Annotated in this window: 71 protein-coding genes (2 of these 71 only partly in view); 15 read left to right on the forward strand and 56 right to left on the reverse strand. The window is 37.8% G+C overall.

Going from position 1 to position 54,401, the window contains the following annotated elements; translation table 11 throughout:
* From C4F49_RS08520 to recA, 4 genes are all read left to right on the forward strand, one after another.
* Positions 1-610: the 3' portion of a S8 family peptidase gene (locus tag C4F49_RS08520; protein ID WP_196935446.1), read on the forward strand. 1,013 nt of this gene lie to the left of the window's left edge; only the last 610 of its 1,623 coding nucleotides appear in the window; its start codon lies beyond the left edge, outside the window; it ends in the stop codon at positions 608-610.
* A 93-nt stretch (positions 611-703) separates the two neighbouring features.
* A complete protein-coding gene (locus tag C4F49_RS08525; RefSeq protein ID WP_196935447.1) occupies positions 704-886 on the forward strand; it encodes a hypothetical protein in 183 nt (60 codons plus the stop codon).
* Positions 887-955: 69 nt separating this feature from the next.
* Positions 956-1,615: an endonuclease III gene (gene nth, locus C4F49_RS08530; protein ID WP_196935448.1), complete on the forward strand. Its 660-nt coding sequence runs from the start codon at positions 956-958 to the stop codon at positions 1,613-1,615.
* A gap of 79 nt (positions 1,616-1,694) precedes the next feature.
* The gene (recA, locus tag C4F49_RS08535) at positions 1,695-2,717 is read left to right on the forward strand and encodes a recombinase RecA (protein WP_196935449.1); all 1,023 of its coding nucleotides are present in this window, start codon (positions 1,695-1,697) and stop codon (positions 2,715-2,717) included.
* A gap of 119 nt (positions 2,718-2,836) precedes the next feature.
* Here recA and pruA read toward each other — a convergent pair whose 3' ends face one another.
* From pruA to C4F49_RS08565, 6 genes are all read right to left on the reverse strand, one after another.
* Positions 2,837-4,471 (reverse strand): L-glutamate gamma-semialdehyde dehydrogenase, encoded by a 1,635-nt coding sequence (pruA, locus tag C4F49_RS08540; RefSeq protein WP_196935450.1) that lies wholly within the window; start codon positions 4,469-4,471, stop codon positions 2,837-2,839.
* Between the two features lie 3 nt (positions 4,472-4,474).
* The gene (gene msrA / locus C4F49_RS08545) at positions 4,475-5,146 is read right to left on the reverse strand and encodes a peptide-methionine (S)-S-oxide reductase MsrA (protein WP_196935451.1); all 672 of its coding nucleotides are present in this window, start codon (positions 5,144-5,146) and stop codon (positions 4,475-4,477) included.
* 73 nt (positions 5,147-5,219) lie between these two features.
* Positions 5,220-5,828, reverse strand: a complete 609-nt coding sequence (locus C4F49_RS08550) for a superoxide dismutase (protein ID WP_231388247.1) — start codon at positions 5,826-5,828, stop codon at positions 5,220-5,222.
* 88 nt (positions 5,829-5,916) lie between these two features.
* Positions 5,917-6,387 (reverse strand): nucleoside deaminase, encoded by a 471-nt coding sequence (locus C4F49_RS08555; RefSeq protein ID WP_196935452.1) that lies wholly within the window; start codon positions 6,385-6,387, stop codon positions 5,917-5,919.
* A gap of 2 nt (positions 6,388-6,389) precedes the next feature.
* On the reverse strand, positions 6,390-6,728 hold the full coding sequence (locus C4F49_RS08560) for a tRNA-binding protein (RefSeq protein ID WP_196935453.1): 339 nt from the start codon (positions 6,726-6,728) through the stop codon (positions 6,390-6,392).
* 5 nt (positions 6,729-6,733) lie between these two features.
* Positions 6,734-6,949 (reverse strand): CsbD family protein, encoded by a 216-nt coding sequence (locus C4F49_RS08565; RefSeq protein ID WP_196935454.1) that lies wholly within the window; start codon positions 6,947-6,949, stop codon positions 6,734-6,736.
* A gap of 58 nt (positions 6,950-7,007) precedes the next feature.
* Between C4F49_RS08565 and C4F49_RS08570 the strand changes: the two genes are divergently transcribed.
* The 5 genes from C4F49_RS08570 (at position 7,008) to C4F49_RS08590 (ending at position 15,162) form a co-directional block, all read left to right on the forward strand.
* Entirely contained in the window at positions 7,008-7,595 is a 588-nt protein-coding gene (locus C4F49_RS08570; RefSeq protein WP_196935455.1) for a porin family protein, read from the forward strand.
* Between the two features lie 160 nt (positions 7,596-7,755).
* Positions 7,756-8,529: a succinate dehydrogenase cytochrome b subunit gene (locus C4F49_RS08575; RefSeq protein WP_196935456.1), complete on the forward strand. Its 774-nt coding sequence runs from the start codon at positions 7,756-7,758 to the stop codon at positions 8,527-8,529.
* 45 nt (positions 8,530-8,574) lie between these two features.
* Positions 8,575-10,509, forward strand: a complete 1,935-nt coding sequence (locus C4F49_RS08580) for a fumarate reductase/succinate dehydrogenase flavoprotein subunit (RefSeq protein WP_196935457.1) — start codon at positions 8,575-8,577, stop codon at positions 10,507-10,509.
* Between the two features lie 47 nt (positions 10,510-10,556).
* Positions 10,557-11,330, forward strand: coding sequence for a succinate dehydrogenase/fumarate reductase iron-sulfur subunit (locus C4F49_RS08585; RefSeq protein ID WP_196935458.1), 774 nt, complete (start codon positions 10,557-10,559; stop codon positions 11,328-11,330).
* 88 nt (positions 11,331-11,418) lie between these two features.
* Entirely contained in the window at positions 11,419-15,162 is a 3,744-nt protein-coding gene (locus tag C4F49_RS08590; protein ID WP_196935459.1) for an ATP-binding protein, read from the forward strand.
* A gap of 242 nt (positions 15,163-15,404) precedes the next feature.
* On the opposite strand, the gene C4F49_RS08595 is transcribed toward C4F49_RS08590, so the two are convergent.
* From C4F49_RS08595 to C4F49_RS08605, 3 genes are all read right to left on the reverse strand, one after another.
* Positions 15,405-16,334, reverse strand: coding sequence for a hypothetical protein (locus tag C4F49_RS08595; protein WP_196935460.1), 930 nt, complete (start codon positions 16,332-16,334; stop codon positions 15,405-15,407).
* A gap of 60 nt (positions 16,335-16,394) precedes the next feature.
* The gene (gmd, locus tag C4F49_RS08600) at positions 16,395-17,540 is read right to left on the reverse strand and encodes a GDP-mannose 4,6-dehydratase (RefSeq protein ID WP_196935461.1); all 1,146 of its coding nucleotides are present in this window, start codon (positions 17,538-17,540) and stop codon (positions 16,395-16,397) included.
* A gap of 178 nt (positions 17,541-17,718) precedes the next feature.
* Positions 17,719-18,276 carry a lipocalin family protein gene (locus C4F49_RS08605; protein ID WP_196935462.1) on the reverse strand — a complete coding sequence of 186 codons (558 nt, stop codon included), beginning with the start codon at positions 18,274-18,276 and terminating at the stop codon, positions 17,719-17,721.
* A 57-nt stretch (positions 18,277-18,333) separates the two neighbouring features.
* On the opposite strand from C4F49_RS08605, the gene C4F49_RS08610 reads away from it, so the two are divergent.
* The 3 genes from C4F49_RS08610 to C4F49_RS08620 are packed head-to-tail and all read left to right on the forward strand — an operon-like array spanning position 18,334 to position 20,329.
* Positions 18,334-18,666 (forward strand): hypothetical protein, encoded by a 333-nt coding sequence (locus C4F49_RS08610; protein WP_231388248.1) that lies wholly within the window; start codon positions 18,334-18,336, stop codon positions 18,664-18,666.
* Positions 18,667-18,693: 27 nt separating this feature from the next.
* The gene (locus C4F49_RS08615; protein WP_196935463.1) at positions 18,694-19,617 is read left to right on the forward strand and encodes a lysylphosphatidylglycerol synthase transmembrane domain-containing protein; all 924 of its coding nucleotides are present in this window, start codon (positions 18,694-18,696) and stop codon (positions 19,615-19,617) included.
* Between the two features lies 1 nt (position 19,618).
* The gene (locus C4F49_RS08620) at positions 19,619-20,329 is read left to right on the forward strand and encodes an SDR family NAD(P)-dependent oxidoreductase (RefSeq protein ID WP_196935464.1); all 711 of its coding nucleotides are present in this window, start codon (positions 19,619-19,621) and stop codon (positions 20,327-20,329) included.
* On the opposite strand, the gene C4F49_RS08625 is transcribed toward C4F49_RS08620, so the two are convergent.
* From C4F49_RS08625 to C4F49_RS08640, 4 genes are read right to left on the reverse strand one after another with little or no spacing between them, the layout of a single operon-like run.
* The gene (locus C4F49_RS08625) at positions 20,326-21,678 is read right to left on the reverse strand and encodes an alpha/beta hydrolase family protein (protein WP_196935465.1); all 1,353 of its coding nucleotides are present in this window, start codon (positions 21,676-21,678) and stop codon (positions 20,326-20,328) included. The two genes, C4F49_RS08620 and C4F49_RS08625, sit on opposite strands and share 4 nt — an antisense overlap.
* Positions 21,679-21,684: 6 nt before the next feature.
* Positions 21,685-22,278 (reverse strand): hypothetical protein, encoded by a 594-nt coding sequence (locus C4F49_RS08630; protein WP_196935466.1) that lies wholly within the window; start codon positions 22,276-22,278, stop codon positions 21,685-21,687.
* The gene (locus C4F49_RS08635; protein WP_196935467.1) at positions 22,265-22,756 is read right to left on the reverse strand and encodes a hypothetical protein; all 492 of its coding nucleotides are present in this window, start codon (positions 22,754-22,756) and stop codon (positions 22,265-22,267) included. Before C4F49_RS08635 ends, C4F49_RS08630 begins: the two co-directional genes overlap by 14 nt.
* Positions 22,746-23,021: a DUF2089 family protein gene (locus C4F49_RS08640; RefSeq protein ID WP_196935468.1), complete on the reverse strand. Its 276-nt coding sequence runs from the start codon at positions 23,019-23,021 to the stop codon at positions 22,746-22,748. The genes C4F49_RS08635 and C4F49_RS08640 overlap by 11 nt, the downstream gene beginning before the upstream one ends.
* A gap of 128 nt (positions 23,022-23,149) precedes the next feature.
* Here C4F49_RS08640 and C4F49_RS08645 point away from each other — a divergent pair, with 128 nt between their 5' ends.
* Positions 23,150-23,893 carry a lysophospholipid acyltransferase family protein gene (locus C4F49_RS08645; RefSeq protein WP_196935469.1) on the forward strand — a complete coding sequence of 248 codons (744 nt, stop codon included), beginning with the start codon at positions 23,150-23,152 and terminating at the stop codon, positions 23,891-23,893.
* Here C4F49_RS08645 and C4F49_RS08650 read toward each other — a convergent pair.
* Entirely contained in the window at positions 23,890-24,987 is a 1,098-nt protein-coding gene (locus tag C4F49_RS08650) for a glycosyltransferase family 2 protein (protein WP_196937234.1), read from the reverse strand. The two genes, C4F49_RS08645 and C4F49_RS08650, sit on opposite strands and share 4 nt — an antisense overlap.
* 16 nt (positions 24,988-25,003) lie before the next feature.
* Positions 25,004-25,978, reverse strand: a complete 975-nt coding sequence (locus C4F49_RS08655) for a lysylphosphatidylglycerol synthase domain-containing protein (RefSeq protein WP_196935470.1) — start codon at positions 25,976-25,978, stop codon at positions 25,004-25,006.
* Between the two features lie 90 nt (positions 25,979-26,068).
* On the opposite strand from C4F49_RS08655, the gene ruvC reads away from it, so the two are divergent.
* The gene (gene ruvC / locus C4F49_RS08660) at positions 26,069-26,635 is read left to right on the forward strand and encodes a crossover junction endodeoxyribonuclease RuvC (protein WP_196935471.1); all 567 of its coding nucleotides are present in this window, start codon (positions 26,069-26,071) and stop codon (positions 26,633-26,635) included.
* On the opposite strand, the gene C4F49_RS08665 is transcribed toward ruvC, so the two are convergent.
* Positions 26,632-27,675, reverse strand: a complete 1,044-nt coding sequence (locus C4F49_RS08665; RefSeq protein WP_196935472.1) for a hypothetical protein — start codon at positions 27,673-27,675, stop codon at positions 26,632-26,634. The two genes, ruvC and C4F49_RS08665, sit on opposite strands and share 4 nt — an antisense overlap.
* Before the next feature lie 277 nt (positions 27,676-27,952).
* Between C4F49_RS08665 and C4F49_RS08670 the strand changes: the two genes are divergently transcribed.
* Positions 27,953-28,423, forward strand: coding sequence for an Lrp/AsnC ligand binding domain-containing protein (locus C4F49_RS08670; protein WP_196935473.1), 471 nt, complete (start codon positions 27,953-27,955; stop codon positions 28,421-28,423).
* 99 nt (positions 28,424-28,522) lie between these two features.
* Here C4F49_RS08670 and C4F49_RS08675 read toward each other — a convergent pair whose 3' ends face one another.
* From C4F49_RS08675 to C4F49_RS08870, 40 genes are all read right to left on the reverse strand, one after another.
* Positions 28,523-29,587 (reverse strand): M20 family metallo-hydrolase, encoded by a 1,065-nt coding sequence (locus C4F49_RS08675; RefSeq protein WP_196935474.1) that lies wholly within the window; start codon positions 29,585-29,587, stop codon positions 28,523-28,525.
* Positions 29,580-30,380, reverse strand: coding sequence for a pyrroline-5-carboxylate reductase (proC, locus tag C4F49_RS08680; protein ID WP_196935475.1), 801 nt, complete (start codon positions 30,378-30,380; stop codon positions 29,580-29,582). Before proC ends, C4F49_RS08675 begins: the two co-directional genes overlap by 8 nt.
* 12 nt (positions 30,381-30,392) lie before the next feature.
* Positions 30,393-31,187, reverse strand: coding sequence for an acetylglutamate kinase (gene argB, locus C4F49_RS08685; RefSeq protein ID WP_196935476.1), 795 nt, complete (start codon positions 31,185-31,187; stop codon positions 30,393-30,395).
* Position 31,188: 1 nt separating this feature from the next.
* A complete protein-coding gene (locus C4F49_RS08690; RefSeq protein WP_196935477.1) occupies positions 31,189-32,154 on the reverse strand; it encodes a Rossmann-fold NAD(P)-binding domain-containing protein in 966 nt (321 codons plus the stop codon).
* Positions 32,155-32,163: 9 nt separating this feature from the next.
* Positions 32,164-33,297 (reverse strand): aspartate aminotransferase family protein, encoded by a 1,134-nt coding sequence (locus C4F49_RS08695; RefSeq protein ID WP_196935478.1) that lies wholly within the window; start codon positions 33,295-33,297, stop codon positions 32,164-32,166.
* A gap of 195 nt (positions 33,298-33,492) precedes the next feature.
* Positions 33,493-34,038: a 50S ribosomal protein L17 gene (gene rplQ, locus C4F49_RS08700; protein ID WP_196935479.1), complete on the reverse strand. Its 546-nt coding sequence runs from the start codon at positions 34,036-34,038 to the stop codon at positions 33,493-33,495.
* 164 nt (positions 34,039-34,202) lie between these two features.
* Positions 34,203-35,195 (reverse strand): DNA-directed RNA polymerase subunit alpha, encoded by a 993-nt coding sequence (locus C4F49_RS08705; RefSeq protein ID WP_196935480.1) that lies wholly within the window; start codon positions 35,193-35,195, stop codon positions 34,203-34,205.
* 84 nt (positions 35,196-35,279) lie between these two features.
* The gene (rpsD, locus tag C4F49_RS08710; protein WP_196935481.1) at positions 35,280-35,888 is read right to left on the reverse strand and encodes a 30S ribosomal protein S4; all 609 of its coding nucleotides are present in this window, start codon (positions 35,886-35,888) and stop codon (positions 35,280-35,282) included.
* 69 nt (positions 35,889-35,957) lie between these two features.
* Positions 35,958-36,347 (reverse strand): 30S ribosomal protein S11, encoded by a 390-nt coding sequence (gene rpsK, locus C4F49_RS08715; RefSeq protein ID WP_196935482.1) that lies wholly within the window; start codon positions 36,345-36,347, stop codon positions 35,958-35,960.
* Between the two features lie 12 nt (positions 36,348-36,359).
* Positions 36,360-36,737, reverse strand: a complete 378-nt coding sequence (rpsM, locus tag C4F49_RS08720; RefSeq protein WP_196935483.1) for a 30S ribosomal protein S13 — start codon at positions 36,735-36,737, stop codon at positions 36,360-36,362.
* 29 nt (positions 36,738-36,766) lie between these two features.
* Positions 36,767-36,883 carry a 50S ribosomal protein L36 gene (gene rpmJ, locus C4F49_RS08725; RefSeq protein WP_038702005.1) on the reverse strand — a complete coding sequence of 39 codons (117 nt, stop codon included), beginning with the start codon at positions 36,881-36,883 and terminating at the stop codon, positions 36,767-36,769.
* A gap of 40 nt (positions 36,884-36,923) precedes the next feature.
* On the reverse strand, positions 36,924-37,142 hold the full coding sequence (infA, locus tag C4F49_RS08730) for a translation initiation factor IF-1 (protein ID WP_002997456.1): 219 nt from the start codon (positions 37,140-37,142) through the stop codon (positions 36,924-36,926).
* 75 nt (positions 37,143-37,217) lie between these two features.
* Positions 37,218-38,000: a type I methionyl aminopeptidase gene (map, locus tag C4F49_RS08735; RefSeq protein ID WP_196935484.1), complete on the reverse strand. Its 783-nt coding sequence runs from the start codon at positions 37,998-38,000 to the stop codon at positions 37,218-37,220.
* A gap of 8 nt (positions 38,001-38,008) precedes the next feature.
* Positions 38,009-39,355, reverse strand: a complete 1,347-nt coding sequence (gene secY / locus C4F49_RS08740) for a preprotein translocase subunit SecY (protein ID WP_196935485.1) — start codon at positions 39,353-39,355, stop codon at positions 38,009-38,011.
* A gap of 5 nt (positions 39,356-39,360) precedes the next feature.
* Entirely contained in the window at positions 39,361-39,807 is a 447-nt protein-coding gene (gene rplO, locus C4F49_RS08745) for a 50S ribosomal protein L15 (RefSeq protein WP_196935486.1), read from the reverse strand.
* Between the two features lie 110 nt (positions 39,808-39,917).
* Positions 39,918-40,097, reverse strand: coding sequence for a 50S ribosomal protein L30 (gene rpmD, locus C4F49_RS08750; protein ID WP_196935487.1), 180 nt, complete (start codon positions 40,095-40,097; stop codon positions 39,918-39,920).
* Positions 40,098-40,101: 4 nt separating this feature from the next.
* Complete coding sequence (gene rpsE, locus C4F49_RS08755; protein ID WP_196935488.1) at positions 40,102-40,620, reverse strand: 30S ribosomal protein S5; 519 nt, start codon at positions 40,618-40,620, stop codon at positions 40,102-40,104.
* Positions 40,621-40,632: 12 nt separating this feature from the next.
* Positions 40,633-40,986, reverse strand: coding sequence for a 50S ribosomal protein L18 (gene rplR / locus C4F49_RS08760; protein WP_196935489.1), 354 nt, complete (start codon positions 40,984-40,986; stop codon positions 40,633-40,635).
* Positions 40,987-40,991: 5 nt separating this feature from the next.
* A complete protein-coding gene (gene rplF, locus C4F49_RS08765) occupies positions 40,992-41,546 on the reverse strand; it encodes a 50S ribosomal protein L6 (protein ID WP_196935490.1) in 555 nt (184 codons plus the stop codon).
* Positions 41,547-41,566: 20 nt separating this feature from the next.
* On the reverse strand, positions 41,567-41,965 hold the full coding sequence (rpsH, locus tag C4F49_RS08770) for a 30S ribosomal protein S8 (protein ID WP_196935491.1): 399 nt from the start codon (positions 41,963-41,965) through the stop codon (positions 41,567-41,569).
* Between the two features lie 143 nt (positions 41,966-42,108).
* Positions 42,109-42,378 carry a 30S ribosomal protein S14 gene (gene rpsN, locus C4F49_RS08775; protein WP_196935492.1) on the reverse strand — a complete coding sequence of 90 codons (270 nt, stop codon included), beginning with the start codon at positions 42,376-42,378 and terminating at the stop codon, positions 42,109-42,111.
* The gene (gene rplE / locus C4F49_RS08780) at positions 42,371-42,940 is read right to left on the reverse strand and encodes a 50S ribosomal protein L5 (protein ID WP_196935493.1); all 570 of its coding nucleotides are present in this window, start codon (positions 42,938-42,940) and stop codon (positions 42,371-42,373) included. Before rplE ends, rpsN begins: the two co-directional genes overlap by 8 nt.
* A complete protein-coding gene (gene rplX / locus C4F49_RS08785; RefSeq protein ID WP_336244682.1) occupies positions 42,940-43,287 on the reverse strand; it encodes a 50S ribosomal protein L24 in 348 nt (115 codons plus the stop codon). The genes rplE and rplX overlap by 1 nt, the downstream gene beginning before the upstream one ends.
* Positions 43,288-43,289: 2 nt before the next feature.
* Positions 43,290-43,658, reverse strand: a complete 369-nt coding sequence (gene rplN / locus C4F49_RS08790; protein ID WP_196935494.1) for a 50S ribosomal protein L14 — start codon at positions 43,656-43,658, stop codon at positions 43,290-43,292.
* A 1-nt stretch (position 43,659) separates the two neighbouring features.
* A complete protein-coding gene (rpsQ, locus tag C4F49_RS08795; RefSeq protein WP_136900226.1) occupies positions 43,660-43,914 on the reverse strand; it encodes a 30S ribosomal protein S17 in 255 nt (84 codons plus the stop codon).
* 12 nt (positions 43,915-43,926) lie between these two features.
* Positions 43,927-44,148, reverse strand: a complete 222-nt coding sequence (rpmC, locus tag C4F49_RS08800) for a 50S ribosomal protein L29 (RefSeq protein ID WP_196935495.1) — start codon at positions 44,146-44,148, stop codon at positions 43,927-43,929.
* Positions 44,149-44,239: 91 nt separating this feature from the next.
* Complete coding sequence (gene rplP, locus C4F49_RS08805) at positions 44,240-44,662, reverse strand: 50S ribosomal protein L16 (RefSeq protein ID WP_196935496.1); 423 nt, start codon at positions 44,660-44,662, stop codon at positions 44,240-44,242.
* Between the two features lie 54 nt (positions 44,663-44,716).
* The gene (gene rpsC / locus C4F49_RS08810; RefSeq protein WP_196935497.1) at positions 44,717-45,523 is read right to left on the reverse strand and encodes a 30S ribosomal protein S3; all 807 of its coding nucleotides are present in this window, start codon (positions 45,521-45,523) and stop codon (positions 44,717-44,719) included.
* Positions 45,524-45,531: 8 nt separating this feature from the next.
* On the reverse strand, positions 45,532-45,966 hold the full coding sequence (gene rplV / locus C4F49_RS08815; protein WP_196935498.1) for a 50S ribosomal protein L22: 435 nt from the start codon (positions 45,964-45,966) through the stop codon (positions 45,532-45,534).
* Positions 45,967-45,972: 6 nt separating this feature from the next.
* Entirely contained in the window at positions 45,973-46,239 is a 267-nt protein-coding gene (gene rpsS, locus C4F49_RS08820) for a 30S ribosomal protein S19 (RefSeq protein ID WP_002997495.1), read from the reverse strand.
* Positions 46,239-47,063, reverse strand: coding sequence for a 50S ribosomal protein L2 (gene rplB, locus C4F49_RS08825; RefSeq protein ID WP_196935499.1), 825 nt, complete (start codon positions 47,061-47,063; stop codon positions 46,239-46,241). The genes rpsS and rplB overlap by 1 nt, the downstream gene beginning before the upstream one ends.
* Before the next feature lie 6 nt (positions 47,064-47,069).
* Entirely contained in the window at positions 47,070-47,360 is a 291-nt protein-coding gene (gene rplW / locus C4F49_RS08830) for a 50S ribosomal protein L23 (protein WP_196935500.1), read from the reverse strand.
* A gap of 1 nt (position 47,361) precedes the next feature.
* On the reverse strand, positions 47,362-47,991 hold the full coding sequence (rplD, locus tag C4F49_RS08835) for a 50S ribosomal protein L4 (RefSeq protein WP_196935501.1): 630 nt from the start codon (positions 47,989-47,991) through the stop codon (positions 47,362-47,364).
* A gap of 4 nt (positions 47,992-47,995) precedes the next feature.
* On the reverse strand, positions 47,996-48,613 hold the full coding sequence (rplC, locus tag C4F49_RS08840) for a 50S ribosomal protein L3 (RefSeq protein WP_196935502.1): 618 nt from the start codon (positions 48,611-48,613) through the stop codon (positions 47,996-47,998).
* A 298-nt stretch (positions 48,614-48,911) separates the two neighbouring features.
* Positions 48,912-49,760: a glycoside hydrolase family 16 protein gene (locus C4F49_RS08845; RefSeq protein WP_196935503.1), complete on the reverse strand. Its 849-nt coding sequence runs from the start codon at positions 49,758-49,760 to the stop codon at positions 48,912-48,914.
* Positions 49,761-49,792: 32 nt separating this feature from the next.
* Positions 49,793-51,049 (reverse strand): glycoside hydrolase family 88 protein, encoded by a 1,257-nt coding sequence (locus C4F49_RS08850; RefSeq protein ID WP_196935504.1) that lies wholly within the window; start codon positions 51,047-51,049, stop codon positions 49,793-49,795.
* 95 nt (positions 51,050-51,144) lie between these two features.
* Positions 51,145-51,504: a CoA-binding protein gene (locus C4F49_RS08855; RefSeq protein WP_196935505.1), complete on the reverse strand. Its 360-nt coding sequence runs from the start codon at positions 51,502-51,504 to the stop codon at positions 51,145-51,147.
* Positions 51,505-51,523: 19 nt separating this feature from the next.
* Positions 51,524-52,708, reverse strand: coding sequence for a serine hydrolase domain-containing protein (locus C4F49_RS08860; protein ID WP_196935506.1), 1,185 nt, complete (start codon positions 52,706-52,708; stop codon positions 51,524-51,526).
* 112 nt (positions 52,709-52,820) lie between these two features.
* A complete protein-coding gene (locus C4F49_RS08865; protein ID WP_196935507.1) occupies positions 52,821-53,180 on the reverse strand; it encodes a hypothetical protein in 360 nt (119 codons plus the stop codon).
* 67 nt (positions 53,181-53,247) lie between these two features.
* Positions 53,248-54,401, reverse strand: the 3' portion of a protein-coding gene (locus C4F49_RS08870; RefSeq protein WP_196935508.1) for a pyruvate dehydrogenase complex dihydrolipoamide acetyltransferase. 526 nt of this gene lie beyond the right edge of the window; 1,154 of the gene's 1,680 nt are visible here — the last part of the coding sequence; its start codon lies beyond the right edge, outside the window — the gene reads right to left on this strand; the stop codon is at positions 53,248-53,250.

The following is a 54,401-nucleotide window of genomic DNA, read 5'->3' on the forward strand; positions in this document are numbered from 1 at the left end:
TGAAAATGGTGCTAAAATCATCAACATGAGTTTTGGTAAAGGCTACGCCTACAATAAAAAGGCTGTTGACGAAGCGGTTAAATTTGCTGAAGAGCATGATGTATTATTAATTCATGCGGCAGGAAATGATGCTGAGGACAATGATGTTGTCAAAAATTATCCAATGAAATATTACACCGACAGTTTGGATGCAATTATTGGCGAAGCCAAAAATTGGATTACAGTTGGTGCTACGGGCTGGAAACAGGATGCGGACCTTTTAGCTGAATTTTCAAATTATGGATATAAAAGCGTCGACGTATTTGCTCCCGGTGTCAAAATCAATTCTACTCTGCCGGAATCAACTTATAAAGAACAAGACGGAACAAGTATGGCTTCGCCTGTAGTCGCTGGTTTGGCCGCAGTTTTAAAAAGCTATTATCCTAAATTAACCGCTTCAGAAATTAAAGAGATTATTTTAAAATCTGTGGTTAAAGTAGACCAAAAAGTGAAAGTTAAAGGAGATGCGAGCAATAGAAAGGTGTACTTGGATGAGATTAGTGTAAGTGGCGGTGTAGTTAATTTATACAACGCAATTGTAGAGGCAGATAAAATGATTTCTAAAAAGTAAAAAAATCGCTACAAAAAAGTAAAAAAATGTTAAAACTATCATAATATATATAAGTATATTGCGTTAACTAATTAAAACACAAACTTAACGCGTATGGTTGAAAACTCTACTAAAATTGAAGAAGTAACTTGCACTACTGACATTAACGTTTATCAAGAAATTGATGAGGAACAGTTTGAAGAAAATTTAAAAGTTCACATCAAGTATTTGGCGAAAGACCCAAGTGATAAAACGATAAAAAGTATACTCGATTATTCAAAATCGCTGAGCAAGTGAAAGCAAAGTCTCTAAAAATTTAGAGACTTTGTCTTTTACGGCCTTTTTAGAATATGTTTATCTTTGTGCATGTTATTAAAAGAACGTTACCGTCTGTTTGTAGATTATTTTTCAACACATAACCCAGATGCACAAACCGAGTTAAATTATGGAAATGCATTTGAGTTGTTAGTCGCCGTCATTCTCTCGGCTCAATGCACAGACAAACGAATCAATCTCGTAACTCCCGCACTGTTCGAACGGTTTCCCGAAGTCCATGAATTAGCGGCCGCTAGTGTGGAAGAAGTTTATTCCTATATTAAATCCGTCAGTTATCCAAACAATAAAGCAAAACATTTAGTCGGCATGGCCAATGTTTTATTGAATGAATTCAATGGAGATATTCCAGAAAAAATCGAAGACTTAATTAAATTGCCTGGCGTTGGTCGGAAAACGGCAAATGTTATTTCTTCGGTGGTATTTAATAACGCATCGATGGCTGTCGATACACACGTTTTTCGTGTAAGCAATCGATTAGGTTTAACTTCCAATGCGAAGACTCCGTTAGCGGTAGAAAAACAATTGGTGAAACACCTGCCCAAAGAAACGATTGCTGTGGCACATCATTGGTTGATTTTGCATGGACGCTATATCTGTGTAGCAAGAAGTCCAAAATGCGAAATCTGTCCAATTACCTACATGTGTAAATATTACGAGAAACAATTGAAAACTAAAAAGAAAATAGATTAAATAAAAACTAATTTTTTTAGCAAAATAATTTTTGTATTTCCAAAATTAAGTGTATTTTTGAATCAATAATACTAAAAATATGAGTAATCCAGATAAATTAAAAGCCTTACAGCTTACATTAGATAAACTAGAAAAATCATACGGTAAAGGTGCTGTAATGAAATTAGGCGATGCGGCAATCGAACAAATCGAATCGATTTCGACAGGTTCTTTAGGATTGGATATTGCCTTAGGCATCGGCGGTGTTCCGAAAGGCCGCGTTATCGAAATCTATGGGCCAGAATCTTCAGGTAAAACAACTTTAGCTACGCACATCGTTGCGGAAGCACAGAAAAAAGGCGGTATCGCAGCAATCATTGATGCGGAACATGCTTTTGATAAATATTACGCCCAAAAATTAGGCGTTGATGTGGAAAATCTATTGATTGCACAGCCTGACAATGGTGAGCAAGCATTAGAAATTGCGGATAACTTAATCCGTTCCGGAGCGATTGATGTAATTGTTATTGACTCAGTTGCTGCTTTAGTTCCTAAAGGAGAGATTGAAGGCGAAATGGGTGACTCGAAAATGGGTTTACAAGCGCGTTTGATGTCCCAAGCATTGCGTAAATTAACAGGTACGATTTCTAAAACTAACTGTTGCTGTATTTTCATCAACCAATTACGTGAAAAAATTGGGGTGATGTTCGGAAATCCAGAAACAACGACCGGTGGTAATGCTTTGAAATTTTACGCATCAGTTCGTTTAGATATTCGCCGTACTTCGCAGATTAAAGATTCTGATGAAGTTTCAGGTAATCGCGTAAAAGTAAAAATCGTTAAGAACAAAGTTGCTCCTCCATTCCGAATTGCAGAATTTGACATTATGTTTGGTCAAGGAATTTCGAAGGTAGGTGAAATCATCGATTTAGGTGTGGAATACAACATCGTCAAAAAAGCGGGCTCATGGTTTAGCTACGGAGATACTAAATTAGGTCAGGGACGTGATGCGGTAAAAGCTTTACTGTTAGATAATCCAGATTTAATGGACGAATTGGAAGCTAAAATCAGAGCAGAAGTTACTGGCGAAGATTTAGACCAAGCAGTATTAAAAGAAGATTAATACCAAGATTTATAAAACAAATAGAAAACGGCGATAAAATTTATCACCGTTTTCTGTGTATTGATATTTTTTATGAAAGTCCCCATCCTCGAACGATAGCAAAAACTTCCATAAAGAGATTATTCTTCTGATAAGAATGGATAACGATAATTGGTATCCGGACTAAATGTTTCTTTAATTGTTCTAGGAGAAACCCAACGCAATAAGTTAATCATCGAACCCGCTTTATCATTCGTTCCAGAACCTCTAGCTCCTCCGAAAGGCTGTTGGCCTACGACAGCTCCTGTACATTTATCATTGATGTAAAAGTTACCTGCAGCGTTTTTTAATTTTTCAGAAGCCTCAGCAATCGCGTAACGGTCTTGCGAAATAATTGAACCTGTCAATGCGTAAATGGACGTTTGGTCAACAATATCCAAAACCTCTGAGAATTTCTTGTCTTCGTACACATAAACTGTTAACACAGGGCCAAACAATTCTTCAGAAAGTGTTTCGTAATCTGGCTTTTTAGCAACGATAACCGTTGGGTTGATGTAATACCCTTTGGATTTATCATACTCACCACCGATTATAATATCAGCATCTTTGGCATTTTTCGCACGGTCGATGTATTTGGTGATTTTGTCAAATGATTTCTCATCAATTACAGCGTTGATGAAATTCGAAAAATCATCAACTGGACCGATTTTAAATGACTTAATATCTCTTTCCATCAGCTTCTTCAATTCCTTCCACATGGATTTAGGAATGTAAGCACGAGAAGCAGCAGAACATTTTTGACCTTGGTATTCGAATGCACCGCGTACTAAGGCTGTATTGACAACTTGAATATCTGCAGAAGGATGGACAACGATAAAATCTTTACCGCCTGTTTCTCCAACGATGCGAGGATATGTTTTGTAGCGATGAATATTCTCTCCGATTGTTTTCCATATATCTTGAAAAACTCCCGTTGAGCCTGTAAAGTGAATTCCCGCGAAATCAGGATGCTTAAAGATTACATCACCTGCATCTGGACCATCCACATAAACTAAATTGATAACACCATCCGGCAAACCTGCTTCTTTAAAAATTTCCATCAGCACATTTGCCGAATACACCTGCGCATTGGATGGCTTCCAAACAACAACATTACCCATCATCGCCACACAAGTCGGAAGATTTCCAGCAATCGCTGTAAAATTGAAAGGTGTCAAAGCAAATACAAATCCCTCTAATGGACGTTGCTCAACACGATTCCAAATGCCTTTAGGTGATACTGGAGGCTGTTGCTGATAGATTTCAGTCATGTATTTCACATTGAAACGCAAGAAATCGATTAACTCGCATGCCGCATCAATCTCTGCCTGATAAGGGCTTTTTGATTGCCCGAGCATAGTCGCAGCATTTAATTTATAGCGGTATTTTGTAGAAATCAATTCTGCGGCTTTTAAAAAGATTGCCGCACGTTGTTCCCATGCTAAATTTTGCCAATCTTCTTTTGCCGCTAACGCAGCATCGATAGCATCTTTAACATGTTTTTTTGTTCCGTAATGATAATGACCTAAAACTAACTTATGGTCATGAGGAGCAGTAATTTTTACTTTTTTGTTTGTGCGGATTTCCTCAGAGCCGATATACATTGGAATATCCAATTGTACGGATTTTGCTTCCGCTAATGCTTCTTTTAATAAACTTCTTTCTTTGGTTCCAGGTGCGTAAGAATTAACGACTTCATTTGTTGGGGTTGGAACATTAAAAAATCCTTTTAACATAGTTTAATTTTTAAGTTTGTTGGAGAAGACCTTTTTAAACTTCTCTAGTTTGGGCTGGATTACATATTGACAATATGCTTCGCCCCCATTATTTAAATAATATTCTTGATGATAATCTTCTGCTTTATAAAATGTGCCATAAGGCTCCACCTGCGTAACCAGCGGCTTATCGTATACCTTTTCTTCGTTTAGCTTTTTGATGTAGTAATTGACTTTATCCAATTGCGCTTTGGAATGAACAAAAATCGCAGAACGATATTGCGTCCCAACATCATTTCCCTGCCTGTTCAATTGCGTTGGGTCATGCGCCAAAAAGAACATTTCCAAAAGCTCATCAAAAGTAATAATTTTTGGGTCAAATACGATATTGATTGCTTCCGCATGTCCTGTATTTCCGCTTGAAACTTGTTTGTAGGTTGGGTTCTTCACTTTACCTCCAATATATCCCGAAGTAACCGATTGAACGCCATCGACTACCTGGAATTGCGCTTCCACGCACCAGAAACAACCAGCTGCGAAGGTAGCAGTATCGATAGCAGCTGAAGAATTTGGGGGTAGTTTCGAGAAATCAGCAGTCGATGTTTCCTTTTGCTTTTTTGCTTGTTGAGAACAAGCGATAATAGGGATAAATAGAATTAACCACAATCCCACCTGATAAAAACGAATCCTATTCATATGCATTTTGATTAAATAAGAAAAGGCGATATTCAGAATTCTTCGTATCGCCTTTTTGAAAATCACACTAAAATTATTTAGCGTCTTGGTATCTTTTTGCTACAGCATCCCAATTAATTACATTGAAGATTGCATCAAGGTATGCCGGGCGTTTGTTTTGATATTTTAAGTAGTATGCATGTTCCCAAACATCAATTCCTAAAATTGGCGTACCTTTTTTCTCGGCTACATCCATAAATGGATTATCTTGGTTTGGAGTTGAGGTCACTGCTAATTTGCCACTTTCGTCAACAATTAACCAAGACCATCCTGACCCAAAGCGAGTTGCACCCGCATTTTGCAATTCTTTCTTCAAATCTTCAAAAGACCCGAAAGTTTCATTGATTGCTGTCAATAAATCACCTGTTGGCTCACCGCCAGCATTTGGACCTAAAACCGTCCAAAATAATTGGTGGTTAAAATGACCACCGCCATTGTTGCGAACAGCCGCTGGATATTTACTGATATTTTTTACGATTTCTTCGATAGAAAGATTTTCCGCATCTGTACCAGCAATTGCTTTGTTTAAGTTGTCAACATAAGCTTGGTGATGACGGTCATGGTGAATTTCCATGGTATCTTTATCAATATGTGGTTCCAATGCGTCTGATGCGTATGGTAACGCTTCTAATTCAAATGCCATAATATTTTTATTTTTATGAGTTGATTAATTATACTACGAATATAACAAATTAATGCCTGTTCTGTTTGTTAACTTATCTTGAAACGCATTATTTGTCTCTTTTATTACGGAAAAATGATTTTATTAATTCCGAACATTCCTCTTCCAATACGCCGTTTTTTATTTCCGTTTTAGGATGGAACAATTGTCCAAATTTTGATGAGCCGCGCTTATCATCATACACGCCAAAAACAATCTTTGAGATTTGAGTCCAATAGGCTGCGCCAGCACACATCACACAAGGCTCAACCGTCACGTAGAGCGTGCAGTCTTTTAAATATTTTCCACCCAAATAATTTGCGGCAGCCGTGAATGCTTGCATTTCGGCATGTGCAGTCACGTCATTCAAACGCTGTGTCAAATTATAGCCTTTGCCGATAATTTTACCTTGGCTGACAATGATTGCGCCAATAGGAACTTCATCCTCATCAAAAGCTCGCTTTGCCAGTTTCAGCGCTTCGCGCATGTAAATTTCATCCGTTTGTTCGGTGGTGGGGTTTTCTTCGAAAGAGTAAATCATTGTTACATTAATCGGCTTCCGTTAGGCAAAAGTTTGTCAACAGATGTTAAAATTATGTTATTGTTTTCGTCAGGAAAGCCTGTGACAAGGCATTGGGAGAAAAAATTTGCAATCTGTTTTTCCGGAAAATTAACTACCGCAACAATTTGCTTTCCAATTAATTCTTCTATGCTATAGTGATGCGTGATTTGTGCACTAGAATTTAATATCCCGATTTCTTCACCAAAATCGATTTGCAGTTTATAAGCTGGTTTTCGCGCCTTAGGAAATATTTCTGCGCTTTTAATAGTTCCTACGCGCAAGTCAACTTTCTCAAAATCCTCCCAAGAAATTTCTTCCATAGTGCTTATAAGCGGTTACTCGTTAAATCCGTCAATTCCTTAGATAACGTGAAAAGAATATAATCTGTACTCCTGCGCAATCTTTTTGACAGACGGTTAAGTAATTCATGTTCTTCTCCTTCGGAATAGCGTAAATCCTCATCGGTCAACGAATTATATTTTCGTTGAAGCTTAAGCTTTAATACTTTCCAATCCTCATTCGAAATTTTAAATGTTATCATATTTTGCTTAATATTGTCGTGAAAAACATAAATAGTGTATAAAATTAATATTTAAAATATGAAAAAACTAATTCTACTCTTTTTTATTGCATTAGGAACTGTTGCATCCACAGAAGCCCAAATTCTGCCTACGTTTAAGTTGGGGGTTAAGGCTGGTTTAAATTTTACGAAACTTACATCTGAAGACAAGGTTTTCAATTCAGACAATGCTGCAGGATTTTTAGCTGGTATCTGGGGACGCGTTGGCATCGCTGGATTCCATGTACAGCCCGAGTTGTACTACACCACAAAGAATGCTCACTTGACAACTTCAGGTGCTGAATCAGATGAAGCGGATGTAAAATTTTCGAACATAGACTTACCTATTTTACTTGGTACTAAATTTGGCTTAGGGCCAATCGGTGCGCGCGTACAAGTTGGTCCGGTATTCTCATTTGTTGTGGATAAGAATGAATCGAATCTCCCAGTTGCGGTGGATGACTTTAAAGACAGCATGACGGGTTTAGTTGGCGGTTTAGGTGTCGACATCAAAAAAATATCTGTTGACTTGCGTTACGAATACGGTTTGACCAACATGAGCACAAGCAACACTGATAAGCAGCGATTAAATCTGTGGACAATCGGAATCGGATACAGTTTCTTCTAAGAAAGAAATCAAATTTTTCAAAAAAACCTTTCCAAAAAATGGAAAGGTTTTTTTGTGTCACTTAGAATAATTCTAAATTACTAGTTTTCCTTTGTACATCACCTAAAATAGTTTTCAATTAGATAAATTTGTCACATTATTATAAAAAAATAAAAGTATAATGAGTAAATCGAAGCCAATTTTGACTTCTTCATTAGGAAGAAAACTAGTCATGAGCTTGACGGGGCTATTTCTATGTAGCTTTTTAGTAATACATCTAATTGGAAATTTTCAGCTTTTCGCGAATGATGAGGGATATGCGTTCAACAACTATGCGTATTTCATGACCCATTTCGCTCCGATAAAGGTTGTTTCTTATCTATTGTATGCGTCCATCGTCATTCATGCGGTATACGCATTAATTTTGACCATTCAGAATAAAAAAGCTAGACCAGTCCAGTACAACCAGTACGATGGCAAATCGAACAGTGCATGGAATTCCAGAAACATGGGAATTTTAGGAACTGTTTTATTGGTTTTCATTGCAACGCACATGCAAAACTTCTGGTGGAAATACCACAATGACCAAGTGCCTTACATCGAATACACGAAAGATTTAAATACAGGAACAATCACTAGCCGTGAATTAAGCGCAAGCGAATTCACTGATTATTTAGTAACAACGGATAACGGGCAAGAGGTGACAAAAGCAAGAGATTTATACAAACAAGTTGATTTCACTTTTCAAAATGTAGGTTTAGTGATTTTGTATGTTGTTGCGATGTTTGCGTTGGCATTCCACTTAATCCATGGATTCCAATCCGCTTTTCAAACTGTAGGCTTTAATCATCGCCGCTACATCGGAATCATTCGATTTATCGGAGTTTGGGTATTTGGCGTATTGATTCCAATAGGATTTGCTGCCATGCCGTTGTATTTTTATTTCATTAAATAGTCGATTAGGACCAGTCATTGGTCTGTTAAGATAAAAAAATAAACTATGTTAGATTCAAGAGTACCTGTAGGCCCATTGGCTGAAAAATGGTCAAAACATAAATTTAATATGAAACTGGTTAACCCAGCTAACAAACGTAAATTCACAATTATCGTTGTTGGTACAGGACTAGCCGGAGCATCTGCTGCTGCTTCATTAGCAGAATTAGGTTATAATGTAAAAACATTTTGTTACCAAGATTCCCCTCGCCGCGCGCACTCGATTGCCGCTCAAGGAGGTATCAATGCAGCGAAAAATTATCAAAATGATGGTGACTCTGTTTACCGTTTGTTTTATGATACGATAAAAGGTGGAGATTATAGAGCACGCGAAGCGAACGTATATCGTTTAGCGGAAGTTTCTGTTGACATCATCGACCAATGTGTGGCACAAGGAGTTCCTTTTGCTCGCGAATACGGTGGTTTGTTAGACAATCGTTCGTTTGGTGGCGCGCAAGTATCGCGTACATTCTATGCACGTGGTCAAACTGGACAACAATTATTATTGGGCGCTTATTCTGCATTAAATCGTCAGATTAAAAAAGGAAAAGTAGAATCCTATACACGTCATGAAATGTTAGATTTAGTAAAAATCGACGGTCATGCACGCGGTATTGTTACTCGTGATATGGTTACGGGTAAAATAGAAACTCATGCGGGTCATGCAGTATTGCTTTGTACAGGTGGATACGGAAACGTATTTTTCCTTTCAACAAATGCAATGGGATGTAATGTGACTGCAGCTTGGAGAGCACATAAACGTGGTGCGTATTTTGCAAATCCTTGCTACACACAAATTCACCCAACTTGTATCCCAGTTACAGGAGACCATCAATCTAAACTGACGTTGATGTCAGAATCATTGCGTAACGATGGTCGCGTTTGGGTTCCTAAAACAGTAGAATTATCTCAAAAACTACAAAAAGGCGAATTGAAGCCTTCAGATATCAAAGAGGATGACAGAGATTATTTCTTGGAGAGAAAATATCCTTCATTCGGTAACTTAGTTCCTCGTGACGTTGCATCTAGAAATGCAAAAGAAGTAGTGGATGAAGGACGCGGAGTTGGTAAAACTGGTGTTGCTGTATTCTTGGATTTTAAAGATGCTATCGCAAGATTAGGTGAAGATTTGGTACGTGCGAAATATGGAAACTTATTTGACATGTATTATCAGATTACCGATGAAAATCCATACAAGCAACCAATGCGTATCTATCCTGCAGTTCACTATACCATGGGTGGTGTTTGGGTGGATTACAACTTGATGACTACCGTTCCAGGTTTATATGCTTTGGGAGAATGTAATTTCTCTGACCACGGAGCGAACCGTTTGGGAGCTTCTGCTTTGATGCAAGGTTTATCTGACGGATACTTTGTGATTCCTTACACTGTCGGTGATTATTTAGCAAACTTAGGTTCATTTGCACCAGTTGATGCAAGTAATCCAGCTTTTGAAGAAACGCGTTTACAAGTTGAGCAAAATGTCAACAAATTATTGTCAATGCGCGGTTCGAAAACTGTCGATGATATTCACAAGAAATTAGGTCACATCATGTGGGAATACTGTGGAATGGCTCGTACAGCTGAAGGATTAACTAAAGCGAAAGGTTTGATTCAAGATTTGAAAAAAGAATTCTGGTCAGATGTATGTGTTTTAGGAGAGAATGAAGAATTGAACATGTCATTGGAAAAAGCCGGCCGTGTTGCTGATTTTATCGAATTAGGTGAGCTAATGGTGGATGATGCGTTAAATCGCAATGAATCATGCGGTGGTCACTTCCGTTTAGAATCTCAAACCGAAGAAGGTGAAGCGAAACGTAATGACGAAGAATATGCCTATGTTTCAGCTTGGGAATTTAAAGGTGAAAATCACGCAGAACAATTACATAAAGAAGAGTTAGTTTTCGAAAACGTTAAATTAACACAAAGAAGTTATAAATAATCCCAACAACTTGGCAACAAGTTTAGGCTTATACTCAACATACTATTATGAGTGGACAAATGAATTTAACGCTAAAAGTTTGGCGTCAAAAAAAAGAAAATCAAAAAGGTCAGTTCGTAACTTACAAAGCGAATAATATTTCTGATGACATGTCATTTTTAGAAATGCTTGATGTTGTTAATGAAGAAATCACCCGAAAAGGCGAAGACCCAATTTACTTTGACCATGATTGCCGCGAAGGAATTTGTGGAATGTGTTCTTTAGTAATCAACGGACGTCCACACGGACCGAAATACGGAACAACAACTTGTCAGTTGCACATGCGTTCATTCCATGATGGGCAAACCATCGTGATTGAACCTTGGAGAGCAGCTGCATTCCCAGTTTTGAAAGATTTAGCAGTAGACCGTACAGCTTTTGACCGCATTCAGCAAGCAGGTGGATACGTTAATGTAAACACTGGAGGAGTTCCAGATGCAAATACAATTCCTATTCCGAAACGCATTGCTGATGAAGCATTCGAATCGGCGACTTGTATTGGTTGTGGTGCTTGTGTTGCTGCGTGTAAAAATGCATCAGCAATGTTATTTGTTTCTGCAAAAGTTTCTCAATTTGCATTGTTGCCACAAGGACAAACAGAGCGTTATGAGCGTGCTCAAGCGATGGTTGACCAAATGGACGCTGAAGGTTTCGGAAACTGTACCAACACAGGTGCATGTGAAGCTGAATGTCCAGTTGGAATTAAATTGACAAATATTGCTCGATTAAACAGAGAATATTTCACGGCTAAGTTATTTAGACAAGAAGATATTCACAATTAATCATTGAGTTATCGATACGGAAGTCCTCGCAAATCCTCATTTGCGAGGACTTTTTTATATCTTTACTTCTTATAATACCTCAAACTTGATGGGAAATAAAATCAGAATTTTATTACTAATTCTTACCGCATCGTTTTTAGTCACCGCGTTAACCATTCACAATATCATTAACTATGATGATATGCTAACTTTGGATACGCAGACACTAACTGAAAATCTTCACGCTAAAGAAACTACAATCAATGATATTTTCAATGATAGTATTTTGATGAAGACTTTTGAAAATGTGGACCGTTACCCTACTCAGGTATTGGACTATACACAAGAATTAGTCAAAGAATATGGTATTTATCTGTACATCTATAAGAACCACACGCCCGTATTCTGGAGCAGTAACTTAATGGTTCCGCGAACCGATTTGGGATTAAAATTCCAGACAAGCTACCTCGACATGGATAACCGCTCTTTCGTTGCGAAGAAGAAAGAAATATCACCTGAAGTAACTGTATTGGCGCTTATTCATATCAAACGAAATTTCACTGCGACAAACGAATACTTAAACAATAAATTCTCGACAAAATTAATTGACAACGATAACCTTGCGCTAGCGAATTATGCCGATACGGATAACATCCGAAACATTTATTCTACAGATGGAACCTATTTGTTTTCTGTAAAACTAAAAGACGGAAAGCACAATAACATTTATTTGAACATTCAGTTTGCCTGTATCATACTCGCGATGTTTACGTTTTTGATTCTGGCAAATAACGTCTGCATGATGCTGGCAAGAAAAGGAAAACCCATTCTTTCCATTGTTATTTTCGGACTTATTCTGTTGCTCTTAAGGTATATCGACTTAAAGATAAATTGGCTATCCATCAATTCAAGTTTGGGAATTTTTGACCCAAAATATTATGCGTACAATTTTTGGCTACCCAATTTATGGGCTTTTTTGATGGCATCAATTAGCTTATTTTGGTTCGTTTGCTATATTACATCTATACAAAGTTACATTCAAGTTCCAAAAAAGCTATCCGACAGAAAAGTTTTTATCCCGATTGCCGTTCTGGTGCTGTTCAGTATTTATGGCTTCTCTTACCTGCTTTTCAAATACCTGTCTACGTTAGCCATATATACTAGCAATTACAACCAAGATTTTACCAAAATCCTTGACCTGAACCTCTATAGTTGGATTAACGTATTTATCCTTTGTCTCAATGTACTGCTGTTAATTCTGTTCATTGACAATGCCGTCAATTTTCTCAAAAAACTAATCAATAATTTAACCCTATCGTTAAATCTGCAATTGATTGTACTGATATTGGTGATTACTTTAGTCATTTCACTTGACCTTAATCCACTGAGTTATTTCTTATTGGGCGTATTGATTATGCTGATTTCGTTTAGCTTTTATAAATCCAAAGCTTATAAATTATCGCGTTTTATTTTTACGATTCTTTTGATTTCAATTATTGCTTCGCTGAATTATTTTGACAGCATGCGCCTCAAAAAAATCGAAAACATGAAGTTGGTGTTATCGAATTTAGAGGCTGAAGATGATTTGAATGCATTATCTCTTTTTGGCGAGATTGAAACGGATATTGAAGATGACAAACAGCTCTCTCAGTTGTTTGAAATCAGCCTGCCGAATACAGACACAGAATACATCAGCAACTATTTAAAAAACATCTATTTCAGCGGGTATCTATCAAAATTTGAGTTTCAAGCATATTATTTATACGATGGGAAACCATTGGATAATTCCAGCACCAATAAAATTGAAGAGTATCGAGAAAAAGTCATCAATAAATCCGTTAAAGTTGCGAATCTAAATAGCTTCTATAGAATCCAAAGCGAATTGGGTACGCATGAATATTTTACGCAACTAGAACTTCCAATCCGAGATTCGACACATACCGTTCAGATTTTCATTAATCTCAAAAACAAAACGTATAGTCCTACCCTGCCATATCCGGCAATTCTAACCGACCAAAAGTTAGAATTTCTGCATAGCCAATCGACATTTCAAAACTCGTTTGCGATGTACAAAGATGGAAATTTGATTATGCAGAACGGAGATTACACCTATCCCAATTCGGATAAGAATTTTCCAAAGGAAGTAAACACCTACGAAAGCATCAATAACATGGATGGTTACATGCATATTATGCTCCGTCCGAATGTGCATACTACTTTACTGATGAGCAAACCTGTTCCTTCTCTTTGGGATTTTATCGCGACAGTTTCGTTTATTTTTATTGTGCTGTACGCATTTTTTTCGCTATTTCAAGGGGCAAAATATATTTTCAACACTGTTGAACAAAAATCGTTCAAAATAAACAGCATTAAATATCATTTCTTAGCGCTTAAGAACCAGATTCAATACAGTACACGTATTCAAACCTTGGTGGTCGGAACGGTTTTATTTGCCATTATGTTGACTGGTATCATTGCGTTTGTCAGCATTAACACGCAACTTGAAAAAACAAGAGAAACGACGCGTCTGAAATACATTTCAGAGATTGGCAAAAAGATTGAAAATTACATTGTCGAAAATGAAACTGAAGTGAGCGCATCCAGCGTTGAACGGATTTTGAATTCTATCTCGGGTGTGAACACGACAGATTTCAATTTATTTAACAAGGAAGGCAGGCTGATTTATACATCACAGCCCAGAATCTATGAACTGGAATTAATCTCTAATTTCATCAACCCAGTTGCCTTCACATCGTTGAATGTATTGAAGAAATCAGATTTGATTATCAACGAAAAAGTCGGCACTTTTGAATATGACGCATCTTATTCTGCTATTAAAAATAGTGATTATAACATCGTTGCATTTTTGAATGTCCCTTATTTTTCTTCGAGAGGAGAAGAAAATGCGAGCAAGAATTTGTTGCTAAACACCTTGCTAAACATCTATACGATTGTGATGATTAGCTTCGGTTTCTTCGCTGTTATTGTGTCAAACAAAATCACTCGCCCGCTAAACATTATCGGAAAGAAACTTTCGCAAACGAATATTGGAAAGAATTCGAATGACCCGCTGTTTTGGGAACGAGATGATGAAATCGGCGCACTGATTAAAGAATACAATTACATGTTGGTCAAATTGGAGAAAAATGCCGAACAGCTCATGAATGCCGAGCGGGAATCGGCTTGGCGAGAAATGGCTAAGCAGGTTGCGCATGAAATAAAAAATCCGCTGACGCCAATGAAATTGGGCATTCAACAGCTGGAAAGGTCTTTTGATGAAAATGACCCTCGTTTCAAAGAACGTTTCAAAAAAGTTGCGAATTCATTTATCGAACAAATCAACAGCCTAACATTGATTGCGAATGAGTTCTCGAATTTCGCTAAAATGCCGGAGACGGAATTGATGGAAATTAACTTGCTTGAAAAAATCAATAAAGCTACAATCCTCTATAGCAATTCAAATGTGGACATCAAAATATACAATGAAACCAACAAAAATGGGGTTATTGTTATCGGTGATAGAGACCAATTATTGAGAACATTCAATAATTTGATTAAAAATTCGATTGAAGCCGAGGTTGGAAAACGTAAAAAGAGAGTCCGAATCTATGTTTCTATTATTGACGAGCATAATGTTCAAGTCTTGCTTGAGGATAATGGAATGGGAATTTCTGACGAATTACTTCCAAAAATATTTCAGCCCAATTTTACAACGAAAAGTTCTGGAACAGGTTTGGGATTAGCCTTTGTCAAAAAGACAATTGAATCGATGGATGGCACAATCACATTCGAGACGAAACCGAATATCGGAACTACATTTATTATGGTATTGCCTTACGAACGATTAGTTTAAAGCTGAAGAAAGGATAGCTAAGAAGTTTGAATGGCTTAATAATGTAGAAAACCTTTTAGTGGACATTATTTTCTAGCAAAAGAAAATGTATTGTTATTCAGAAGAGCGAATAAATAAATTGATGAAATACCTTCAAGACGACTTCTCGCATTGCTAAGTTTGAAACCTATCAAAAAGCAAAGTCAACTCTTAAAGAAACTAAGGACTTAGAAAGAAATGGTGTTTGTAACTTGTAGAAAAGACTATTTTAAAACAATGCTGGAGCGTCCCATAATCGTATTATCGGTATAAAGCAAGACCGTATAAGCTCCTTTAGAAAAATCATTCGATGCTGTGTCATTCCACATAAACTGATATTCCTCGCCGTTGTTTGTGAAATTGATGGTTTGTTTAAAGGTGTATTGAAGCTTTTCACCATGAACAAAGAACAAGTTATTTGGATCTGCAATCAAATTTCCTTTCGGATTGATTATGCGGACATACACTTCCTTTTTACCCATATTGGCTAACGAATTTTCTGCAATCGAAAAATTGATTTGCAATTTGTCTGTTCTTCTAGCACGCGATTGCGTCTCAACATCACCGTCCTTTTTAAGCTGCACGGCATTGATATGAATATTAGACACTTTTAAAGCTGAAACTTTCGTTGACTTAGGAGCCGATAATGTACCTTTTGAACTATTTTGAGGAGATTGACCGGAAATTTTATTTTCCATATCGACATTTTCATTGCTCAGAATAGCATTTCTGATTTTGAGGCTATTCATTTCCTCCTTTAATTGGCTAACAGTTCCTTTTAATCCTGAAATTTCTTCTTTAGCCAATAAATATTCTTCTTCTGTAAAATCGCCGTCTTCTAGTTTAGCACGAAGGTCATTTATCAAAACTCTTGCACTCTGTTCTGTCTTTGCACTCTGTTCTGTTGCAGGAAGTTCCTGATTTTTTAAATTATCTAATTCCGCCTCAATTCTATCGATTTCAATTTGAAGATTTTCTTTTTGTAGAGTAACTGTGTAAAGTTTTTCACCAGAATATTTAAATTTTATGTAAAAATAAATATTCGTAAATATTAATGCAGCAATAGCTACAGCGAAGAAATAAACTTTTGAATTATCTTTTTTAGTGGGTTTATTTGCTACGGTAGACTGTTGCTTATTTTCTTTTATTTCCATTATTTTTTAAAACTCATAGAGGAAATACTACAACAAAAACTGTTCCAACAACTATTTTTATTATTCAAAATAGTTTAACGTATCAAAACCGCCCTTTTTCAAGTACTCATCTTTTCGCATTAAATGCAAATCCGACTGAACCATTTCTTGCACAAGTGCTTCCAATGTGTACTTCGGTTCCCATCCTAATTTTTGCTTTGCTTTATTTGGATCACCGATAAGCAGGTCAACTTCAGTAGGCCTAAAGTAAGCTGGATCAACTTTCACCACAGTCTGTCCTAATTTCACATGTTCCTTGTCAATTCCCAATGAAGCCAGTAATTCTTCGTCACGATCGATAACGACACCTTTTTCGCGTTCGCCTTTTCCGCTGAACTCGATTTCAATACCGACTTGCTGAAAGCTCAATCGAACAAATTCCCGCACAGTCGTCGTGATGCCCGTCGCAATTACAAAATCTTCAGCGACTTCTTGTTGCAACATCAGCCACATCGCTTCAACATAATCTTTTGCATGTCCCCAATCGCGCTGAGCCGATAAATTCCCTAAGTAAACCTTCTGCTGTAATCCCAAAACAATTTTTGCGACTGCACGGGTGATTTTTCTGGTCACAAAAGTTTCCCCTCTAACTGGGCTTTCATGATTGAATAAAATGCCATTACACGCATACATGTTGTATGCTTCGCGATAATTGACTACGATCCAATACGCATATAGCTTCGCTACCGCATAAGGGCTTCGTGGATAAAATGGCGTCTGTTCCGACTGAGGGACTTCTTGGACCAAGCCGTATAATTCGGAGGTAGAAGCTTGATATATCTTTGTTTTTTGGGTTATTCCTAACAAACGGACAGCTTCTAAAATGCGTAATGTTCCAATTCCATCCGCATTTGCGGTATACTCAGGTGTATCAAAACTTACTTTAACATGCGACTGAGCCGCCAGATTATAGATTTCATCCGGCTGTGTTTCCTGAATAATCCGAATCAGATTCGTCGAATCAGTCAAATCACCATAATGCAATATAAAATTACGGTTATCCACATGCGGATCTTGGTACAAATGGTCTATGCGGTCCGTATTGAACAAAGAAGTTCTTCGTTTAAGTCCGTGGACAATGTATCCTTTTTTAAGTAAGAATTCAGCTAAATAAGCTCCGTCTTGACCTGTAATACCCGTAATTAAAGCTACTTTATGTTGATTCATACCTGTAAAATATTCAATGGACTGCTAAAATAAGGATAAATTAAAACTTCTGAAAAGACTTGCGTGTAGAATTAGCACCCGTCATCGCAAACTGCTAGCTAACAACACATTACAAAAATAGAAATAAACAAAAAAAGCTGCAAAAATTTGCAGCTCTAATACGATTTGATGACAAGATTTATTCAGCTAATTTACTGAAATTTAAGACTAAAAATCCTGTTCCATTATCTAAAGGAATCGGTAAACGCATAACCAACTCTTGTCCGTCCGTGTACGACAAATCTAAACGATAACCTGTAGTCACGTTAGCTGCTTTATCGCCAGAATAAATTTTCTTGAATTGAAATTGAGGTTGCTCGCCTGTATTTTTTGGATTGTAGATAGACCATACAATCGTGCGAACTGCACCGTTTGCACATAATGTGCCGTCAGTGTTAAATGTAATGTTACCGCGGTAATTCCCGCCAGGCAATGTCCATACACTTCCTATAAAACAGTCAACTGGAGCTTCATCAAAAATATTTTTGATGGTGTATGCCGCAGGTATATCTTCTCTTGTCACAGAATTCAACACCCATTTGCCTTTGACTCCGCTGCGCCAATCTGACGCCGATGGTCCTGAAGCTGCGCTGTTACCTGATGAGGAAGCTGAACTCGTTTTTTTCTGAGCACCACAAGCACCCAATAATAGTACGATAGAAAATAATGTAACTAGAGATAAAATATGTTTTCGCATGATATAAATTTAATATTTCAATAAAATGTATATTCGCAAATATACTGTTTAATAATCATGGATACTTCCAAAAATCATACCATTAGTAAAATTGTAGCGAAGACAATGCTTCGGCTTTTTATCCTGTTGCTGGGTTTCGCCGCCTATTTGTATTTTAGCATTGACACAATCGTTCTAGACAACATGAAGGTATCTTTTCCTCATCAATGGGCATTTTTGTTTCCGATGCTGTTGTTGATTATCGAAATCGGATTGCTATTCTTTATGCTAAAACATAAATACAGCAAATCCGATATCAATTGGTTATTTTCGTTAAACAGTTTGCTGTTAAACATTTACTTGATTTTATTGTACACGCGGATTTATCCCCTACTAAATTTCGGCAGTTAAAATTCAATCCTTTCGCTTAAAAAATTTATGAAGCAGACCTATTGGAAAATACTTAAGAATATATTTAAAGTACTAGTGACTTTAGGCGCAATTTATTGGGTTTCGGGAAAAATATCGTTCTCCGAGTTGAAAGAGACCTTGATGGATTGCAACCCAATTTTTCTTGTCGTTGCTTTGTGTACCTATGCGCTTTCTCAAGTCGTAGCTTCCTCTCGGTTAAATAGTTTTTTTAAATGTATAGGTCTTCAGCTTACAGAACGCTATAATTTGCGTCTATATCAGTTGGGACTGTTATATAATTTCTTTCTCCCTGGCGGCATAGGAGGCGACGGTTATAAAATTTATTTCCTAAAGAAAAACTTTGATGTTTCAGGAAGAAAAGTTTTAAGTGCTGTTTTCTTTGACAGGTTAAGCGGCTTATGGGCTTTGGGGATTGTCATCGGTTGCCTAGTTATTTTTATGCCTCGCTTAGCGATTCCAAATACATTGACGATAGCGGCGATGTTGATCGGGACTGCGACTTATTATTATTTCTTAAGGTCGTTCTTCAGTCCATTCTCAAAGAAATTTTTGGTTACACATGGAAAAGCTATTTTAGTTCAAGGCCTGCAATCATTAACTGCTGTTTGGATTTTATATGCGATGAATTTCGACGGCAAATTTTCTCCTTATTTATTGATTTTTATGCTGTCCTCTTTGGTTGCGATTATTCCATCCATCGGCGGCGGACTTGGATTGAGGGAATCGCTAATCGCTTTTGGTGCGGTTTATTTCAAATTAGACGAACATTTAGCTGTTTTAGTCAGCTTATTATTTTATTTTATTTCTTTACTGGTCGCATCTTCGGGACTGTATTATTTTTTCCGCCCTCAGCGTTTGGGCGTTGACAAAATGCCTAAACCGACTGATATTGAGCAGGAATTAGAAAAAACAACTTTAGAAGAAAATTAACATGGCAAATATTATCATTACGGGAGCAAGCAGCGGCATTGGTTTTGAAACGGTCTTGGAACTTACCAAATTCAAAGAAAACAAAGTCATTGCGTTAGCCCGTTCGGCGGACAAACTTCGAAAACTTCATGAGATTTCAAGCTCGCTGAATCAAGATGGCGGTGAATTATTTGTTGCTCAATTTGACCTTGTCAAAGACGATTATCAACATGCTTTGTTGCCTTTTATACAATCCAAATTTGAAACAGTCGATATTTTGATAAATAATGCCGGTGCGCTGATTAATAAGCCATTTATGCAAACAAGTCTTGTTGATTTTGCATCGCAGTTGCAGACGAATCTTTTAGCATCCGTGCAGATGACTCATTTAGTTGTTCCTCTCATGACGAATGGTGGACATATTGTTAATATCGGAAGCATGGGCGGTTATCAAGGTTCTAGCAAATTCCCTGGCTTATCGGCTTATTCATCAAGCAAAGGCGCTTTGTCGATTTTATCAGAATGTCTTGCAGAAGAATTGAAAGAACAAAACATCAAAGTGAATTGCTTGGCATTGGGCTCGTCACAGACGGAAATGTTCGAAGAAGCATTCCCAGGATTTGAAGCAGGAACCTTAGCTTTCGAAATGGGGAAATATGTAGCTAATTTTGCGCTTACGGCGAATAAATTCTTTAACGGAAAAATTATCCCAGTTTCAAATACAACACCTTAGTTCTTTAGTTGCTGAATCCAATTCGCAATATCTTTCATCACTTGCGCATTGAAGGTTTCTTCTATCGTTGCATATTCATTTACTGAACCCGTAGATGCCGTTTGGAACAAATGATTCAGCTTGGGATACTCAATGATTTTGTTTTTGCTGTTTTTTCTTAAGTTCGTCTGCAGACCATATATATTTTGATTTGCATCGACCTGGACATCCAAGGATCCGAAAGCCGCGAAAACAGGAATCGAAATCTTGCGTATAAAAATCTCAGGCTCAATTTTCATAAAATAACGGAATGACGGTGCCAGTAATTGATTCAATTCATTGCTGGATTCTGCGGTATAACCCGGAATGTTTTTCATGTTTTCCTTCAATGCTTCATAAGCTTCGGCATCGGACAGGTTGCTTTTAAGAATAGAGAAATTCTTTGCATTGATAACACGGTTTGCTGCCAACTGTTCCTCACTCAGTCCCGAAACCTTGCCGACTTTATACAACTGTTCGACCATCAATTCATCGATGGACACCGAAGGTCCAGCCAACGAAACAATAAATGACAATTGCGGATATTTTTGTCCCGCCAACAGCTCAGCAATCAAGCCGCCTTCGCTATGGCCAATGATTCCGATTCGTTTGGCATCAACTTGAGGCTGTTTTTTCAAGTAATCCAATGCGGCCACGGCATCTCTGCTAAAATCAGCTATGGTGCTTTTATTGAAATTCCCTTCCGACTGGCCTATTCCGCGATCATCATAACGCAATACAACAATCTTGTTTTTCGTTAAATAGTCAGCCAAAACTTTAAACGTCTCGTGCCCGAATATGGTGGAATTTCTATCCTGAGGCCCCGAACCAGAAACTAATATCACTGCTGGATAAATTCCTTTCTCTTTAGGAAAAGTCAGTGTTCCGCTTAACGAAAGCGCATCATGTTCATTCCTGAATTTCACGTTTGCCGTATCATATGCATAAGGCGGATTCACCTTTTGAGTTCGCTTTAAGACTGTTTTGTAAGATTTTGAAAGAACCAATTCTGTTTTATAACCTGATTGCTGAAATTCTCCAACCAATGTGGCTTTATCCTTCAACTTTCCATTGTAGGTAATTCCACCTTGAATTTCTACATGAATAGCACTGTCCGCATCGACAGAAATTTTGCCAGGAATATTAAAAACACCTTGCTGTGGACTGTCGGCTTTCGCTGTCCAGCTGCTATTTTCTTGAGCAATATGAATAATGAATTTTAGTTTTCCTCCCGGAATGATTAAGTCCCCTTCCCAAGCACCAACAAGTGAGTTAGCGAAGCTGGATGAAGTAGAAAACACAATTACTAAAAATGTAAAAAATCTTATCATATGCAATTAAATAGCTTGAATTATTAATTTACTTATTGTGTCAGCAAGAATAATTAATCCGAAGATGATAAATCCTTGATAGACTTTCTTCCCATTCATAGCTAATTTGATACCAACTATAATTAAGTAAAAGAAATAGACGAGGAGCACCAAAGAAATTATGCCAAAAAAAGTAATCATTGTAAGGTCAAATGGCATCAAAGTATCTAATTTCATATCGCCGCTTTCGATTGCTAACATGATTCTTTTCAAAATCTCATCAATTGGGGATATCAAAGTCAAAGCCGCTACAAAATACATGACAACACTGGATAGCAAAACGACATTCAGGCAATCGATAAATCGCGTCTTTTTATTTTCCAGATACGCATATGCAAATAGAAAGAGCGCAAGTACGAAAATATCAATTAGCAACGTATAAATCGCTTCGGAAAATTGAATGTTGGCATTAGGAATGATTTTTAAGATTCCGAAAAATTCTATTCCTCCCAAGTAGGATATTAAAACAGCTAGTATAAAGAATATTAGACCAAACGCAGATTGCATTTGTACAGACAAATCTTCAAAAGGATTAATAAAAATTTTGCTAATCTTCTTCATGGGTTTTAAGCTTATTCAGTTTTTCTAAGACCGTTTGAACTTCGATTGGTTTGTGTGTTCCAATCAAAACCCGACGGCCATTTTTTAAAATTAATTGTATTCCAGTATAGCCGGCTGTATTATAAGCAACGCCACTCGGCCCGATTCTCCAGCCCCAGCCTCCGTATTCTGCCAATGAATATTTTCGAACATACACTTCTCCTATCTCATCCCATCGAAAGGATTTTTTGCCAAAAAGAAATGGGAAAAAGCGGATATGAATTCCAGTTTTGTCAATCTCCGTTTTTAATTTGACGAATGCAAAGAACAGCAATAGAGTCAATCCTAACCAAATACCAGTTGGAAGAATCAATGTGGCATTCACTAAATAATAGTCATGCAATTCGTAAATCCCATAGCCAAGTATGAGGGCAATAATCGCAAACAGCCACCATGTAGAAAAAGATTGTTTTTCTTGATATAGTTCTTTATTCTCCATTTTGCAGTTTTTTTATCTTTTCGATTAAATCATCCAGTTTATTCCGAACCGTTGGGTAACTCTTTCCCAATTGATTTGCCATTTCTTTTAAACTGCCAGAGTTCAATAAAAATTGCAATAAAAATTCTTGCTCTTCAACTTCTAAGCGCATCAACAATGGCAAACTATATTTGCCAATCACCTGCGTTTCGCAGGAAGAACAAACTAACTTTGCGACTTCCAATTGCTGTTCACAACTCGGACAATGGACTGGGAACTTTACCATGTTGATATAAATATTAATATAATTTAAAACAAAATAAATATTATTAACAAATATATAAATAATATTTAAAAAATGAACTCGCCGTTAGATTAATCATATTTGTATATTTGTACAGTTTTTTAATAATTATGAGAAAATTTCTAGGGTATATCCTAACTCCAATATTTTTTATTTGTTTTTCAATCGCACTTATCTTATTTCATCCGATACAGTGGCTGTGCTTGAAATTTGGGGGATATGCAGCACACAAGAAAAGCGTGGACATGTTAAATGCATGTCTCGTTGCTTGTAACTATACATTGTTTAACCGGACAAAATTTATCGATAATAAAAATCTTCCTTTAGGACAGCCTATTATTTTTGTCGCAAATCATCAAAGCACATTCGATATACCCCCGCTGATTTATTTTTTAAGAAGATTTCACGGAAAATTTATTTCTAAAATAGAATTAATGAATGCGAATATCCCGAGCATTTCCTTTAATTTAAAGTATGGTGGAGCCGCGAATATAGACCGCAAAGATTCAAAGCAAGCAATATCGCAAATCTTGAAGTTAGCCAATAACATGAAAGAAAACAATTGGTCGGCGTTTATCTTTCCTGAAGGAACGCGGACAAAAACCGGCAAGATGAAACCTTTTTCAGTAGGTGGCATTGCAACGCTTTTAAAGAAAAATCCAAATGCTTTAGTTGTTCCGATAGCAATAAATGGTTCTTATAAAATGGTTCAGTGGGGAATGTTCCCTTTGCGTCCATTTACGCCGATGTCTTGGGAAGTTTTAAATCCTTTAGACATTGAAGGGAAAAGTCCAGAAGATATTGTTAAAATGGCTGAGGATATCATCCGCGAAAAAGTAGAAGGAATTAATTAATTCACTTTTCGGTCTTTCCAATCGTATTTTCCAATATTCCCGGCGATTCCTATGTACACGAGATAAAAACTATGTGCGATGGATAACGCAGGCAAATAAAGCAGCAATTCTTTCCGATTGGCGAAGTTACATAAAGGTTTGATGAATAGAAACTCAACCGCTATTTTCAGTACAATAGCAAAAATAATCGGCCAATAAATCCCTGGTAACAAAGAGAAGAATAAAACCAAACCGATTAATAGCGCCAGATTAAATCCCCAAATGCAAATTCCCAAGGCTACGACTTTTTTGTCTTTGTACTTTGTACTTTTCGAAGCCCAGCGTTTCCGTTGATTGATAAATGATTTCAAATTTGGTTTTGCATCCGTGTATACAACTGCTTCTTTTGATTTACAGAATCCAATTTTAGAAGCGTATTGCGCAGCAACTTTATGCAAAAACAATTCGTCATCGCCTGATGCCAGATTATCAATGTTCTTGAAGCCACCCATTTCGTAAAAAATATCCCGCCGATAAGCTAGATTTGCACCATTGCAGGTTGTCGGATTTCCGTTTCCAATTCCGGCAGCGCCTAGACCAATTAAGTACAAAAATTCAAGCGTCTGTAAGCGTTCGAAAAAATTGATTTCTTCATCATAAATTACGGGCGATGAAACTAAATAATTATCATTTTTCTCAAAGTAAGAAACCACAGTTTTCAGCCAATTTTTGCCCATTCGGCAATCAGCATCTGTCGTTACAATAATCTCACCCTGAGCAAGTTCAATGGCTCGGCTAATGGCTAATTTTTTATAGGAATTTAATTTGTCTCCTTCATTTAATTTGATAAGCTTGACTCCTTGCGGAGCATAAGAAGCAATAATGGATGCGGTGGAATCTGTAGAATGGTCGTCCACAACGATGATTTCCAACAGTTCCTTTGGAAAATCTTGGTTCAAAACACAATCTAAAGTCCGAGCAATATTTTCTTCCTCATTTCGTGCAGCGATAAGTACAGAAACCTTTGTCCTCACTGTTGCTGATGAAGAAAAACTAGGAATGGAACTCCATCCTTTCCGCATGTAAAGAACCAAAATGACATAAACCAATGTCATCAAAATCAGGAAAAAGCTAAGACTTGTTACCACCAATTAGATTTACATTCATAACAAAAAAAGACCCGATGATGGCCGGCAGAATTAAATTGACAAACCATATACACGAGACAATCGCCATAACAGCAATTTCCTGAGTCGTGATGTAGCTATACAGGTTACTCGCCACCAAACTTCGGACACTAAAATCAAAAATATCTAGCGAAGGTAAGGCAGATTGAACAAAAAACAAGATAAAAATCATTAATACCATCGAAACGAAAGGTAATTCTGGCAGAATAACCAGCATCAGAATGACATATTGCGAAGTAAAAATAAAAAATCGCGCGGCGGACAAAAACAATACATATCCAAGTTCTTTTGTGGAATACTCTTCTAAGACAGAAAAAAATGGCTTTATTTTTTTCAGAAACTTGATTTTGCCAACCAAATAGTCTACCCAATGCACATTGAAATACAAAATCACAAAAGCCAAAGCATAAATAATTGCCAAAATCCAAATACCGAATTTAACGGATGTCGGTGTCGGCAAATAGGTACTGACGAACCAAGCGATGCTTAATGCGCCAAAAACGCTGGTTAAAACCAATTGAGCAAATTGCCCTACGCCCATTGCGACGGCGCCTGATGCGCGATGTCCGGGCTTTAAAACCAATATCCGTCCTCCGTATTCCCCTATCCTATTCGGTGTAAAAATTGCCCAAGTCAATCCGCAGAAAACAGATTTTGTGGCTTTCATCCAACTGATTTCTTCGATGCGTTTGCTTAAATATTTCCATTTAACAACTTCTAGAGACCAATTGACCAGCATCAAAAATACCACAGCGCCCAACAGCAAATACATTGACGTAGCGTCAAATCCTTGCATCAACAGCTTAAATTCCCGAAGATTCTGTGAGTTAATTTTTGTTACGACGAACCACATTGCTAAGCCAACGATAGCAAGCTTGAAGAGTAAGTTGATGTAATTTTTCTGGACTTTGGATAGCATCTAAAAACAAAAGCACAATTTTACTAAAAATAATGCAGTTCGGGCAGTCTTTTGAAAATCAATTCGCATTTAAAATCGTAATTTTGGCTTATGCTAAACGAAAAGGCGAAAGAGCGGATTATATTGGGAATTGACCCTGGAACTGTTGTATTAGGTTATGGGCTGATTAAAGAAACCGGAAAGAAAATTTCGCTGATTAGCATGGGCGTTATCAAATTGGGTCATTTGGACGACCACGGCCTGAAGCTTCAGCGAATCTTTAAAAAAACCAGTGCATTGATTGAAGAGTACAATCCAGATTGTGTCGCATTAGAAGCTCCTTTTTACGGCAAAAACATTCAGGTGATGCTCAAACTAGGTCGTGCTCAAGGGGTAGCGATGGCTGCGGCATTGCATAAAGACATTCCCATTTTTGAATATTCACCTCGAAAAATAAAACAATCCGTTACCGGAAATGGAAATTCAAGCAAGGAACAAGTGGCGGCCATGCTGAAAACTTTATTGAATTTTCAGGAATCTCCTCAATTTCTAGATGCTACCGACGGTCTTGCCGTGGCAGTCTGCCATTCATTTCAGCAAAATACCAGCTCCGGAAACAGCAAAAGCTACAGTGGTTGGGAATCTTTTGTCAAGGACAATGAGAAACGGGTGCGCTAAATCTGCACGGAACGAATTACATTCTTCACATTCAGCTCCACAATATCTGTCATTGTTTTGCATTTCAGATAGGCTGCATTATCGTAAAATTTGGCATATCCTTCGCGAAGCGTCTTAATATTTTCTTCTGTGGAAAGTTGCTGAACTTGCGAAGCATCTCTCAAATCTTTGATGCGGTGGCGCTCGCTGCGTACCCGATGCACAATGGAGGACCTCTCTTCTTGCTGGTATTGCAATACGGTTTTTTCCGTCAAATATTCCATCGATAATTTCACGTAAGGAAAATTCTCTTTAAAAAACTGAGGCATGTAGACCTTTGGATTTCCTTCATAAAACTGCTGGTCGAAATCAATCGCCCGAATCCTAAATTGAAAATCATCAAAATCCGGCGTAATTTGCATCACAAAATTATAAGCACGCATATCGCCCAACAACGAAATAATGCATCGTTCATTAAATTTTACAAATTCCTTTGCGATACGTGTTTGATTATAATCCGGTGTGTACATCCGCGCTTGGCTAAAAACGTCTCCAGGAATTCCTGCAATATGCTCTTCGATTAATGTATCGCGATCGACCAAATAATTGACTTGGTTCGGAGAAAGAATTTCTTCCAATTCCAAACCATAAATCCTTGACGCGTCAGCTTGTTTGATGTAGAAATAATCGTAAACATCATTTAATCGATTAATGATTCGGATGCGAAATGGGCGTGTATTCCCAAAAGCACAAAATTCAATCCTGTCAATGATTTTATGCTGCACGATGCGTGTATTTCCGGAAGCTTTTAATTTGGCATAAATTATTTTTAGCCCATCATAAAGCTGGTCCTGGACGTATGGCGGATATAGAGGCGTTTCCCAAAGTGTATCATTGCCAAATTTATCCATTACCGGCACAGTCTCTTGGAAATTGAGCAAGTCTTTGTAAGAAAGCGGCAATTTCCCATCTCGCTGGTAAAATTTCAAATACTTTTGCAAGCCAGGGCCAACGGGATAAATCGGCTTTTTTCTGGATATTTTTACATCTTCAATTTCCATAACAACTAACTAGAAAACTAATTTACTGATTATTATTTTCACTTATCCGAATTCCATCAGTTTATCGCTTAAATTGTAATTATTTAAAAAAAATTGACATAAATATTCCAAAAAAATACCAATAATTCCATTTTTACTTATTATTTTTGATAAATTTATAATTCAGAAACATACTAAACGGAATAAAATTTGAAACAGATAAAGGCATTTTATTCGAATAAAAATTTTATTTTCTCTTAAAAAAATCAAATCAGATAATTATTAATCATCAATTTTTATGGACAAAACATACTCAAACTACGATTTAGATAATTTAGACATCCAAATATTATCCATCTTGATGGAAGATGCGTCTATTCCATACACAGAAATTGCAAAAAAATTAATTGTATCTGGCGGAACCATCCATGTTCGCATGAAGAAAATGGAAGAATTGGGAATTATCCATGGTTCGAATTTGATTATTAACCCTCAAAAAGTCGGATTTGATATCACTGCTTTTTTAGGTATTTACTTAGAAAAAGGCTCGCAATATTCAGATGCAGTAAAACAGTTGCAACAAATCAAAGAAGTTGTAGAGTTGCATTACTGCACCGGACAATACAGTATGTTTGCTAAAATTGTCTGCCGTGACACCGCTCACCTGCGTAAGGTTTTGAATGAAGATATTCAAGCTTTGACAGGAATCCAGCGGACGGAAACAATTATTTCATTAGAAGAAAGTATTAAAAGACAGATTACGCTTTAATCGGGAATTCTGTTATCCAAAGAACAAATCTTGATTCGAAAGTTTCAAGATTTGTTTATCACGAAATCTCAAATATCTTTCAAGAATACCTACACGATTTTATAGAATCTTTCCTAGCAGGTTGTAGTAAAATCGGACTCCTTCAAACAGTTCTTCCACATAAATAAATTCATCTGCCGAATGAGAACGCGCAGAATCGCCAGGCCCTACCTTAACAGAAGGGACAGAAAGCAAAGCTTGGTCGCTCATGGTTGGGCTTCCGTAGACTTCGGCGCCTAAAGAAATTCCTGCTTGGACTATGGGATGATAGATAGGGATAGTCGATGGATTTAAGCGAGTCGAACGTGCGCTTACAGATGATTTCACATGCTGTTTAATAATCTCCAACACGTCCAGATTGGTGTAAACGTCGGTTGTACGAACATCGACAACAAAACTGCAGTTCGCTGGAACAACATTATGCTGAGAACCCGCTTGAATCATGGTTACAGACATTTTTACCGGGCCTAAAAATTCAGATTCTTTGGGAAATTGATACGATTTGAACCAGCTGATATCCTCCAACGCATTATAAATCGCATTTTCTCCCTCTTCTCGAGCAGCATGTCCCGAAATCCCTTTGGCTTCGCAATCTAATACCATCAAACCTTTTTCTGCTACCGCTAAATTGAGCAAAGTCGGCTCACCAATTATTGCAAAATCAATAGGAACTAGGTGTTTAACCGCTTCTTCAATGCCATTCTTTCCAGAAATCTCTTCTTCTGCGGAAGCTAGAAAACAGATGTTGTAGGCTAAGTTTTCTTGTTCGTAATACGAAATAAATGTTGCCAGAAGTGAAACTAGACATCCTCCTGCATCATTGCTCCCTAAACCGTACAATTTGCCATTTTCAATAGCCGGCGTAAATGGATCTCGCGTATAGTCCTTATTCGGTTTTACCGTATCATGGTGAGAATTCAGTAAAATTGTAGGTTTATTGGCATCAAAATGAAGGTTGTAAGACCAGACATTATTTTGATTTCTTTGGTATGGAATACCGTGCTGTCCTAAAAATTCAGCAAGCAAATCGGCAGTTTTGTCTTCTTCCCTACTGAACGATGGAATTGCAATTAATCGTTGCAATAACGAAATGCTATGTTCTGTTATTGAATCGAGCTTATTCATTGTATAATCCGCCAGCTTTTAAGGCTGACAATTTTATTCCTTTGATAAAAGCGGAACTAAAACCATTATGTTCCATTTCATTCAATCCCGCTATGGTACATCCTTTTGGTGATGTCACCTTATCGATTTCGCTTTCAGGATGATTTTGCGTCAGCAATAATAAATCAGCCGCACCTTTGGCTGTTTGAATTGCCATTTTTAATGCGTCGTGCGCATGAAAGCCAATTTCAACTCCGCCTTGCGATGCTGCTCGTATGCTGCGCAAGAAAAATGCGATTCCACAGGCACATAAAGCAGTTGCGGAAGTCATCAAATCTTCGGCAATTACAACAACAGCTCCAACAGTCTCGAACAATTGCTCAACTTGCTGTATAGCATGTTGCGAAGCATTGTCTGTAGAAATACAGGTCATGGATTCGCCGATGGCGATTGCCGTATTTGGCATCGCACGGACAACCTGCGTTTGTTGTCCTAACACTTCTTTTATCTGTGCACAAGTAACGCCAGAAACCACTGAAATTACCAATTGATTTTCAGTAATTGAACTTTTCAATTCCTCCATCACCGCTTTTAACTGCTGCGGCAAGATGGCCAAAACAATGATGTCTGCACCGATAACCGCATTTGCATTATCGGCATTCGCTAGAAAGCCTTGTTCAACTTCTTTTGACAAATGTTGAATTGTTCGTCTTGTCAGCATAATATCGCCAGGAGCATATTGCCCTGATTTCACTAAACCTTTAGCCAAAGAAAGCCCAATATTACCTGAACCGATGATCGTTATCTTATGCATACATTCTATTTTTTAGGAAAGGCAGGTTCCGAATTGACTTTGCTGATACAAATGTAAATTCGCTGCATTGCCAATATAAACATTTTTAACACCTTTTTCAATTGCAGAAAACGCATTGTGTAATTTAGGAATCATTCCTTCATAAATAACGCCCGATGATTTCAACTGTTCAAACTCGGAAGCTTGAATCGACGGAATCACAGAATGTTCGTCATTTACATCTGCCAATACTCCATTTTTTTCAAAGCAATAAATTAATGTTGTTTCATACAATTTGCTTAATGCGATAGCTAATGACGCCGCAATTGTATCGGCATTCGTATTTAACAACTGGCCATTTCCATTGTGGGTAATAGCCGAAAAAATCGGGGTAAAACCCGCTTGCAAAAACTTCTTAATCGACAATGTATTGATGGAATCAGCTAGAATATCTCCCACAAAACCATAATCAATGTCTTTGACAGGTCTTTTAACCGCCTTGATGACATTGCCATCGGCACCACTCAAACCCAACGCATCGCAATTGTATTTCTGTAGCGTTGCCACAATTTTTTTATTGGTCAATCCCGCGTAGACCATTGTCACGACATCCAACATGGCTTCGTCCGTAATTCTACGGCCTTCCACCAATTTGGCTTCGATGCCTATTTCGGAGGCGATGCGAGTTGCAATTTTTCCTCCGCCATGCACCAATATTTTCTTACCGGGCATAGCGGCAAATTTTTCCAAAAAATCCTGTAAATGACCATCATTATCAATCACATTTCCACCAATCTTGATGATATTTAACGTACTATTTGAAGACATTCTATTTTTCTAATTTTTCTAATATATTTTTCAAGACAACTTGAGCAGCCAAAACGCGGTTGCTCGCTTCCTTGATGACTAATGAATTTGGTCCATCTAAAATTTGAGACGAAAGTTCCAAATCTCTGCGAACTGGCAAACAATGCATCACTTTTGCATCGTTTGTTAACGCTAACTTTTGATTATCCATCATCCAGTTTTCTTCAACCGGATAAACTTTTCCATAATCATTGAACGAAGACCAGTTCTTCACGTAGACAAAATCTGCATCAGCAAGACTTCCTTCTAAATCATGGCTTATCGTTGCACCATCGGTGAATTCTGTACTTAATTCATAGCCTTCCGGATGCGCGATTGTAAAATCAACCATTCCATCCTTTTGCGCAGCACACATCCATTCCGAAAATGAATTTGGAACAGCCTGCGGCAATGCCTTAACATGAGGTGCCCAAGCCAGAACGACTTTTGGTTTAGCCACTTTTTTGTACTCCGTAATCGTAATCAAATCCGTCAAACTTTGCAAAGGATGGCGCGTAGCACTTTCTAATGAAACGACAGGAACGCCGCAATACTTCACAAATTTTTTGAACAAATCTTCTGTATAATCGGCTTCTTTATCTTTCAAACTTGGGAAAGAACGTAGGCCTAAAATATCGCAATATTCGCCCATAACTGCAGCTGCCTCACGAATATGTTCGACTGTAGTTCCATTCATCACCACGCCGTCTTGCGTTTCCAGAGCCCAGCCATCCTTATCCATGTTCATGACCATAACCGTCATACCTAAGTTTGTTGCCGCTTTTTGTGTACTCAAGCGCGTACGCAAACTCGGATTCAGGAATACCAATCCAAGGGTTCTATGCTTACCCAATGTTTCATGAGCATATGGATTTGCTTTTAAAGCTAACGCATCCTGAACAAGCGTTTCTAGATTTTCAGCATCAGCTACCGAGAAAAAATTTTTCATTTGAATAAATTATGCTTTAAGAGTTTGCTCAAAAGCCGTCAAAAAACGGTCTGCAATTTCTTGGTTAATATTTAGTGCAGGAAGAATACGGATAACATTTGGCTTTGCCTCGCCTGTAAATATTGCATGCTTGCTAAGCAGGTCTTTCTTCACATGGGCTAATTCCTCAGGCAATTCAATTCCAATCATCAAACCTCTTCCGCGAACTTCTAAAACTTGGTTAAACTGCTTCAGTTCGCTTATTAAGTAATCTCCAATTCTCTTGGCATTCTCCAACAAGTTTTCTTCTTGAATCACATCCAACACAGCAACAGCAGCAACACATGCCAAATGATTGCCACCGAAAGTCGTACCCAGAAGGCCGAAAGAAGCTTTGAACTTTGGAGAAATGGAAATTGCTCCGATTGGAAATCCATTGCCCATTCCTTTTGCCATGCTATAAATATCCGCTTCTACGCCAGAATAATCATGAGAATAGAAAATCCCTGTTCTTCCGTAACCGCACTGAACAGAATCGGCAATAAACACACTGTTATAGGTATCACAAAGCGAACGAATCAACTTCAAAAATGGAATGCTTGCTTCTCTGATGCCGCCGACTCCTTGAATTCCTTCAATAATAACAGCTGCAATTTCGTCCCCAAAAGATTGAAATGCATTGGTCAATGCTTCTTCATCGTTAAATGGGAGAAATACCACATTGTCAGTTTCATTCACTGGAGCGACAATAGAAGGATTATCCGTCGCAGCTACAGCAAGCGAAGTACGTCCATGAAATGCTTTGGAAAATGAAATAATCTTTTTTCTTCCCGTATGGAAAGAAGCTAATTTCAATGCATTTTCATTTGCCTCAGCTCCAGAATTACATAGAAATAAGTTAAAATCAGCTTTTCCAGAAACCTCTCCCAATTGTTTGGCCAACTGTGTCTGAATAGGAATTTCTATCGAATTGGAATAAAACCCAATGTTGTGTAGCTGTTCTGTTATTTTGGCAACATAATGCGGATGCGTATGACCAATCGAGATCACGGCATGGCCGCCATATAAATCTAAATATTCTTTTCCAGTCTGGTCCCAAAGAGTACTTCCCTGGGCTTTTACAATATTCACTGGATTCAAAGGATAAACCTTAAATAATTCCATAATACTTTGTATAAAATAGCAATTTAATGCGCAGTGCAAATATAATTAAGCCGAAGCTTAATTGATGAATAAACATAAAAAACCTTTTCTGTTTTGAACTTCCAAAGAGCAGAAATAGCTTATCGAAAAAACAGGACAGAAAAAAAGCCTATCATCACTGATGATAGGCTTAATATTTTAAAAAATCGGACTGAATTAGTCTTTCTTTTCTTCTTTTGCAGGAGCTTCTTCAGCTGGAGCCTCTTCAGTTTTTTCAACTTCAGGTGCTGCAGTTTCTTCAACAACTTCTACAGTTTCAGCATTCTCAACAGTAGCTTTTTTCTTAGAAGCACCGCGTCGTCGAGTAGCTTTTTTCTCAGTTTTAGCTGTTACACCGTAAACTTCGTTGTAGTCAACCAATTCAACTAATGCCATTTCAGCATTATCTCCTAAACGGTTTTCCATTTTGATGATACGTGTGTAACCACCTGGACGAGTAGCCACTTTCTCAGAAATCTCTCTGAAAAGGATTGTTACTGCATCTTTATCTTTCAAATAAGCGAATACAGTACGACGTGAATGTGTTGTGTCGTTTTTAGATTTAGTAATTAAAGGCTCAACATATTTACGCAACGCTTTAGCTTTAGCTAAAGTTGTGATGATACGTTTGTGCTTTACTAATGAAGTCGCCATGTTAGCTAACATCGCCTTACGGTGACTGTCAGTGCGGCCTAAGTGATTTACTTTTTTTCCGTGTCTCATTTTAGTTTTTGTGTTTGTGCATACCGTTCTTTTAATTCAAAATTCAAAAGTTATAATTCAAAATCTGGAAGCGTGTAAACTTTTTTAATTTTGAATTTTGAATTTTGAATTTTTACTTTGTCAAAGAGGAATTATGCAACAGGTCGCTTTAAATTATTTACTTATTATTCTTCGTCTAATTTGTATTTAGACAAGTTCATACCAAAAGATAAACCTTTTGATTTAACTAATTCTTGAATTTCGCTCAATGATTTTTTACCGAAGTTACGGAACTTCAACATGTCAGCTACGTCATACGTTACTAACTCGGATAAAGTACGGATATCAGCAGCTTTCAAACAGTTCAATGCGCGCACTGAAAGGTCTAAGTCTACTAATTCTGTTTTCAAAATTTTACGCATGTGTAAAATTTCTTCGTCTACAACTTTCGTTTCTTCTTTAGTTTGAGACTCTAACAACATATTTTCGTCAGAGAACAACATGAAGTGTTGAATCAAAATACGAGCAGCTTCTTTCAAGGCATCTTCAGGATGGATAGAACCATCTGTAGAAATGTCCAATAACAATTTCTCATAATCGGTTTTTTGTTCAACACGATAATTTTCGATTGTGTATTTAACATTCTTGATTGGCGTATAGATTGAATCGATTGCGATTACACCTACAGGACCATCAGAAACTTTATTTTCTTCAGCATTAACATATCCACGGCCTTTTCCAACAGCTAATTCAAGTTCAATCGTAACTGAACTATCCATGTTGCAAATAACCAAATCAGGATTTAAAACTGTAAAATTATTAGAGAATTTTGTGATGTCACCAGCTTTAAATTGATCTTGACCTTTGATAACCACGAATATTTTTTCGCTATCACCTTGCTCACCTGATTTTTGGAAACGAACTTGTTTCAAATTCAAGATGATCTCGGTAACGTCTTCTACAATACCTTTAATTGTAGAAAATTCATGCGAAACGCCTGAAAACCTTATCGACGTAATTGCATATCCTTCTAACGAGGACAATAAAATACGGCGTAAAGCATTACCAATAGTTACACCAAATCCTGGTTCTAATGGACGAAATTCGAAGGAACCATCAAAATCTGTTGATTTTTGCATGATTACTTTATCTGGTCTTTGAAATGCTAAAATTGCCATTTAATTTCTTTTAAAAGTTTTTGTAACAATAATTTATATACAACAGAAGAAAGCATAATCAAATATGCATTCTTCTGTTATTTATTATTTAGAGTATAACTCTACGATTAAGTTCTCTTTGATATTCTCAGGAATGTCTGTTCTTTCAGGGTAACTTAAGAAAGTACCAGAAAGTTCGTTTGCGTTCCACTCTAACCAAGAGAATTTGTTGATTTTTCTACCTTCAACTGAAGTTGTGATAGCTTCTAATGATTGAGAACGCTCACGTACAGTAATTACATCACCTGGACGTAAACTATATGATGGGATGTTAACGACACTGCCGTTAACAGTAATGTGTTTGTGAGATACCAACTGACGTGCCGCAGAACGAGTTGGAGCGATACCTAAACGGTAAACTGTATTATCCAAACGAGCTTCTAATAATTTCAAGAAGATCTCACCTGTAATACCATGTTTAGAGGAAGCCTTTGCAAATAAGTTAGCAAATTGACGCTCTAATACACCGTAAGTATATTTTGCTTTTTGTTTTTCTAACAACTGAACAGCATATTCAGATTGTTTTCCTCTTCTTTTAGATGGTCCATGTTGACCAGGAGGATAATTCTTTTTTTCTAACGCTTTATCTGGACCAAAAATTGGTTCTCTGAATTTACGAGCGATTTTGGACTTAGGTCCTGTATATCTTGCCATTTTTTTTCTTCTGTTTAAAGTATCTTTCAGCCTGTAGCTGAAGAATCTTATCTATTAAACACTAATTAATTAAACTCTTCTGCGTTTTGGAGGACGACAACCATTGTGTGGAAGTGGAGTGATGTCTTTAATAGTAGTTACATCAATACCAACTGTTTGCAATGTACGAATCGCAGATTCACGTCCAGCACCTGGACCTTTTACGAAAACTTCAACTTTACGCAATCCTAAATCGTAAGCTACTTTACCACAATCATTCGCTGCTTGACCTGCTGCATACGGAGTATTCTTTTTAGAACCTCTGAAGCCCATTTTACCAGCACTTGACCATGAAATAGTTTGACCTTGGTTGTTTGTCAAAGTTACAATGATGTTGTTAAAAGTAGCATTGATGTGCGCTTGGCCAATTGGCTCGATAACGACAATACGCTTTTTAGCAACTTTTTTACTTTTAGCCATTTTTCTTAATTATTATTTAGTAGCCTTTTTCTTGTTTGCAACTGTTTTACGTTTACCTTTACGAGTACGCGTATTGTTCTTAGTACGTTGACCACGAACAGGTAAGTGTTTACGGTGACGTAAGCCACGGTAACATCCAATGTCCATCAAACGTTTGATGTTCAATTGAACTTCTGAGCGCAATGCACCTTCTACTTTGATTTCGTCATTAATGATTGTACGAATTGCCGCCAATTGATCATCGTTCCACTCTTGAACTTTGACGTCATGGCTAATTTCTGCTTTATCTAAGATATAAGCAGCAGTAGCACGTCCGACACCGAAAATGTAAGTAAGGCCTATTACACCTCTTTTGTTTTTAGGTAAATCTATACCTGATATCCTTGCCATATAATACTTTAAGCGATTATGTTAATAAACTACCCTTGACGTTGCTTGTACTTAGGGTTCTTTTTGTTAATTACAAAAACTTTTCCTTTGCGGCGAATAATCTTGCAATCCGCGCTACGTTTTTTGATTGATGCTCTTACTTTCATTTTATACTATTTTTAAAAGCTGATCTTCGCAGATCTGTTACTATTTGTAACGGTATGTAATTCTTCCTTTTGTTAAATCGTAAGGAGACATTTCCAATTTCACTTTATCACCAGGTAGAATTTTAATGTAATGCATGCGCATTTTACCTGAGATATGAGCGATAATCTCATGTCCGTTCTCTAACTCTACTCTAAACATTGCGTTAGAAAGTGCTTCTCTAATAATCCCGTCTTGTTCTATTGAGGCTTGTTTAGCCATAAATTATTGCTGATTAACGTTTAAATAGCCTGTATAAACAGGAGTGCAAAGATAAATAAATTAATTGAATATCAATTACTTTTTATCTAAAACTTTCTCGATTGCTTCAAAATTTAATAAAACATCTGGTTTGCCTTTTTGAATAGAAACCATTTGTTCGAAATGTGCAGATAGCTTTCCATCGATTGTACTGACTGTCCATCCATCCTCCCAAAACTTAACGCCCGCTTTACCGGCATTGATCATTGGTTCTATACAAATGACAAGACCTTGTTCTAATTTTGGCCCTACTCCGCGCTTTCCGTAGTTTGGAACTTCTGGTTTTTCATGCAAATGAAAACCGACTCCATGTCCTACCAACTCGCGAACAACGCCATAATTATAAGGTGCCACATGTTCTTGTACTGCATATGAGATATCGCCTACTCGCTTCCCTACCACAGCCTGTTCAATTCCTTTATACAATGAAGCCTTCGTTACATCAAGTAATTGTTGTGCTTCAGCAGAAATCTCACCGACTCCAAAGGTATAAGCTGAATCAGAAATAAATCCGTTTAACGTCACACCGCCATCAACAGAAACAATATCGCCATCTTTAAGCACATAGTCGCTCGGAAAGCCATGTACGATCTGATCATTTACAGAGATACAAAGCGAATACGGGAAACCATGATAATTCAAAAATGCGGGCGTGCCTCCGTGATCTTGAATGAAGTCGAAAGCAAGCTTATCCAAAGATAAAGTTGTGATTCCGGGTTTTACTTCCTTGGCAATTTCAACAAGCAATTGCGAGAGTACATTTGCTGACTCTCGCACTTGTTCAATTTCTTCTTCAGTTTTATAATAAACTTTAGACATGCAGAATATTAAATTGCGGATTGATCAATACCTTCTACCGTAGCAGAAGATCTACCTTTCACGCGTCCAGTCTTCATCAATCCATCGTAATGACGCATCAATAAATGACTTTCGATTTGTTGCAACGTGTCTAATACAACACCAACTAAAATTAGCAATGATGTACCTCCAAAGAAGTGTGCAAATTGGTTATTGACACCAAACAAACTTGCGATCGCAGGCATGATTGCAATAATTGCAATAAAGATCGCGCCTGGGAAAGTAATGTGAGAAATCACATTATCAATGTACAAGTTGGTTTCATATCCTGGTTTAACACCTGGGATAAATCCACCATTTTTCTTCATATCCTCAGACATTTGTTGAGGATTCACCATGATGGCTGTGTAGAAAAATGTAAATGCAATAATTAATAAAGCAAACACTACGTTGTAGGTAACCGAAGTATAATTACTTAAAGATGTAAGAAACTCCGACTGTACGTTTGGAAAGAACTGTGATAATGACATCGGCAAGAACATGATTGCTTGCGCGAAAATGATCGGCATTACACCGGCAGCATTGACCTTTAAAGGGATATACTGACGAACGCCACCAACTTGTTTGTTACCAACAATTTTCTTCGCATACTGTACAGGGATTTTACGAACACCTTGCACTACCATAATTGTGAATATAACTACGAAGAATAAAGCAACGAATTCTAATAACAATGGAATTGGACCACCGCCACTAGGACTCATTCTAGACGCCCATTCTGCAGAAATACCAGCAGGTAATTGTGCAATAATACCAGACATAATGATTAAAGAAATACCATTTCCAATTCCTTTATCCGTAATACGCTCACCTAACCACATAACAAATAATGTACCTGCAGTAAGGACAATTGCTGTAAGAATCGTGAACATTGGGTCAGCAAGCGTTTTCGCCTCTGGGCCAATTTGAGTTCTTACGTAAGCAAATGCTTGAACTAACGTAATTGCTAAAGTCAGGTAACGAGTAATCTGGTTCATTTTCTTACGACCAGACTCGCCTTCCTTTTGCATTTTTTGGAATGAAGGAACAGCAATTCCTAATAACTGCACCACAATCGATGCAGAGATATACGGCATCACACCCAAAGCAAAAATAGCAGCTCGTGAAAACGATCCACCAGCAAACATATTTATCAAATCCATGATGTCGTTTCCGCCATCACCTCTGTTGACTACCAGTGCCTCTGGATTAACACCTGGCAATACCACGTGACATCCGACACGGTAAATTAGAAGAAACAATAACGTATTTAAAATACGGTTACGTAGATCTTCTATCTTCCATATATTGGTTAAGGTTGTGATTAGTTTCTTCATGTATACTAAAGTTTTACAATAGAACCACCTGCAGCTTCTATTGCTTTTTGAGCAGTAGCTGAAAATGCGTGTGCTTTAATTTCAATTTTAGAAGTGAATTCTCCACGTCCTAAAACTTTCACTAAATCGTTTTTAGATACTAAACCATGTTCTTTTAATGTATCAAAGTCTAAAGTTGTTAAAGAAAACTTCTCAACTAAAGCTTGCAATACGTCTAAGTTTACGCCAACGTATTCTACACGGTTGATGTTTTTGAAACCGAATTTAGGCACACGACGTTGCAAAGGCATTTGACCACCTTCGAAACCGATTTTCGTTTTGTTACCAGAACGAGATCCAGCACCTTTATGACCGCGAGTGGAAGTACCACCACGACCAGAACCTGTACCACGACCAATACGCTTGCTACTTTTGATAGAACCTTTTGCAGGTTTTAAATTACTTAAGTTCATTTTTAAATGAATTGTGTTACGCCTTCGCTCTCACTAAACAGGACGCAACGATTAAAAAATTGATGAATAATAGGAAATGGAAAATGTTATAAAACACTTTCCATTTTCAATTAAATTGCTTCGATAGCTACTAAGTGATTCACTTTTCTTACCATCCCGATGATGGCAGGTGTAGCTTCTACTTCTACCGATTGATTGATTTTTTTCAAACCTAATGCTTCGATAGTTTTCTTTTGGCGCTCGCTTCTGTCGATAACGCTCTTTATCTGGGTGATTTTGATTTTTGCCATGATATTAACCGTTAAATACTTTGTTTAAATCGACACCGCGGTGTTGAGCTACTGTGTATGCATCGCGCATATTTGCTAAAGCATCAACAGTTGCTTTTACCACGTTGTGTGGGTTAGAAGAACCTAATGATTTCGCCAATACGTCGGTAATTCCAGCAGACTCTAATACTGCACGCATCGCACCACCTGCAAGTACACCTGTACCGTGAACAGCTGGTTTGATCAATACTGAACCGCCTGAATATTTACCGTATTGCTCATGAGGAACTGTTCCTTTGATAATAGGAACTTTAACTAAGTTCTTTTTCGCATCATCGATACCTTTAGTAATCGCTTCAGTTACCTCTTTAGCTTTACCTAAACCGTAACCTACGATACCATTTTCGTCACCGACAACAACGATTGCTGAGAAGCTAAAAGTACGACCACCTTTGGTTACTTTCGCAACGCGTTGGATGCTTACTAAGCGATCTTTTAATTCAATTTCGCTTGATTTTACTCTTTTTATATTGCTTAATGCCATTTTCTTATTAAATTAAAAGTCTAAACCGCCTTCGCGAGCACCTTCAGCCAATGATTTAATACGGCCATGGTATAAGTACCCATTACGGTCAAAAACTACTTTGCTAATACCTGCTGCAACTGCTTTCTCTGCTACTGATTTTCCAACAGCTTTGGATTGATCTACTTTATTTCCGCTTGCTACAAAATCTTTCGATGTTGAAGAAGATGAAACTAATGTCTTTCCAGTTGTGTCATCAATAATTTGAGCATAGATTGCTTTGTTACTTCTAAACACAGATAAACGCGGACGTTCAACTGTTCCTGTCAGGTTTTTTCTGATTCCTTTTTTTATTCGCTCTCTGCGAGATGATTTATGTCCTGCCATGGTTATTATTTTTTAGCTGATTTACCTGCTTTTCTTCTCAATACTTCACCTTCAAACTTGATACCTTTTCCTTTGTAAGGCTCTGGTTTACGGAAGCCACGGATTTTCGCCGCGATTTGTCCTAACAATTGTTTGTCAGTAGATTCTAAAGTGATGGTTGGGTTTTTACCCTTATCAGCAGTTGTTGTAACTTTAATTTCCTTTGGCAATACAAAAACGATCTGGTGAGAGAAACCTAAAGTAAGTTCCAATGTATTCCCGTTGTTAGAAGCACGGTAACCCACACCCACTAATTCCTGAGTAGATTTGTAGCCTTCCGTTACACCGATCACCATGTTGTGCAATAAAGAACGGTATAGTCCGTGTAGCGCTTTGTGTTTCTTTTGTTCTGTAGGACGAGAAACAAGAATGTTTCCGTCTTCTTCTTTAACCGTAATATCGCGGTCAACTTGTTGCGTTAATTCGCCTTTTGGCCCTTTAACAGTAATCAGATTCTTATCCGATACTGCGATTGTCACTCCCGAAGGAATGGCAATAGGCGCTTTTCCAATTCTTGACATTTTTCGTGTTTTTTCCTAGATTAATAAATGTAACATAAAACCTCGCCACCGACGTTTTGTACAACTGCTTCTTTATCTGTCATTACTCCTTTAGAAGTAGATAAAATGGCAATACCCAAACCGTTTAAAACACGTGGCATGTTGTCTACACCTGCATACTTTCTTAAACCAGGTTTACTCACACGAGTTAATGTGCGAATAGCCGGAATTTTGCTAATCGGATTGTATTTCAAAGCGATTTTGATTTGGCCTTGAGGACCATTGTCTTCGAATTTGTAATTAGCAATGTAACCTTTGTCAAATAAAACTTTGGTAATTTCTTTCTTAAGGTTCGATGCAGGAATTTCAACAACCCTATGGTTGGCCTTGATGGCATTCCTTACTCGTGTAAGGTAATCCGCTATTGGATCTATATTCATTAGTATATATAAAATTGTGATACCGGTTTCTTCCAGCTAACCGAAGCGGAAGACCTACTATCTGTTCATAAATTTGCAAAGCAAAAAACCCTGATAAATCTTTGACAGATTTATCGAGGGCAAAAGTAACTTTTTTTTCTAAATTACCAAGAAGCTTTTTTCACTCCCGGGATTTTTCCGTCTAAAGCCATCTCACGGAATGTTACACGAGAGATACCAAATTGACGCATATATCCTTTAGGACGACCAGTTAATTTACAACGATTGTGCAAACGTACCGGCGAAGCATTTTTTGGCAATTTGTCCAAAGCAGCGTAATCGCCAGCAGCTTTAAGAGCTGCACGCTTGTCAGCATACTTTGCGACCAATTTTTGACGCTTTACTTCGCGTGCTTTTAATCCTTCTTTAGCCATTGTTTTGAGTATTTTGATTTTTGAATGGTAAACCGAATTGTTTCAACAATTCTAACGCTTCGATGTCATTATGCGCTGAAGTTACAAAAGTAATATCCATACCTTGGATCTTATTGATTTTGTCAATGTTGATCTCTGGGAAGATGATTTGCTCTGTAATACCTAAGTTATAATTTCCTCTACCATCGAAACCTTTATCGTTGATACCGCGGAAATCGCGAATACGAGGCAAAGATACAGCGATCAAACGATCTAAAAATTCATACATATTGTTGTCACGCAATGTCACGCGAGCACCAATAGGCATTCCTTTACGCAATTTGAAATTGGAGATATCTTTTTTGGATTTTGTTGCAACAGCTTGTTGACCAGTAATCAATGTTAATTCACCGATTGCATTGTCAATTAATTTTTTGTCAGATGATGCAGCGCCAATCCCTTGAGATACGACAATTTTTTCCAGTTTTGGAACTTGCATAACGCTTTTGTACTGAAACTTATCTTTAAGTGCTGTACGGATTTCCTCCGCATATTTCACTTTTAATCTTGGAACGTAAGTCATTATTTAATTTCCTCCCCTGATTTTTTAGCGTAACGAACAATTTTTCCATCCGCATTAAGCTTACGACCTACGCGAGTAGTTTCTCCTGATTTAGGATCGATTAATGCTAAGTTAGAAATATGAATAGCCGCTTCTTTCTCAATGATACCACCATTAGGATTAGCTGCGCTAGGTTTTGTGTGTTTTTTAACGATGTTAGCGCCTTCCACGAATGCTCTATTAGTATCAATTACTACCTTTAATACTTTACCTTGAGCACCTTTAGAGTTACCAGCGATAACTTTCACTAAATCGCCACTTTTGATTTTGATTTTGTGCGTAGTTGTTTGTTGTTTCTTGTATGCCATGATTATAAAACCTCCGGTGCTAGTGATACAATTTTCATGAACTGCTTCTCACGCAACTCTCTAGCCACAGGGCCAAAGATACGTGTTCCACGTGGCTCATCATTATTATTTAATAATACTGCAGCGTTGTCATCGAAACGAATGTAAGAACCATCTTTACGACGGATTTCTTTTTTCGTACGAACTACTACAGCTTTTGAAACGGAACCTTTTTTCACGTTTCCTGAAGGCAAAGCGCTTTTCACCGACACAACAATCTTATCACCGATCGATGCATAACGCTTGCGCGTGCCACCCAATACACGGATTACTAAAACTTCTTTAGCACCGCTATTGTCAGCTACATTAAGTCTTGATTCTTGTTGTACCATGTTATTTAGCTCTTTCTAAAATTTCTACTAATCTCCAGTTCTTTGTTTTACTCAGCGGACGAGTTTCCATAATTAATACCGTATCGCCGATACCGCAGGTATTTGTTTCGTCATGAGCTTTAAATTTAGTAGTTTTTTTAACGAACTTACCATAGATAGGGTGCTTTACTTTACGTTCTACAGCCACTACAATGGATTTGTCCATTTTGTTGCTAACTACTAAGCCGATTCTTGTTTTTCTTAATTTTCTTTCCATTTCGACTTTTAATTATTCTGCCTCAGCGGCTGTTTCTAGTTTTGCTGCATTTTTACGTTTCGTAACTTCTGTAGCGATACGAGCGATATTCTTGCGAGCAGCTTTAAGAACATTTGGGTTCTCGATAGCTGAAACAGCATGTGCAAATTTCAATTTGTTCAAGGCAACTTTCTCTTCTTTAAGACGAGCTGTAAGATCCTCTGTTGATAATTCGATAATTTCTGAATTTTTCATTTTATTTCAGTTGTTATGCTGGGTTATCACAAGCTTGGTGAAGCAGAAGGGTAACGGCCTCCTAGTTCCGCATGGACATTACCAGCGATTATTATGCTTCTACGTAATCTCTACGTATAACAAACTTAGTTTGAACCGGAAGTTTTTGTGCAGCAAGGCGCAATGCTTCTTTAGCAATTTCTAAAGGCACACCTTCTGCTTCAAATAACATACGGCCTGGGCGCACCACCGCTACCCAGTATTCTGGAGCTCCCTTACCTTTACCCATACGAACCTCTGCAGGTTTTTTGGTAACTGGTTTGTCAGGGAAAATACGGATCCACACTTGGCCTTCACGTTTCATGAAACGTGTAACGGCGATACGTGCTGCCTCGATTTGACGGCTAGTGATCCATGCTGGCTCCATTGATTTGATTCCGAAAGAACCGAAAGATAATTCCGCTCCGCGAGAAGCATTACCTTTCATGCGGCCTTTCTGCATCTTTCTGAACTTCGTTCTTTTTGGCTGTAACATGTTCGTATTCTATTAATTTCTGCTCACGCAGATAAATTTAAATCTTATTATTAATTATCCTCTTTTTGGTGCACCTGCGCCACCGCCACGATTTCCACCACGGTTGTTGTTGTCTCTACGACCACCAGCACCGCCACGGTTTCCACCACGGTTGTCACGACGATCTGCTCCACCTTCATTTCCACCACGAGTTTTCACTCCTGAAGTTTGTCCGATGTTTGGAGATAAGTCACGTTTACCGTAAACTTCACCTTTACAGATCCATACTTTAACACCAATTTTACCGTATGTAGTCAATGCTTCTGCTAAAGCGTAATCGATATCTGCACGTAGTGTATGCAAAGGAGTTCTTCCTTCTTTGTACTGCTCCGTACGAGCCATCTCTGCTCCGCCTAAACGGCCAGAACACATGATTTTGATACCTTCAGCTCCCATGCGCATAGTTGATGCGATGGCAGTTTTCATTGCGCGACGGAAAGAGATACGTGCTTCTAATTGCTTAGCTACACCTTCTGCTACCAATTTCGCATCTAGCTCAGGGCGTTTGATCTCGAAAATGTTGATTTGAACATCCTTTTTAGTCAGTTTTTTCAACTCTTCTTTGATCTTGTCCACTTCTTGACCACCTTTACCGATAACGATACCTGGACGAGCTGTGTGAATTGTTACAGTGATGCGTTTTAAAGTTCTTTCGATAACAACTTTAGCTACACCGCCTTTTGAAATACGTACAGAAAGATATTTTCTAATTTTTTCGTCTTCAACTAATTTGTCGGAATAGTTGTTGCCTCCGAACCAATTAGAATCCCATCCTTTGATGATACCTAATCTGCTACCTATTGGATTTGCTTTTTGTCCCATTCTTATTATTAATTAGTTTTAACGTTATTTAAACTATCTACTACCAAAGTTACATGATTAGAACGCTTACGAATTCTATATCCACGACCTTGTGGAGCTGGGCGCAATCTTTTCAATTGACGACCACCGCCTACAGATACTTCTTTTACATATAAAGCACCGTCTTCAAGACTAGCACCTTCGTTTTTCGACTCCCAATTCTTGATCGCTGATAATAATAATTTCTCAACGCGAATGGCAGCTTCTTTACTTGTATGTTTCAAGATGTATAGAGCGTTTTCCACTTTTTCGCCACGGATAAGATCCACTACAAGACGCATTTTGCGCGGAGATGTAGGGCAATTCAATAATTTGGCAGTAGAAGCTCCTCCTACTTGAGCCTTTTCCTGCTCTTTGCGCTGTCTAATGATGACAGATTTTTTGAGTTTTTGTGTTGCTTCCATTACCTATTATTTTTTCTTTTCTGCGTGGCCTCTAAATGTACGCGTTGGCGCAAATTCTCCAAGCTTGTGACCTACCATGTTCTCTGTTACATAAACTGGAATAAATTTATTCCCGTTGTGTACTGCGAAGGTATGGCCAACAAAATCAGGAGAAATCATAGATCTGCGAGACCATGTTTTGATAACTGACTTCTTGTTAGTTTCATTCATAGAAAGAACTTTTCTCTCTAAGTTGTGATCGATGTAAGGACCTTTTTTAATTGAACGAGCCATTATTTTTTCCTTCTCTCAATGATGTAACGATTCGATGTTTTCTTCTTATCACGTGTTTTGAAGCCTTTGGCTAAAACACCTGTGCGTGAACGAGGTTGACCTCCTGAGGTACGGCCTTCACCACCACCCATAGGGTGATCTACTGGGTTCATGGCAACACCACGAACTCTTGGACGACGACCTAACCAACGTTTACGACCTGCTTTACCTAATACTTGGTTTGCTTTTTCTGAGTTAGAAACAGAACCAATAGTAGCTACACATGTTAATAAAATCATGCGCACCTCGCTTGAAGGCAATTTGATAACGGCATATTTACCGTCACGAGCAGATAATTGAGCGTAAGTTCCTGCAGAACGAGCAATACTTGCTCCCTGACCTGGGTTCAATTCAATGTTATGAATGATAGAACCTAAAGGAATTTTTGAAAGTGGCAATGTATTGCCAATTTCTGGGGCTACTGATTCACCTGCGATTACAGTTTGTCCTACGGCTAAACCTGAAGGAGCAATGATGTAACGTTTTTCACCATCAGCATAATGCAATAAAGCAATACGTGCTGTACGATTTGGATCGTATTCTATGGTTGCAACTTTTGCAGGGATATCTTTTTTATCGCGTTTGAAATCTATCAATCGGTATGATTTTTTATGTCCCCCACCGAGATAACGCATAGTCATTTTACCGGACTGATTACGACCACCTGATTTCTTGATCTTAACTACTAATGATTTTTCAGGAACATTTGTAGTAACATCTGAGTAGTTTGCGCCTACTCTGAAACGTGTGCCAGGGGTAACCGGTTTGAATCTTTTAACTGCCATTTCTTATTATAAAGTACTGTAAAAGTCAATAGTTTCGCCATCTTTCACCGTGATGATGGCTTTTTTATATTTAGGGCTTCTTCCAGAAACATTTCCTGCTTTTGTAAAACGGCTTTTCGCTTTACCCGCAACAACTGCTGTGTTTACTGCAACTACTGTTACTCCAAACATAGCTTCAACAGCTGATTTGATTTGAATCTTGTTAGCTCTATGATCTACTTTGAAAGCATAACGGTTTAATTTTTCCGTCAATAATGAAGCTTTCTCAGTCAAAATAGGTTTTTTAATAATTTCCATATTATTTAGCGAATGCTTCCTCCAAAGATTTAACAGCATCTGTTGTTAATACTAATTTCGTTGCATTTAACAAATCATAAGTATTGATTTGTGAAGCAGCAACAACCTTAGATTTTTTCAGATTTCTGCTTGATAAATAAACATTGTTATCATAAGCTGGTAACACTAACAACGTTTTTTCGTCAGCGATGTTCAATGCTTGAACTAGGTTGACGTAGTTTTTAGTTTTGATTGAATCGAAAGTCAATGAATCTAAAACGACGATGTTGTTTTGTTGTGCTTTGTAGCTTAATGCTGATTTACGCGCTAATTGCTTTAATTTTTTGTTTAATTTAAAGCTGTAGTCACGAGGTTGAGGACCGAATACACGACCACCACCATTGAACAAAGGAGATTTGATAGAACCCGCACGAGCACCACCAGTACCTTTTTGTTTGTGTAATTTACGAGTAGATCCCGCGATTTCATTACGTTGTTTTGATTTGTGAGTTCCTTGGCGTTGGTTCGCTAAGTATTGTTTCACATCCAAATAAATCGCATGGTCGCTAGGTTTTACTCCGAATACGGACTCAGGCAGTTGCACCTTGGCACCTGTTTCTTTACCTGATAAATTGAATACGTTAACTTCCATTTTCTTATTTGTCTACGATTACATAAGAACCCTTAGCTCCTGGAATGGAACCACTAACAACAATAAGGTTTTGATCAGCATAAATTTTCAAAACTTGTAGATTTTGAATTTTTACTCGATCACCACCCATACGACCAGCCATGCGCATTCCTTTGAATACACGTGAAGGCCATGATGAAGCTCCCAATGAACCTGGTGCACGCAGTCTGTTGTGCTGACCGTGAGTCGCACCACCTACACCACCAAATCCGTGACGCTTCATTACCCCTTGGAAACCTTTACCTTTTGATGTTCCTACGACGTCAACGAATTCGCCAACTTCGAAAATAGTTACATCAACTGTGTCACCAAGACTTTTTTGATCTGGAAAAGTTTTAAACTCTACCAATTTACGCTTAGGCGTTGTTCCTGCTTTCGCAAAATGCCCTTTTAGAGGAGCCGTCGTGTTCTTTTCTTTGGCTTCACCGTAGCCTAATTGAACAGCGGAATAGCCATCCTTCTCTTCCGTACGTATCTGCGTTACCACGCACGGCCCAGCCTCAATTACTGTACAAGGAATGTTCTTTCCTTCTTCGTTGAACAGGCTGGTCATTCCTACTTTTTTACCAATGATTCCTGACATGTTATAAATTAATTAATTAAAAGTCCATCGAAGCAGTAGGGCTTCGCTCAAGACATACTATCCCCATAAAGGGATTGCAAAAGTACAAACATTTCTTTAACTATCAAACAATTAGTACATTATTTTTTATTAAAAAAACGAGAACACAAAATTTGCCGGAATAAAATAGATTTAGGTTTTGCTATCGCACGGTTTTTTTACCAACTATTCATCCGATTTTAGCCTCTAATCTCGCAGAGAAATCAAATTCCTTCGAGGTATAATTGGATGCATAGATAAGATAGGCAGATAAATTGGCTTACTTTTGATAAACTCGAACATAGTCCACGAGCATTTTCGAAGGAATATTTTCATCTGGAATAAGCTCACCGCCTTGACCCAACGCGACGTTCAACAGCAAGTAAAATGGTTTTTTAAAAGGATTGTCTCCCTGTTTTTTATTTACTGTTTTTGTTAAGCTTATTTCATTCACCAGATTTCCATCGACAGAAATCACGATTTGATTTTCGTCCCAGACCATTTCCCAGACATGAAAGTCCGCAGCCCATTCTTTTCCTCCTAAAGTCGCTAAGGGAAATTTTGACTCATCCCAATCTGTTCCTTGTTCTCCTTCCCAAGCTGCATTCGCCAGCAAATAATCCCTGTAATACTCCATGATGTCTACCTCTCCGCATGCCGGCCAATTGACTTCAGAACGATTGGTTCCCAACATCCAAAATGCCGGCCAAAGACCTTGCTTAACATCAATTTTTGCGCGCATAGTCACTTTGCCATAAGTAAAATCAAACTTTCCTAATGTGATTAAGCAAGCGGACGTGTATTCAGCAAATTCTCTATTCAGCCTGTAATCTTTATGCTGAGAATCGTAATACGGATTTTTCTTCTTTTCCTTCCTTGTTTCGATAATCAGAAAACCATCTTTGCAAAATGCATTTTCGGGCTGATACCATTGCGGTTCATTGTTGCGAACAAATCCATGTTCATAATCCCACTTTTGCTCATCGGGTTTTCCGTCAACGTTAAATTCATCCTGCCAAATCAACTTATAATTTGAATCATCAGCTTTTTGTTGAGCCGAAAGGTGAGGTGAAATCATCAGCAAGAAAATCAGCAACATTGCAGGTGTCGTGGAGTTTACTAAGTTCATGTCGAAAGGTTGCAAGATGAATAAACTATTGATTAATCTATAATGCTTTTAATTACCTTCTCTCCATCCAATAATCTTTTGTAGCGAACTAAAGCTTCCACATAATAGTAATCTGCATACGTCAGTGGAACATCGATTTCCGTATTGTGGGGAATTGAACCTACGCTATGTTGTAAAATATATCCGCCGTTCTCTTTGCTAGCCGCTTTATATTCGTTTGAGGAAAGTGTCTGAATCATTTTTTCGGCCTTCGCCAAATAGCTCTTACCTTCTTTCCCTTTACTATACTGAGCCAGTTCCAATAATGCCGAAGCAGCAATAGCCGCCGCAGAAGCATCTCTCAAATCTTTCTTCGAATAATACTTATTATCTGAAGCCAATTTGTTTTGGTCAAAATCCCAATATGGAACCAAATCTTCTGGCAAGTTGGGATGGTTCAAATAGAACGATGCGATATTCTTCGCCTGCTCCAAATATTTTTTATCTTTCGTTTCGCGATACATAACCGTATAGCCATAAAGGCCCCAAGCTTGTCCCCTTGCCCAAGCTGATTCGTCAAAAGCACCTTGTGCGGTCTTCTTCGCAATAACAGTCCCGTCTTCGGCGTTGTAGTCTACAACATGGTAAGAGCTAAAGTCTGGGCGGAATGCATTTTTGGTTGTCGTATTCGCGTGCGTTACCGCAATGTGTTTGTATTTAGGATTTCCAGTAATTTTTGAAACCTGAAATAAAAATTCCAAGTTCATCATGTTATCAATAATAACCGGGTAATTCCAAGGCTTTCCATCCCAAGAACGTATCGTTGCTGGAATCGGCTTGAATCGGGAAGCCAATGACTCCGCGCCTGTCGTCAACACTTCTTTGTATGCGGAAGAATCGTCAGTCAATCGCCAAGCATTTCCAAAACTGCAAAAGAGCATAAAGCCTAAATCATGCGTCCCTTTATTGTACTTTTCTTTTTCCAGATACTTCAGCTTTACTTTCGCCATATCCAACAAAGCCTTGTCATTTGAAGCTTCATATAAATACAAAAGTGTTCCTGGATAAAAACCTGAACACCACCAGCTCGATTCCCAGTTGACATGCTTGCCGTCTTTATACGTTGTCGGAATATCTTCAGGCTTTAATTGAGAGTCCAAATATTTTATCTGCAACGTGGCGTCTGCTAGATTTTGATTGATAAATGTTTTAGACAGGGTTAGGTCATTTTTCTTTGTTTGAGCATGCATATTGAATGATGCAGATAAAAAGATAAAAATAAAGCCAAAGATTAGGTTGTACTTTTTCATAAAACTACAGTTGGTCATAACACGAATCTATGAAAATAAAAAAACATTCAATCTGTTATAGAAAGAATGTTTTTCAAATCTCTTAAAATAAAACTTTAATATTGTCCAGTATTCAGCATCACTAGTGTACACGCTTCGACGGTTTCGATTCCTTTTGATTTCGCTAATTTGAGCAATTCTGCATTTTCAGCCCCTGGATTAAAAATCAGGCGTTTTGGATTCGTAGCTATAATATAATCATAATATACAGACTGATTATGCGGGCCGACATATAAAGTAATTGTATCAATATCCGTATGAATAGTTTCTGCTGGTTCAATTGTTACACCTGCAACGTCGCCTTTTTTGCGCCCAACGTTGACGATAGCATGCCCCTTACGAACCAATTTGTTAGCTACTAAATACGAATAACGTGCTGGATTTGTACTTGCTCCTAATATTAATGTCTTTTTCATATTGCTGTTTTATAATTAATTAATTCACCAAATCACCATTGGAATCATATGCATTTTGTCTCAAAATAGGCATTTCTAAGATTTTATACAAATCATCTAGATTACTTAGACTTGCATTTGCCATATTTGTCAATAAAACAATGGTAATATCATCGGTTAAATCGCGAATATACAAAGTTTTAAAACCATGCCACCAACCTGTATGGTACACAATCTGATGGTCTTTTGGATAAAAAGTTCGCCATCCGTAACCATAGCTAAAGTTACCTCTTTTTGGATCATTTCTCGGCACATATGCAGAATCTAATAATTCTTTTTTCACGACACGCCCTTCTTTCAAGGCGATGTCCAATAAATATAAATCCTGAACCGTGCTATAAATCCCTTTATCCCCAACCGGGCCATCTAAAAAGTTCTGAACGACCGACCTTCTCCAAATCTTATCATGGCCAATCACATCCGTTGGAATTTTCTCATACACCGCTTTAGATAAGACCGCCGTATTTTTCATTCCGGCAGGTTTGAAAATATTGTCCATCATGTAGACCGCAAAATCCTGACCTGTTACTTTTTCGATGATCGAACCAAGCACCATGAAATTGGAATTGTTGTAGTGAAAGCGTCCATTCGGAGAACCGTAGCGATTTGGTTTATGTTCTATCAACAAATTCATCGCATCCTGATTGGTCATCCCGACCTTCTTATCTTTCCATATCCCATCAGAAAAATACACGTAGTTAGGCAGGCCCGAACGATGCGTGAGCAACTGTTCTATCGTGATTCCGGGGTACGGAAAATCAGGGTAAAAGTCATTGACAGTTTGCGATAGTTTTAATTTGTCCTCTTGAACTAATTTTAGGATGCCAAGCGCTGTAAGTGGTTTTGAAACGGATGCTAATTCAAACTTAGAGTTAATGTTTAGGCTGTCTTTCAATAAATAATCAGCCCAACCAAACGAGTTTTGGTAAAGTATCTTCCCTTTTTTCGCAACTAGAACATTCCCGTTAAAACCCGAACGAGCATGCAATCGCTTCATAAATTCATCAATTCTTGGATCTGCTTCTGCTGGATTATAAAGCAATGAAACGCTATCCTTTTCAGACTGCTTTTCCTCTATTTTTAATTGTTTGGCTTCGGGTGATGAACAGGAAATAAATCCTGCAATGATTAGGGCTAAACTTACTTTTGATAAAATCTCGTACACAAATTCGCTTTAAAAAATGTTTGTTCTCTATTAACTATTTCTTTTGACAAAATAGTATAATTATTAAAGAATAGCAATAAAAAAGCCAATCATTTCGTGATTGGCTATGTAACTATTCTGCTATTCCGCCGTTGTAATCGTCATATACCGAGACGAGCTCAATCCGGTTATCGCTTCGGAGCATATCCGCCTCCGAGACCGTTAGAATTGCAGTGAAAGCCGATCCTTCTCCCTGAAAATAAAACGCATCAGTTAAACTCGACGAGCTTATTCCATAGCCATTTAATACGTCAACTGATACGTCCACAATTTTTCTTTTTCCAGCTTCAACAGAAAGCTCCTTATCTACATTTTTGTCTAAAAAATCTTGTGAATAAACAGCGATGAATTCTTTATCCAGCTCATCTTTCTGGCAAGAAATCGTAAATAAAGCAAGACATAGTATTGCGCAGCAGATAAAATATTTTTTCATAAAATTAAAGGTTAAAAAAAATCACCTTAGCGACGCTAAAGTGATTTTTGTATAAGTGAATGTAGTGTTATGCCAATAAACGAATTGGCGCTTCTAATAATCCTTTTAACGTTTGTAAAAACGCCGCACCTGTTGCTCCATCAACCACACGGTGGTCACAACCTAATGTTAATTTCATTACGTTTCCTGGTACAACTGCTCCATTTTTAACAACTGGAACTTGTTGGATAGCACCTACTGATAAAATTGCTCCATCAGGCGAATTGATGATAGATGTAAATTCGTCAATTCCAAACATACCTAAGTTCGAAACTGTGAATGTAGAACCTTCCCAATCTGCTGGTTGCAATTTCTTACCTTTTGCTTTTTGAGCAAAATCTTTCACTTCCGCCGAAATATGAGACAATGATTTTCCATCTGCAAAACGAACAACTGGGACTAACAACCCATCTTCTACAGCGATAGCAACACCGATGTTGGTATGCTCATTGAAACGTATAACATCCCCTTGCCAAGAAGAATTCACGGCAGGGTGTTGTTTCAATGCAATCGCACAAGCTTTAATCACGATATCGTTAAATGAAACCTTCACTGGAGCCACATCGTTGATTTGCGCGCGAGCAGCCATAGCATTATCCATGTCGATGCTGATTGTCAAATAGAAGTGCGGTGCAGTAAATAAAGATTCACCTAAGCGGCGAGCGATTGTTTTGCGCATTTGCGAAACTTTCTGCTCAGTATATTTTTCTTCGCCAATGTATTGAGGAAGGCTGATTGATTTTGTTTCTGTTTTTGGAGCACTTGCATCAGCTTGAGCTACAGGTTTAGCCGAAGGCACGAAGCTTTCGACATCCTTTTTCACAATTCTTCCGCCATCAGCAGAACCTTTCACGTCGGAAAGTTTAATGCCTTTATCTTTCGCAATTTTTCTTGCTAAAGGCGATGCTTTAACACGTGAATCATCATCAGAAGAAGATGTTTCAGCGGCAGCTTCAGGAGCTTGTTTAGCCTCTGAGCTAGATGAAGCTTCTTTGTTATCAGCTGCTTTTTCTGCAGGTTTCGCAGGAGCAGATTTTTGGTTCAACAAAGGAGTAACGTCTGTTCCTTCAGGACCAACGATTGCGATAATATCATTTACTTTGGCCGCTTCGCCAGCTTCAAGACCTACATAAAGCAATGTTCCTTCTGCATAAGCAGTAACTTCCATTGTTGCCTTATCTG

The organism is Sphingobacterium hungaricum (assembly GCF_015210005.1).
Lineage (GTDB): Bacteria > Bacteroidota > Bacteroidia > Sphingobacteriales > Sphingobacteriaceae > Sphingobacterium > Sphingobacterium hungaricum.

What these genes read in the sequence shown, in the direction of transcription:
- secY (WP_196935485.1), bottom strand. Translation starts at nt 39,355, where the DNA reads ATGAAGAAACTAATCACAACCTTAACCAATATATGGAAGATAGAAGAT.
- rpsK (WP_196935482.1), bottom strand. Translation starts at nt 36,347, where the DNA reads ATGGCTAAAAGTAAAAAAGTTGCTAAAAAGCGTATTGTCGTTATCGAG.
- rplX (WP_336244682.1), bottom strand. Translation starts at nt 43,287, where the DNA reads ATGGCATACAAGAAACAACAAACAACTACGCACAAAATCAAAATCAAA.
- rpsE (WP_196935488.1), bottom strand. Translation starts at nt 40,620, where the DNA reads ATGGCATTAAGCAATATAAAAAGAGTAAAATCAAGCGAAATTGAATTA.
- C4F49_RS08670 (WP_196935473.1), top strand. Translation starts at nt 27,953, where the DNA reads ATGGACAAAACATACTCAAACTACGATTTAGATAATTTAGACATCCAA.
- rplQ (WP_196935479.1), bottom strand. Translation starts at nt 34,038, where the DNA reads ATGAGACACGGAAAAAAAGTAAATCACTTAGGCCGCACTGACAGTCAC.
- C4F49_RS08695 (WP_196935478.1), bottom strand. Translation starts at nt 33,297, where the DNA reads ATGGAATTATTTAAGGTTTATCCTTTGAATCCAGTGAATATTGTAAAA.
- C4F49_RS08665 (WP_196935472.1), bottom strand. Translation starts at nt 27,675, where the DNA reads ATGGAAATTGAAGATGTAAAAATATCCAGAAAAAAGCCGATTTATCCC.
- C4F49_RS08865 (WP_196935507.1), bottom strand. Translation starts at nt 53,180, where the DNA reads ATGAAAAAATATTTTATCTGCTGCGCAATACTATGTCTTGCTTTATTT.
- gmd (WP_196935461.1), bottom strand. Translation starts at nt 17,540, where the DNA reads ATGAATCAACATAAAGTAGCTTTAATTACGGGTATTACAGGTCAAGAC.
- C4F49_RS08565 (WP_196935454.1), bottom strand. Translation starts at nt 6,949, where the DNA reads ATGATAACATTTAAAATTTCGAATGAGGATTGGAAAGTATTAAAGCTT.
- C4F49_RS08630 (WP_196935466.1), bottom strand. Translation starts at nt 22,278, where the DNA reads ATGAAGAAGATTAGCAAAATTTTTATTAATCCTTTTGAAGATTTGTCT.
- C4F49_RS08585 (WP_196935458.1), top strand. Translation starts at nt 10,557, where the DNA reads ATGAGTGGACAAATGAATTTAACGCTAAAAGTTTGGCGTCAAAAAAAA.
- C4F49_RS08705 (WP_196935480.1), bottom strand. Translation starts at nt 35,195, where the DNA reads ATGGCAATTTTAGCATTTCAAAGACCAGATAAAGTAATCATGCAAAAA.
- C4F49_RS08615 (WP_196935463.1), top strand. Translation starts at nt 18,694, where the DNA reads ATGAAGCAGACCTATTGGAAAATACTTAAGAATATATTTAAAGTACTA.
- C4F49_RS08575 (WP_196935456.1), top strand. Translation starts at nt 7,756, where the DNA reads ATGAGTAAATCGAAGCCAATTTTGACTTCTTCATTAGGAAGAAAACTA.
- rpsN (WP_196935492.1), bottom strand. Translation starts at nt 42,378, where the DNA reads ATGGCTAAAGAAGGATTAAAAGCACGCGAAGTAAAGCGTCAAAAATTG.
- nth (WP_196935448.1), top strand. Translation starts at nt 956, where the DNA reads ATGTTATTAAAAGAACGTTACCGTCTGTTTGTAGATTATTTTTCAACA.
- C4F49_RS08635 (WP_196935467.1), bottom strand. Translation starts at nt 22,756, where the DNA reads ATGGAGAATAAAGAACTATATCAAGAAAAACAATCTTTTTCTACATGG.
- pruA (WP_196935450.1), bottom strand. Translation starts at nt 4,471, where the DNA reads ATGTTAAAAGGATTTTTTAATGTTCCAACCCCAACAAATGAAGTCGTT.
- rpsS (WP_002997495.1), bottom strand. Translation starts at nt 46,239, where the DNA reads ATGGCTCGTTCAATTAAAAAAGGTCCTTACATCGATCACAACTTAGAG.
- rplV (WP_196935498.1), bottom strand. Translation starts at nt 45,966, where the DNA reads ATGGAAGCAACACAAAAACTCAAAAAATCTGTCATCATTAGACAGCGC.
- rplE (WP_196935493.1), bottom strand. Translation starts at nt 42,940, where the DNA reads ATGACTTACGTTCCAAGATTAAAAGTGAAATATGCGGAGGAAATCCGT.
- C4F49_RS08845 (WP_196935503.1), bottom strand. Translation starts at nt 49,760, where the DNA reads ATGAACTTAGTAAACTCCACGACACCTGCAATGTTGCTGATTTTCTTG.
- proC (WP_196935475.1), bottom strand. Translation starts at nt 30,380, where the DNA reads ATGCATAAGATAACGATCATCGGTTCAGGTAATATTGGGCTTTCTTTG.
- C4F49_RS08625 (WP_196935465.1), bottom strand. Translation starts at nt 21,678, where the DNA reads ATGATAAGATTTTTTACATTTTTAGTAATTGTGTTTTCTACTTCATCC.
- map (WP_196935484.1), bottom strand. Translation starts at nt 38,000, where the DNA reads ATGTCTAAAGTTTATTATAAAACTGAAGAAGAAATTGAACAAGTGCGA.
- rplC (WP_196935502.1), bottom strand. Translation starts at nt 48,613, where the DNA reads ATGTCAGGAATCATTGGTAAAAAAGTAGGAATGACCAGCCTGTTCAAC.
- C4F49_RS08550 (WP_231388247.1), bottom strand. Translation starts at nt 5,828, where the DNA reads ATGGCATTTGAATTAGAAGCGTTACCATACGCATCAGACGCATTGGAA.
- rpmD (WP_196935487.1), bottom strand. Translation starts at nt 40,097, where the DNA reads ATGGCAAAAATCAAAATCACCCAGATAAAGAGCGTTATCGACAGAAGC.
- C4F49_RS08570 (WP_196935455.1), top strand. Translation starts at nt 7,008, where the DNA reads ATGAAAAAACTAATTCTACTCTTTTTTATTGCATTAGGAACTGTTGCA.
- rpmC (WP_196935495.1), bottom strand. Translation starts at nt 44,148, where the DNA reads ATGAAAAATTCAGAAATTATCGAATTATCAACAGAGGATCTTACAGCT.
- C4F49_RS08620 (WP_196935464.1), top strand. Translation starts at nt 19,619, where the DNA reads ATGGCAAATATTATCATTACGGGAGCAAGCAGCGGCATTGGTTTTGAA.
- C4F49_RS08640 (WP_196935468.1), bottom strand. Translation starts at nt 23,021, where the DNA reads ATGGTAAAGTTCCCAGTCCATTGTCCGAGTTGTGAACAGCAATTGGAA.
- rplW (WP_196935500.1), bottom strand. Translation starts at nt 47,360, where the DNA reads ATGGAAATTATTAAAAAACCTATTTTGACTGAGAAAGCTTCATTATTG.
- rplN (WP_196935494.1), bottom strand. Translation starts at nt 43,658, where the DNA reads ATGGTACAACAAGAATCAAGACTTAATGTAGCTGACAATAGCGGTGCT.
- C4F49_RS08605 (WP_196935462.1), bottom strand. Translation starts at nt 18,276, where the DNA reads ATGCGAAAACATATTTTATCTCTAGTTACATTATTTTCTATCGTACTA.
- rpmJ (WP_038702005.1), bottom strand. Translation starts at nt 36,883, where the DNA reads ATGAAAGTAAGAGCATCAATCAAAAAACGTAGCGCGGATTGCAAGATT.
- C4F49_RS08650 (WP_196937234.1), bottom strand. Translation starts at nt 24,987, where the DNA reads ATGACATTGGTTTATGTCATTTTGGTTCTTTACATGCGGAAAGGATGG.
- C4F49_RS08610 (WP_231388248.1), top strand. Translation starts at nt 18,334, where the DNA reads ATGGATACTTCCAAAAATCATACCATTAGTAAAATTGTAGCGAAGACA.
- rplF (WP_196935490.1), bottom strand. Translation starts at nt 41,546, where the DNA reads ATGTCAAGAATTGGAAAAGCGCCTATTGCCATTCCTTCGGGAGTGACA.
- rpsM (WP_196935483.1), bottom strand. Translation starts at nt 36,737, where the DNA reads ATGGCAAGGATATCAGGTATAGATTTACCTAAAAACAAAAGAGGTGTA.
- infA (WP_002997456.1), bottom strand. Translation starts at nt 37,142, where the DNA reads ATGGCTAAACAAGCCTCAATAGAACAAGACGGGATTATTAGAGAAGCA.
- rpsD (WP_196935481.1), bottom strand. Translation starts at nt 35,888, where the DNA reads ATGGCAAGATATACAGGACCTAAGTCCAAAATCGCTCGTAAATTCAGA.
- msrA (WP_196935451.1), bottom strand. Translation starts at nt 5,146, where the DNA reads ATGAATAGGATTCGTTTTTATCAGGTGGGATTGTGGTTAATTCTATTT.
- C4F49_RS08675 (WP_196935474.1), bottom strand. Translation starts at nt 29,587, where the DNA reads ATGAATAAGCTCGATTCAATAACAGAACATAGCATTTCGTTATTGCAA.
- C4F49_RS08690 (WP_196935477.1), bottom strand. Translation starts at nt 32,154, where the DNA reads ATGAAAAATTTTTTCTCGGTAGCTGATGCTGAAAATCTAGAAACGCTT.
- rplO (WP_196935486.1), bottom strand. Translation starts at nt 39,807, where the DNA reads ATGAACTTAAGTAATTTAAAACCTGCAAAAGGTTCTATCAAAAGTAGC.
- C4F49_RS08590 (WP_196935459.1), top strand. Translation starts at nt 11,419, where the DNA reads ATGGGAAATAAAATCAGAATTTTATTACTAATTCTTACCGCATCGTTT.
- C4F49_RS08525 (WP_196935447.1), top strand. Translation starts at nt 704, where the DNA reads ATGGTTGAAAACTCTACTAAAATTGAAGAAGTAACTTGCACTACTGAC.
- argB (WP_196935476.1), bottom strand. Translation starts at nt 31,187, where the DNA reads ATGTCTTCAAATAGTACGTTAAATATCATCAAGATTGGTGGAAATGTG.
- C4F49_RS08655 (WP_196935470.1), bottom strand. Translation starts at nt 25,978, where the DNA reads ATGCTATCCAAAGTCCAGAAAAATTACATCAACTTACTCTTCAAGCTT.
- rpsH (WP_196935491.1), bottom strand. Translation starts at nt 41,965, where the DNA reads ATGAATATAGATCCAATAGCGGATTACCTTACACGAGTAAGGAATGCC.
- rplP (WP_196935496.1), bottom strand. Translation starts at nt 44,662, where the DNA reads ATGTTACAGCCAAAAAGAACGAAGTTCAGAAAGATGCAGAAAGGCCGC.
- C4F49_RS08580 (WP_196935457.1), top strand. Translation starts at nt 8,575, where the DNA reads ATGTTAGATTCAAGAGTACCTGTAGGCCCATTGGCTGAAAAATGGTCA.
- C4F49_RS08850 (WP_196935504.1), bottom strand. Translation starts at nt 51,049, where the DNA reads ATGAAAAAGTACAACCTAATCTTTGGCTTTATTTTTATCTTTTTATCT.
- rplR (WP_196935489.1), bottom strand. Translation starts at nt 40,986, where the DNA reads ATGGCAGGACATAAATCATCTCGCAGAGAGCGAATAAAAAAAGGAATC.
- recA (WP_196935449.1), top strand. Translation starts at nt 1,695, where the DNA reads ATGAGTAATCCAGATAAATTAAAAGCCTTACAGCTTACATTAGATAAA.
- rplB (WP_196935499.1), bottom strand. Translation starts at nt 47,063, where the DNA reads ATGGCAGTTAAAAGATTCAAACCGGTTACCCCTGGCACACGTTTCAGA.
- ruvC (WP_196935471.1), top strand. Translation starts at nt 26,069, where the DNA reads ATGCTAAACGAAAAGGCGAAAGAGCGGATTATATTGGGAATTGACCCT.
- C4F49_RS08855 (WP_196935505.1), bottom strand. Translation starts at nt 51,504, where the DNA reads ATGAAAAAGACATTAATATTAGGAGCAAGTACAAATCCAGCACGTTAT.
- C4F49_RS08555 (WP_196935452.1), bottom strand. Translation starts at nt 6,387, where the DNA reads ATGATTTACTCTTTCGAAGAAAACCCCACCACCGAACAAACGGATGAA.
- C4F49_RS08595 (WP_196935460.1), bottom strand. Translation starts at nt 16,334, where the DNA reads ATGGAAATAAAAGAAAATAAGCAACAGTCTACCGTAGCAAATAAACCC.
- rpsC (WP_196935497.1), bottom strand. Translation starts at nt 45,523, where the DNA reads ATGGGACAAAAAGCAAATCCAATAGGTAGCAGATTAGGTATCATCAAA.
- rpsQ (WP_136900226.1), bottom strand. Translation starts at nt 43,914, where the DNA reads ATGGAAAGAAAATTAAGAAAAACAAGAATCGGCTTAGTAGTTAGCAAC.
- C4F49_RS08560 (WP_196935453.1), bottom strand. Translation starts at nt 6,728, where the DNA reads ATGGAAGAAATTTCTTGGGAGGATTTTGAGAAAGTTGACTTGCGCGTA.
- C4F49_RS08645 (WP_196935469.1), top strand. Translation starts at nt 23,150, where the DNA reads ATGAGAAAATTTCTAGGGTATATCCTAACTCCAATATTTTTTATTTGT.
- rplD (WP_196935501.1), bottom strand. Translation starts at nt 47,991, where the DNA reads ATGGAAGTTAACGTATTCAATTTATCAGGTAAAGAAACAGGTGCCAAG.